We start from the raw sequence: 57,671 nt of genomic DNA, 5'->3' as shown, positions 1-57,671 counted from the left end.
AATGGGCGAGATTTTCCAATTCATCGAAAATCATTCGTTCTCCCTCCTTATCCTTTCACAGCTCCCATGGTAATACCTTGTGTGAAGGATTTTTGGAAGACAAGAAAGACGGTTACAATCGGAACAGCTGCCATCGCAGCACCGGCCATAATCAAACCATAATTCGTTGCCATTTCAGCTTGCATCGTTGCCACTCCAAGTGAAATCGTTAGATTCTGCCGCGATGTCAGCATGACCAATTGCATAAAGTAATCATTCCATGTGTTGATAAAGGTAAAAATGGCAAGGGCAGCAAAACCTGGTTTTACAATTGGAAAAGCTACATTCCAAAAAGTCCGAATCTCACCACAGCCATCAATCTTAGCAGATTCCAACAATTCCGTTGGGATATTTTCACTAAATTGCTTCATGAGGAAAACCCCAAAAGGCCAACCGACAAGAGGCAAAATAACCGCAGCTAGTGTATCATGAATTCCCATAAAGTTGACAATACGGACCAAAGGAACCAGTACTACTTGTTTAGGCAGAGCCATAGCAGCGATAAAAGTTGCAAAAAGAATCCGCTGCCCATAGAAACGTTTTTTAGCCAGAACATAACCCGCTAAGGCAGAAGTAATGCAGACCAAAAACATGGTCGCTAGCGAGATAAAGACACTATTCCACATCCATTGCAGGGCTGGGTTTTGCACCATCAGCTGTTGGAAATTTTCTAATGTTGGCATCTTAGGCCACCATTGAGGTGGAATGACAATCGTGTCTGGCTGCGATTTGAAAGCCCCTGTTAAAATCCAATAGAAAGGAAAAACAAAGAGAACGGTCAACACCAAGAGAATAATCGTTGAAATTACCGTAAAGGCACTCATTTTTTTCTGTTTCATCTTGTCTCTCCTTTCTTTAATATTTGACGTCATTTCCAAGAATCTTGAATTGGGCAAAGCTAATCAAAGCAATCATGACAGCTAAAAATACTCCCATGGTATTAGCATAACCATATTCAGATAACTTGAAGGCTTTTTCATACAGGTAATACATCAATGTACTGGTTGAATAGTTTGGCCCTCCGGATGTCAACAGCTGAATCAAGGCAAAACATTGGAAGGAATTGATTGTTGTAATGATCGCAATATACAGAGTTGTTGGCAAAAGACTTGGCCATTTAATCTTCCAGAAAACTTGCAGCTCTGTCGCTCCGTCAACACGCGCAGCTTCTACCAATGAATTGTCAATATTTCCCATAGCAGCAATATAGAGAATAATAGGCTGCCCGACAGAAGTTGTCAGCAAAATCACAATAATCGCCATCAACGCCCAATGCTTATCACCCAGCCAAGAAATATTCTGATTGATGACATGACCCGACTTCAGGACGAAATTCAAAATCCCTGACAGTGGGTCGTAAATCCATTTCCATACAACCGTTACAGCTACACTCCCTGTTACCACCGGCAGGAAGAAGACGAACCGATAAAATGACCGTGCAATCGCATTCTGACTATAGGTTTGAGAAGCCACAAACAAAGAGAACAACACAACAATTGGTACCGAACCAATAACGATAATCACCGTATTAATGAGAGATTTGATAAAGACTGGATCTTTAAACATTCGTGAGTAATTGTCCAATCCAACGAATGAAAAGGAAGTCATAGAATAATTAAAGAAACTCGTTACAAATCCCATCACCATCGGTGCTAATACAAAGACAATAAAGAATAATAGAACTGGTGCCAAAAAAGCATAGGAAATCACCGTTTCTCTCATTCTTATTTTATTCACTTTCACATTCAACACCTCATTTAGCTAGAGGAGATACTGACCTCCTCTTTTTGATAAAAAATTCCCTTTTCCTATTTTATGAAACCAACAACAGAAAAAGGGAAATCGTTACATTATTTATTTTTTACTTTTTTTAATGGTTTCATTTGCTTTTTCTGTAAAGGTCTTCAAAGCAAATTCAACTTTTTCATCGCCATTTGAAACAGATTGCAACATTGGGAACCAGAGTGTTCTCATTTCTGCAAATCCATCAATCGTGTTGTAATATGGTGAATAATATTTTGTCCAAGTGCTGATTGTTTCCATCCGTTTGTCATTATACAATTTTCCAAATGAGGAACGGACTGGGAAGGCACCTGTACGAACAACATTTTTTGGCCCCCACTTTTTATCATCCGCAATAAATTTGACAAACTTTTTAGCAGCTTCTACTTTCTTTTTATCTTTATTGTTAAAGATACCAAAACCATTTACAAGGTATTCTAAAGCTGGTTTTCCGTTATCTGATGGGAATGGCACTTCCACAACTTCGACGCCACTGGCTTTCAAGAGTTTAGCTTGGATGCCTTTTTGCGCAGGTGCCCAAAGAACAGTATAAGAAGTTTGCCCATTCGCAAAGTTTTGAATATCTGCTCCACCATCGAATTGAGAGCCGTTTGTCATCAAACCATCTTTAATCCAGCTCACTGCTTTGTTCAAACCTTTGACAAAGTTTGGACTGTCCGTTGTATATTTTGTCACCTTATCATCTGTTACAGAACCACCATAAAGATTTGAAATGAAAGCACGTGTACCTTGGTCACCACCTTGACCATTACTGAAGAGTGAGCCAGGAGTATACCCTTTAGCTTTCAATGCTTTTAATACTTTTTCAAAGTCAGCAGTTGTCCAACCCTCTTTAACAAGGTCTAACACACCAGCTTCTTTCAGCATTTTCTTGTTCAATGCCATGTAAAATGGCGCAGAGCTAATTGGATACATATAAGCTTTGTCACCAGCTTTGCTGGCTTGAATGATTTGATTGTTATTGACATCTTTGACAAAATCATTTGTAAAGAGATCGTTCAATTCTGCCAATTTACCATTTTTACCATATTGAATGATCCGACCCGGTGCGTCAAAGAGGACATCTGGTGCTGTTCCTGCTTCAATCGCCGTTGTGATTTTTTCTGGACCAGATTTGAAATCAATTGTTTCTAGTTTCACTTTAATATCTGGATTGGCTTTTTCAAATGCTTTGATAATTTCTTTTTCATAAGTTCCAACACCATCGTTTGCTTTTTCTTGCGTGAAGACTGGGAAAGCCCACCAAGTAATCTCTGTCTTACCAGAAGAATTACCTGAATCAGCCGACTTGTTTGAACCACCTGAATTTCCACATGCTGCCAAAGATAAAATTGCAGCTCCTGCAACTAACGAACAAAGTATTTTCTTCATCCTCATATTGTTTCTCCTTTTATTGTCATCCTTTTTAGGATAAAATTGTTCCTACTTTTCACTTACTGCTGCAACAAAACGCTCTGTAATTTCTTTTGGACGCGTAATGGCACCACCTACTACAATTCCTCTAACACCTAAGTCATGAATCGTTTTAGCTTCACTTGGATAATGAATTTTTCCTTCCGCGATAACATCCAAACCTGCATCACATAAATTTTTTATCAGATCAAAATCCGGCCCCTCACATTGCAAACTATAAGAAGTGTAGCCCGACAAAGTTGTCCCTACAAAGTCCACACCCGCTTCTACCGCAGCAGCTCCCTCTTCAAAGGTACTCACATCTGCCATGAACAATTGATGAGGATATTTCTCCTTCACTTGCTTGATGAAATCCGCAATCTTTAAACCATCAAAACGCTCCCGCTTTGTACAATCAAAAGCAATCACTTCAATATCCAGAGCTGCTAGTTCATCAATTTCTCGCATCGTTGCGGTAATAAATGGCTCTTGAGGTGGATAATCTCGCTTGATAATACCAATAATGGGTAGTGAAGTGACCTCTTTAATTTCCTTAATATCCCGAACGCTATTCGCTCGAATACCAACAGCGCCTCCTTGTTCAGCCGCTTTCACTAAAAGAGGAATAACCCCACCTGCATCAGTATAAAGCGGTTCATGTGGCAGAGCTTGACAGGAAACAATGATGCCATCTTTTATTTTGGCAATCAGCTCGTCTTTTGTCATTTTTGCCATAGACAGCCTTCTCCTTTACTATTGTAGATCGATTTTTAAAGCGCTTTCAATCTCACAGTGCTATTATAGCTGTTTTTTAAAACGCTTTCAATAACATCCGATATTTAGGTTCTAATTTCTGATAATGCTCACTTTTCTCTTAAATCTTGAAAGTAGTTTCAAGAAAACGATACCCAAAGCATCACAATCATTCACTCTCCTTCAAGGTTTGTAGTATTGAGAAAATCTCAATCATATCTTTTGCGACCATGTCAGCTTGACTCTGGTCAACAGGCATCCTCTTTTCTTCATAAGCAATAATCTTTAACCCTGCACTCTTAGCAGCAGCAATACCACAAAAAGAATTCTCAATAGCTACAGCATTTCCCACATTTATATCCAATTTTTCTAAAATAACTTGATAAATCGCTGGATTAGGCTTGCTTTCCGCAAAATCTTCACCACTGACAATCAAGTCAAAATATTCTTTAATTCCACAAGAAGTCAGAACTTCTATAATATGTTGATATCTAAAAGACGATACAAGTGCTACTTTTATATGATTTTTCCTAGCATATAAGAGAATCTGCACGATAGCTTTCTGAAACAATTCTTGGTAGTTTACCTCTTGATATTTTTCTGCTGCAAACTTGTCTAGTTGATGATCGATTGTTTCCAAAGATAAACTTGTCTGGCTGAGCTGTTTAATACAACGATAAAGAGCCGTATAAGATTTTCCAACTAAAATCGAAAAATCTTGCTGAGACAACTCATTTGGACTTGAACTAAACAAGCACACAAATGCTTATTGTAATTGAAAATCTAGATATTCCGTATCCACAATGACACCGTCCATATCACATACCAATAATTGAAGCATGATTGTCCTCCTTTTTTCACAACTAGATTAAAGGAAAGCGCATATAATAGCAAGCGAAAGCAAAAATACTCCCCAATAGAAAAATCTCCCTGCTTTTACAGAGAGATTGTGACTGATAAACTGATTTATCTTTCAAAACCTGAATATATTGTCTACACAATTGACAAACGATTCAAATCAGAACAAACTTTACCGTCTATTTACGACGTCCTGGACGTTCTGCATAGCCATAGTAAGCGTCAGCCATGATTTCTTCCATATCAGCTACCATTGGCAAGCGTGGATTGGCTGGTGAACATTGGTCTTCATAAGCTAGAAGGGCAATTTCATGCAGACTATCATTCCAAACCTTTTCATCAATTCCTTGATCTTTGAAGTTCATCTTGATGCCGACTGCCACACCAAGATCATACACAGCTTTTGCATAAGCTTCAACTGCTTCTTCCGGAGTTGAGCATGGCAAACCAAGCATACGAGCAATGTCTTGGAATTTTTCATCAGCTTTCCAGTAATTGTATTTAGGCCATGTTGTAGTCTTAGATGGACGAGTTCCATTGTAACGGATAACATAAGGAAGTAAAATAGCATTTGTACGTCCGTGAATGGTGTGGTGAACAGCACCAATCTTATGCGCCATTGAGTGACTCATTCCAAGGAAGGCATTTGCAAAGGCCATACCAGCCATTGTAGAGGCATTATGCATCTTTTCGCGAGCTTCTGGGTCAGCTGTTTTTACAGATTTTTCCAAGTATTTAAAGACCAACTTAATAGTTTGAAGGGCAATACCATCTGTATAGTCATTAGCAAAGTTTGAAGTATAGGCTTCTGTAACGTGAGTTAGAACATCCATACCTGTATCTGCTGCGATAAATGCTGGAACAGATTCTACCAAAGCTGGGTCAACAATCGCAATGGTTGGCGTCAAAGCATAGTCAGCAAGTGGGTATTTACGATTGCTTGCTTTATCAGAGATAACAGCAAACGGTGTTACTTCTGAACCTGTACCAGATGTTGTTGGGATACCAATGTATTTCGCTTTCTTACCAAGTGATGGGAATTTGAAGGCACGTTTACGAATATCCATGAATTTTTGAACAAGATCGCTGAAGTCAACTTCTGGTTGTTCATAGAACATCCACATTCCTTTAGCCGCATCCATTGGAGAACCACCACCGAGTGCAATGATTGTATCTGGTTCAAATTCACGCATTGCTTCAGTACCGCGGCGGACTGTTGTGATGTCTGGATCTGGTTCAACATCTGAGAAGACTTGAATTGTCACTTTATTTGCACGGAGATTCAATTGATCAATCACACGTTGCACAAAGCCAAGTTTTTCGATAGATTTATCGGTAACAATCATAACACGTTCAATGCCTTCGCAAGTTTGAAGATATTGGATTGAGTTACGTTCGAAGTAGATTTTTGAAGGAATTTTAAACCATTGCATATTATTTCTACGTTTCCCTACTTTCTTGATGTTGAGAAGGTTGATAGCGGATACGTTATCACCAACTGAGTTACGTCCGTATGAACCACATCCAAGCGTTAATGACGGAATGAAGGCATTATATACATCCCCAATACCACCGAAAGTAGATGGAGAGTTCCAGATGATACGCATTGCTTTTATTTCCGTACCGAAACGTTTTGCAAGAGTTTCGTCTTTTGTATGGATAGCAGCTGAGTGACCAAGACCGTTGAATTCAACCATTTGACGTGCTTTCTTAAGTCCGTCTTCAGTGTCTTCAGATTTCAAGACTGCAATAACTGGTGATAATTTTTCACGAGTCAAAGGTTCTTTTTCACCAACCTCTTTACATTCTGCTGCAAGAATGTTGGTATCTTCTGGAACAGTGAACCCAGCTTGTTCTGCAATCCATGCAGCTGGTTTCCCTACAATATTCGCATTTAGTTTAGCACCAGCACAGTTTTTGCTGTTTGCTTTAGCGCCAAAGCAGAATTCTTCAAGAAGGGCTTTTTCTTTTTTGTTTACAAAATAAGTATGATATGATTTGAATTCTTCTACAAATTCATCATAGATTTCTTTATCAATGATAACTGCTTGTTCAGACGCGCAAACCATTCCGTTATCAAAAGATTTAGACATAACGATGTCATGTGCTGCTTGGCGGATATTAGCTGATTTTTCAACATAAGCTGGCACATTTCCAGCACCAACTCCAAGGGCTGGTTTTCCACATGAATAAGCAGCTTTTACCATAGCATTCCCACCAGTCGCAAGAATGGTTGCAATACCTTCATGATTCATCAAAGCTGTTGTAGCTTCCATAGATGGTTGAGTAATCCATTGCACGCAGTTTTCAGGTGCTCCTGCTGCAATCGCTGCATCACGAACGATTTGTGCTGCATGAGCAGAAGATTCTTGAGCAGATGGGTGGAAAGCAAACACAATTGGATTGCGTGTTTTCAATGAAATCAAAGATTTAAAAATCGCAGTTGAAGTTGGGTTGGTTGTAGGAGTTACACCACAGATAACACCAACTGGTTCAGCAATTTTAGTCAAACCTGTAATTGGATCATCTTCAATAACACCAACAGTTTTAACACCACGCATATTGTTAACAACATGCTCACAGGCAAAGAGGTTCTTCGTTGCTTTGTCTTCAAAGACACCGCGACCCGTTTCTTTAACAGCATGCTCAGCTAAGATACCGTGCGCATCAAGAGCAGCAACTGAAGCTTTTGCAACAATGTAGTCTACTTGTTCTTGATTTAATTTTCTCATTTCTTCTAGAGCAATTAGCCCTTTTTGAACAAGTTCGTCAACATGCTTTTCAGCAGCTAACTTTTTTTCTTCGGGAGTTAATGTTTTTTTATCAGCCATGTGTTCCTCCAATGGTTCTCAGGATTTTTAAAAATCCTTTGTTAATTTTTTCACAAGATTATTATACCTTATTTTCTTTCTCTTGTAAACACTTTCAAGTAAACTTCACAAACTTTTTCTTTTATATTGTGAATTTGTTTCAAAACATGTATTTTCTACTGTGTTCTAAAGCACTGTTTGTGAATTTCAAAACACAAAAAATATATTTCACATACTTGAGCCAAGGTTTTATAGGCGAAAAGATTGTATCAAAGAGCCTTTTTGCTGCCTTATTTACTCCGCTCACATGACACTCACTTCTTACGCTACACAAAAGCCATGAATCGCAATGCAATCCATGACTCCTAATTTATTTACTATTATTTCTTAACAGTTCCTTTTTTCGTTGCCTCCTCAATCGTTTGTTTGACGGTTTGAGCATAAAGTTCTCCACCCTTGGTGATTGTAGTCGACTCTGAACCAAAGTGTACGTAGTCTGTGCCGTACCAAATTTCAGGATGTTCGATAGCTACCTGATACCAATCTGCTACAAAGACATAATCGTATTTTTTAGCCAATTCCAATTCATACTGACGTGTTTTTACAGCGATACTGGTCCCATCATGCGCTGTGCGTCCGTCATAAGGCGTTACCAAGATTAAGCGATGACCTTTCGGTAATTTTGCAATAAATTGATTGAGCAGACTTTCATAGTTGTCAACAGTATTAGCGCCCAACGCTAGCACAACATTTTCCAGAAGTACTTTATTGGAAATATCTGTTTGATAAACCTCCAATCCTGATGCTAAATTACGGCTAACAGCTGCATCTACTTGAGCCTCTGGCATAGCTTGTTTGAGCCATTCACTTGCCCGTAAAGCAACAGAATCTCCGATAACAGTTGTTCCTTTCGTAACATTGTATTGGCTGGCTGTCGCATGATCAACTTGTGTACGAGTGATTTGCATTTTATTATCAGCTTGATTGAGTCCATTGACCAATAAATTTTCTTCAAAGGCACCGATTTTGGGAGCAGTCATCATAATGATCAATGTTATCAAGGTAAAAGGAATCAAACTATAAAATACAGGTATTGTGATCTGCTTAATATTCATTTTCAAGCCAAATACTTTGGGCTCTTTACCTGCTAATGTTGGCTCCAAAAGGTAAAAAGAGCCGGCAGCGAAAGCAAAGGAGAGAATGGTTGTCAAAAGCACAGCTAAACCATTGCCCATCAATTGAGAGAAAATGATATAGAATGGCCAATGGAACAAATAGACACCGTAGCTCGTATCTGCAATGAAAGTGATAATCGGTGGCTCATCAACATGTGGCGTCTTCTCATGGAGCACACGTGTTGCTAAAATCATCACTACTGAAAATACCGTTGCAAGAAGAAAACCAAACAGATAAGTCAATAAATTGTCAAACCTCAGAAGAAAAGTCAACAGTAGCAAAGCTACAAAACTTCCACCAAGTAGATAAAAGGTTTTTTTCAAATCAAGCGCTTGCTCTATTTTACGGAAAGGTGCTCCCAAGTCGCTCACACCTGAAACCGTAGCTAGAACACTTCCTACAAAAAATGGGAAGATATGAGTAAAACTCGAAAAGTAAATCACAGAAAAGTTTGAAGAGAAAAAACCTCTGACAAACATAGAAAGAAAACTAATGAAGAACAAAGCAGACGAAACAAGAAAGATGACACCACGAAATTGTCCAACATTCTTACTTTTCTTTGCTAAATACCATGTTGCCAACCCCCATAAAATATAGTAGTGCATTTCCAAAGCCAAGCTCCAAGTGTGCACAAAAAGGTGCGGGATAAATCGGCTTTCGTAATTTCCACCGGACAAGATTTCATAGAAATTGGTCATAAAGCCGAATGCAGCAGCGATTTGCGTTCCAATCCCCGCCACAAAATCTCTCCGAATTAAAAGCGTGAAAGGCATAACAACCAAAATCATTAGCACAAGCGGCGGCACAATCCGATAAAATCGCCGTCTCAGAAATCCTTTGATGTCAATTCCCTTGTTTCTGGCAAATTCATCAATCAAGAGAGATGTAATCAAAAAGCCTGAGAAAGTGAAGAAAATATCCACACCAATAAAACCGCCAGGAAAAGCTTTCTGGAAGAAATGGTAGAGCAGGACTAGAAGTAACCCTGTAATCCTCACTAATGAAAACCATTTAACGCGCATTTTGATAAATCCCCTGTTTAAACTTTCCCTTGTAGACAACATTGTCCTCTGTCGTCAATTTTCCTTGACCATCTGCTTGACCATTTACAAAATTTCCTTCATACTTCCAGCCAGCTTTAGCGGTAAAAGTTCCTTGCCCATTAAACATTCCATTTTTAAAATGCCCTTTATAGACATCGCCATTTTTAAAAGTCAAGGTTCCTTGTCCACTCATTTTCCCACGAACAAGGCTACCATTGTACTTGATTGCTCCTTTATCCAACGTCAAAGCCCCTTGACTTGGAATCCCTGATGTAAAGGCAACAATCGCTGATATGACAATAACTGTTACTGTTAGCAACTCTAAATTATGCCTTGTAAGATAAATTTTATATTTTTCGTAAAATGCTTTTAGTGTATCCATTTTTTACTTAATCTTCGTTCTTCATCTGCTCCAGCCACTTTTGACAACCTTCCAATACAAGCTGATAGGTTTCATCAAAATCTCCTGTGTACCACGGATCTGGCACACTTTTCTCTTCAAATTGGAAAATTTTACTAGCATATTGCTTTGGCGCCATTTTCTTTAAATCCTGAAGATTGGATTGGTCCATTCCGATAATATAATCAAAACGTTCAAAGTCCTGTATTGATATTTGCTGCGAAGTCTTACCTTTATCATAAGGAATGGCATATTTCCTGAAAATTGCCTGCGTTCCAGAGTGAATTGGATTCCCATGTTCCCAATCCGAAGTCGCACGACTTTCAACATAAACTTCATCTGTCAAATCTTTCATCACAAATTCTGCCATTGGACTGCGACAGATATTTCCCAGGCAAACAAACACAATTTTTTTCATAGCATAGACCTCTTTACTATTATAACAAAATCTATAAAAATAGGGATTTTAACCCTTGAGATTTTTTCAATTCTTTATAAATCTCAAAAAAGCCGCCGATTGGGCGACTCTTATAGGGAGATTATTATGAAAAAGAAAAGTTTTTAGGAGTTCAAGTTAAGCTTCTCTCAACTTGTGATTATAGTATAACGATGCTGACTTAAATTTTTCTTAAAGATTTTTCTTTTTTCTAAAAAATTTTAAAGAAATTCAATTTGAAGATTGTTCCACTTCTTCTGCCAATCTTTTTTCTGTATTCTCATGTTATAGAGCTGCCTCCTGTCTGCATCTTCTAGGAAATGCGGAGTGGATGCAATTCGGAACTCTAGAATATCGTCTAAACCATAAGGAGCAAACAATTCCAACTGGTCGTTGTCCAATAAGCGAAGCCCAATTGCTGTACAGCGTTCTGGGTATTTGCTCATAGCATCTCTAGAATCTCGATAAGGTTCTGTATTAGGATTGTGAATATGCATATAAACCTGATTTTTCAGTTCCCAGTTATAGTTTGGATGGTTTTCTTTCAGTTTTGTCTCGATTTTAAGGGTTTCTTCATAAGAAATAGCTGGATCAAAGAAAATTACATCAACGTCTGTCTCTTTATCAAATCCCGGTTGATTTGACAAATAATTCCAGATAAAATTTCGTACACTGCCAGCAGCCAACCAACTATCTTTTAGCTGCAAACTGCGAATCATTGTTAAAATCGTCATCAAATCTTTATCTGCAGTAAATTGATTTAAAATATCCTGCTCTGCTATTTTCATAAATCCTACTTTTCAAAATACTCATAACCTAGATGTTCATAAGCCTTGCGGGTCGCCACGCGCCCTGTTCTCGTCCGCATGACAAAGCCTTTTTGGATCAGATAAGGCTCATACATATCTTCAACTGTTTCTCGTTCTTCAGCGATATTAACCGAAAGAGTTCCCAGACCAACCGGACCACCACCATAAACCTCAATCATGGTTTTAAGAATCTTCTGATCTACATAATCCAGCCCTTCTTGATCCACGTCCAGCATTGATAAAGCCTGATCAGTGATACGAGCATCAATCAAACCATCTCCCATGATTTGAGCAAAATCTCGTACGCGTTTAAGAAGCCGATTGGCAATCCGAGGCGTGCCTCGGCTACGCAGTGCTAATTCTTCAGCTGCTTCATGAGTGATGTCCATTTCAAAGATTTCTGCCGTTCGCTCCACAATCTCGGTCAAATCTGCTTCTGCATAATATTCCATGTGACCAGTAATCCCGAAACGTGCGCGTAGAGGATTTGACAGCATACCTGCCCGCGTCGTTGCTCCAATCAAAGTAAACGGCGGCAAATCCAAGTGGACACTGCGACTGGTCTCGCCAGAGCCAATCATAATATCAATGTAAAAGTCCTCCATAGCGCTATAGAGCACCTCTTCAACAGACATAGGCAAGCGGTGAATTTCATCAATAAAGAGGACATCTCCCGGATCTAGGTCATTTAAAATCGCTACCAAATCACCTGCTTTTTCGATGACTGGACCAGAAGTTTGCTTGAGATTGACTCCTAGTTCATTGGCAATAACAAAGGCCATAGTGGTCTTCCCTAGTCCCGGAGGTCCGAAAAGCAAGGTGTGATCTAGCGCCTCATCTCGCAACTTAGCTGCCTCGATAAAAATCTTTAATTGATTTTTGACCTTATCTTGCCCAATATATTCTTGCAAATACTGGGGACGAAGCGTGCGTTCTACTAACTCTTCGTCTCCCATCAATTCATTATCTAAAATTCTACTCATAACTATTATTATAACAAAAACATCATCAAATCCCAATTATCCGCATAAACACTGGAAACAGTATTCCCTATCAAGAATAAAACCAATCAAATTACTACGAGTTTACTATCTATAAATGAGTTTAAGTATATTGGTGTGGCAGTAGTATGATTTATGATATGACATAAAAGTTTGTTATTTTAAGATTATGTGGTATAATTAGTTATACAAATCATACTAAACATACTTAAGAGGAGACGAGCATGGCGAAAACACCAAAAGGAAAATATGCATGGACAGCTACAGTTGGGGAAAAAGGTCAGATAGTAATACCGAAGCAGGCACGAGAGGTATTTAATATCAAGCCTGGTGATACGCTTCTGCTTCTTGGCGATGAAAAACGAGGTATCGCTATACCGCCTAAAGGAGCATTCGCGCACTTGATGGAAGTGGCTTTTGAAGAGAAAGAAGATGAATAATATGGGATATATTCTGGAAATAAATAATCTGACAAAAAAATATCCGGCTTTTGAATTAAAACCTGTTAGTTTTCATATTGAAGCCGGTGAAGTTATGGGATTTATAGGTAGAAACGGTGCAGGTAAAACGACAACTCTGAAATCGATTCTAAATCTTGTCCATCCTGATGCAGGCAGTGTTCGTATTCTTGGAATGGACTATCTGGATAATGAGGATAAAATTAAACAGCAGATTGGGTATGCAGTAGGTGGAATCAATTATTATAAAAGAGAAAAGCTAAAGGATATTGTAGCTATTACTCGTATTTTTTATGAAAATTGGGATAATGAGACTTACCGTCATTATCTTGATGCATTTAAACTTGATGAAAATAAGAGGATTATGGAACTGTCTGAGGGGATGAAAGTAAAATTCTATCTGACCTTGGCTCTTTCTCATCACGCAAAGCTTTTAATCTTGGATGAGCCGACCAGTGGACTTGACCCCGTATCCAGAGATGAGATGAATGAGATTTTCCGAAAACTGGCTGAAAAAGGGGTAGCAATCTTATTTTCTACCCATATTACCAGTGATTTGGAGAAATGTGCAGATACGATCACCTACATCAAAAATGGAGAATTGCTTTTATCTGCGAAAAAAGAAGACTTTATCCACCATTACACGGAGGAAATAGGTGGTGCACCAACACTTGAAGATATTATGGTGCATATCGAAAGAGAAGAGGTGAATCTATGATGAAAAAACTTCTTTATAAGGAAATGAAACTGTCAGCAAATCCTTTGAGCTATTGGTTTATAGCTTTTTCAACTATGACGATGATTCCAGGATACCCTATTCTTGTCGGTTCCTTTTTTATCTGTCTTGGCATTTTCTATACCTACCAGCAAGTTCGGGAATACGATGATATTACCTACACGGTTATGCTGCCGGTAAGGAAAAAAGATGTGGTTTCAGCTAAGTATCTATTTGTTTTGTTCATCGAATTGATGGCTTTTGTCTTATGCGCATTGCTAACGATTATTAGGATGAAATTTCTAGGTAATGCCGCCCCGTATGTGACAAATCCATTGATGAATGCAAATGCGGCTTATCTTGGCTATTTATTAGCTGTATTCGCGTCCTTTAATGGTATTTTTTTAGCAGGATTTTTTAAGACGGCTTACAAGATTGGGAAGCCTTTCATCTTATTCTGCGTAGTCGGATCTATCATAATATTCATGGGAGAAGTGTTACATCACATTCCCGGCTTGGAAAGCCTAAATGATCCTGCAAATTTAAGCATACTGCAGGTTGCCATATTGGCGATTGGTATCACCGTGTTTATGTTATGTACATGGCTTTTCTATCAAAAAGCTGTGAAAGATTTTGAAGAAATTAATTTGTAAATTAGAGTATATTAGTTAAACATTCTTTGCTGATGAAATCAGGGCAAAAAATGATAGACTCATGTAGGCTCATATAGATAAAATTGAAATTCTGAGAGGTTGTGAAATGAACATGTGTAAGGAATGTTATGTTGATCAAAATAGAATAACGCCACTTTTAAATCCTTTGGATTGTTTAACGAATCATACACAGTATATTTGTGGTACATGCGGTAGGTGCATTTGTATTGAATACGATCCAAATCGCGGGTTGCAACGATGGAATTTTCCTTTTAAGTCATTAGAAATTGCAAAGCTGTATTTGAGAACTGCCGATTATACAGAAAAAAAGCCATGTGGTATTTATGAATTGAAAAGTGAGAATGGTAGAATTTCCTATAAAATTTTTGCAAGCAATGAAGAATTGAAATTATATCTAAAAAAGAATAAAGGAAAAACTTGTGAAAAAATGGCGTCTGTTTTTTCAGTTGAAGAATATCAGGAATTTCCCAATACACAGGTGAGAAAATTGACTGCTGAAGAAGTGGAAACCTACATGAAGGAGAGATGCTGATGATACGAGAAGCTGTTAGAGAAGATTTATATGACTTGTTGAACCTATATCTGTCCTTGCATGAAAAAGAGATTCCGAAAGATATTGATGCTTTGGAGAGTACATGGAATGCAATCATGGAAGATAAAAATCACCATATTATTGTAAAAGAGATAAATGGTCAGATCCTTTCATCCTGCATTTGTATCATCATTCCGAATCTAACCAGAAATATACGTCCATATGCCCTTATTGAGAATGTGGTGACACATGAAGAACATAGAGGAAAAGGATATGCGACAGAATGTCTCTATTATGCTAGGGAAATAGCGATAGAAAACAATTGCTATAAAATAATGCTTTTGACGGGTACAAAGAACAAAAGTACATTAACTTTTTATAAGAATGCCGGCTATAATGCCGAAGATAAAAGAGCATTTATACAATGGATTGAGTAAAATAAATGCCGGACTGTCGGATGAATTTAGGATAAATTTTGCTCACAAGAGGAAAGAATTATGAGAACAGTAGATAAAAATGATATCGTAGCGGACCTGACACAACTGGGCCTGAAACAAGGGGATGTTGTCATTGTCCATACATCGTTAAAAAGTATTGGATATGTATGTGGCGGAGCACAGGCTGTGATAGAAGCTCTAATTGAAGTCGTTACTTCTGAAGGTACCATTGTGATGCCGACACAGTCATGGAAAAATTTAGATCCGGAAACAGGTGTGCACTGGAATGCAGACGAGTCAGACTGGGATAAAATTAGAGAGAATTGGCCAGCATATGATAAACAGATAACGCCAACAAATACAATGGGAGCTGTTGCAGAAATGTTCCGTCAATGGCCGGGGAGCATCAGAACAGATCATCCAGCAAGATCAATTTGTGCATGGGGAAAACAAGCTGAATATATTACAGCGGAACACACCCTTTCAAATATATTTGGGGAGGGATCACCTATCGCAAAACTCTATGAACTTGACGCAAAAGTACTGTTATTAGGGGTTGGATATGATAAAAACACCTCCATACACTTAGCAGATGTCCGTGCAGAGTATCCTGGGAAACATGACTGTATTGAACACAGTGCCATACTTCAAGATGGTGTTCGGATATGGAAAGCGTATAATACCTTATTTGTTGACGGAGAAGATTTTGAGGACATAGGAATCGCGTTTGAGGAAAAGGGTCTTGCAAATATAGGGAAAATCGGCAATGCTGATTCTAGACTGATGCAACAGCGTAATCTAGTAGATTTTTCCGTTTCCTGGATTGAAAAGCATCGTAAATAGGTTGAATTTAATCATTGTGAAGGAAACGGTAAACTGGCTAAACTTTAGCAAAAATAAGTCGATAATTCTAAGTTTAACAGATAAACTTAGAATTTATAAAAGGAAATAACTAATGAAATCATATCAGGATATAAATAAAGAAACTATAGATAGATGGGTTGAAGAAGGTTGGGAATGGGGTAAACCAACTTCACATGATGAGTATATTAATGCAAAAAACGGAGAGTGGAAGGGTGATTACAGTTTTGATGAATTTAAAATAATTTTACACGGCGATTATTTACGGGAGTAACACATCACTATCTATACAAAAGAATCCTCCGTATTCTTATCAAAACCAGCAAAACACATGGACAGAGTGAAATCTGTTTGTGTGTTTTTTTATTTATATGGAATTTTTGGGTTGTTGATGCAACCAATCCCTCTTTCGCATCAATACCAAGAGTGAGAGGAAGCAAAGAGGTAAAACTCACTTCCTTTTATTATAAAAATTAGGTTAGTAAACTGATTTAACCGTAGATTTTACAAATAGACACTAAAGATTTTTATTTGATGATACTAATATGGAATAAGTATTTTAAACTGGTATTAAATAAAAACGACAGAACAATCAACTGCCGTTTTCAATATTCATTTTCATTTGCTTGTTGCATGATAAATGGTCGTGCTGGTAAAAATCTCACTCGCTTTTAAGATAACATCTGCTTTCAAGTCGCTATGAATGGCATCAGGAAGCGCCTGAGTTTCAAGAGCTAAGCCATTGTGCTGAATCATGGGATGCCCATTTAAAATGACCGTGTCATCCACAAAGTTTGCTGAGTAAGTCACCAAACAAGGTGCACTAGTTTTGAAAGTGAGGTAACGCCCAGATTCTGGCTCATAAAGAGAGCCAGCGTATTCCTGCTTTTTATCCAAAGCAAATGGATGATCTAAGCCTGATACAATCTGAATCTGCTCATCTTGATCTGCAAAAATATCCTTCATAGAAACACCTTGGCAAAGTTGTTTTACAAAGTTATGTTCTGAATCTGGTATTTTAGCAGGTATTCCATCTAGTGCGATAGGATAGACACCGAGAGTATTCAGCTGTAAAATACAATGATCAATTGGCTGACTGAAATCGCCTGTTAAGTTAAAGTAACTGTGGTTAGTTGGATTAACTAAAGTGTCCTTGTCCGTTTGGACTTGATACGAAACCTCTAGCTCACCCACTTCTGTTAAAGTATAAGAAACCCAGACCTTCAAATTTCCTGGAAAACCACCTGTTCCGTCTGTGCGTTCAATATAAAAAGTGACACTTTCATTCGTGACCTCTTCCACTTGAAAAATGGCACTATCCCAGCCAGTAGATCCGCTGTGATTACAATTTTCTGCATTATTGACCTCTAACGGATAGATTGCTCCATTCAACTCGAACTCAGCCTTTGCAATCCGTCCTGCAACTGGTCCAACGCTTGCGCCATATTTAGGGCTATTGCCTACATAAGCATCAAAAGAATCAAACCCAACTACGATATTTGTAAATTCATGATTTCTGTCCGGAGTGACATATTCTAAGATAGTCGCTCCATAAGTCATGACTTTCAAACGATAGCCCAAATCATTTTCAAATGTGTAAGAAACAATATCTTGCCCTTGAAATGTTCCGAAAATAGCTTCTTGATAAGATTTCATACAACTTTCCTTGTTTTTATTACCATTTTACATTTTCCTATTTTAAATATCTAACTTCTCCATCCACGAAACAGCTGTTTCACGTAAGACACGATTTAAGTCATTAATATTTTGACGTCCTGTTTCATCCAACCAAGTTCTAGCTGCATCCGCTCCTTGATCTGCAAAGACCGTAACAGCTTCTTTCCAGGTAGCACGACCACAAAGGACACCATTAAATTGAGAACCTGCCTCATGTGCCACTTTCAGTGTTTCTTGGAAAAGCTCTGCGCTAACTCCAGCACTCAAGAAAATAAATGGCAGATGCGTCGCATCAGATTGTTCCTTAAAGAAAGCCTTAGCTTCTGCGAGACTATAAACTGGTTCTACTCCATCTTTTGCAAAACCTTCTACAAAATGCATATTTACAGGAACTTCGACTTTTAAAACATCTACATTATAACGTGGTTCTGAAAAGAGCTTCATGGCTTCATTGACTTTGTGAGGTTTTACTTTTGCATAATCTGCATCTACTACACTAGTACACTTCGTATCATAAGTCAGAATTTCAAGGAAATAAGGTATATCTTCTGCGAGACATTCACTCCCTACTCGTTCGACCCAAGCTTGTTTGATATCATTGATTTCAGGTTTGTCATCTACATCATAATAAATCAAAACTTTGACTGCATCAGCGCCTAGTTCTTTAATGCGTTTAGCAGACCAATTTGGTAGCAAGTCTGGCAGGCGACCTTCTGTTGTCGCATCATACCCTGTCTTTTCATAAGCAACAATAAGACCGCACTCTGATGCCCGTAATTTAGTAGCGGGGACACCATATTCTGGATCCAAAAGGATAGAAGTTGCATACGGAGTCAACTGACTGGAAATCAATTGTTTAAACTCAATCAGTGCTTCATCGCCCGATACAGTACGTGCCCCACTTGCCAGCATTTTTTTCAGCGAACCTCTCTGATCAATCGCCAAAGCTCCAATCATACCATTTTCATCTGACAGCTTCTTTAAATGTAATAACTTTTCGTGACTAATTTTTAATTTTTCCATAGATTCCTTCCTATTCTTTATCAAACGGGTGAATGATGACACCTTGCACAACACGGTTGACCGTTCCTGTCGGAGACGGTGTGTCTGGACGATTTTGAACCTTAAGGGATGTTAATAAGGCAAATAATTGACCATAGACAATATAAGGGAACACGCGATAAACGTCATCTGCTAGTGATTGGCTAGAAAGAATGATCTGTTCAACATTTTCCAAATCTTCCCTCTGATCTGTCAATAAAATCACCTTGCGGGCAATATCATCTCCAGCCACTTCTCGGACTAAATCAAGATCATATAATTTGGTATATGAGTCTGTCGAACCAAACACCACAATGACCGTTTCTTCATTCACTAATGATTTTGGACCATGGCGGAAACCAACAGGGCTTTCATACATCGTTGCCACTTGCCCGGCAGTCAATTCCAAAATTTTCAGTTGGGCTTCATGCGCCAAACCAAAGAATGGCCCTGCCCCCAGATAAATGACTCGATTGTAATCCAAGGACACCATCTTTTGAATCATTTCTGCCGAATCTAGCACCTTTTGACTCAAAGCTATTAAAGCAGCAATCTTCCCTTCTTTTACAGCTAAATCTGCCTTGTCAAAGACGAGCAAAGCGGTTAACATCATAGACGTAAAGCTTGAGGTCATAGCAAAGCCAGCATCATTTGATAGTGCAGGCTGAAGCAAGAGCAAATTGCGTTCATCACCATGTGCTTGCTGCGCTAACTTCCCTTCTGCTGCACATGTAATTGTAATTTGGTACAGTTCCTCAACCAAATCCTTTGCCAAATCAACTGTTGCCACACTCTCTGGCGAATTTCCGCTACGGGCAAAAGAAACTAAAACAGTCGGTACTTCCTTGTGTAAATACGCCAAAGGATTGGCTACAATATCCGTTGTTGCAATGGCGTTGAAATTCCACTTGCGTTCATCATACAGCTTTCTAAAATAAGGTAAAAGCGTATCTCCAACATAGGCTGATGTTCCAGCCCCTGTCAAAATAACCTTGATATAGTCATGCTTTTCATCAATACCATTTAGAAACGCTACAATCTCATCAGCTTGTGCTTTATAATTTTCAAAAGCCGTCTGCCAAACCTGTGGCTGTTGATAAATTTCTCTCGTGGTGATTTCCGCACCTAATTCAACTAATTTTTCCTTTGTATAATTGAGCATATTTCTCCTTTCTGCTTTGCAGATGTGATGTTTTCTATTAACCAAAAGAAGGGGGCGGGAAATAAGGATTTCTAAGAAATCCATTCTCTTATCCCCTCCTCCTTATTATACCAAGTATGCGCTTTCTCAGCCACTATTAACTGGATATATTTTTATTCATCTTCCTCATCATTCATTGCTGCCAACATATCATTGACCTTCACAATGTATCTGTTTGCTTTTTCAATATATTTTGCTTCCACACCAGTCAAGGCAGAATTGATAAATTCTATCACCATGGGCATATTCATTCCTGCATAGAGTTCAATTTGAAGTCCTTCCAGAATAAGGCGACTAACGACATTACAAGGTGTTCCTCCAAGCAAATCAGCAAAGACAATGTAATCATCTAACTCTTTTACAGTCGCTAAAAATTTAGCCGTAAAGTCGTCTATTCCTTCTTCTGGAAGTAAGGGAACTGTATGAACGAATTCCAGAGGCCCCATAATCATTTCGGTACTTTTTTTCAATTCTTCACAAAAGTGACCATGGCTAACCAGTACAAGTTGTTTTGTCATTTATAAAAAAGCTCCTTTTAAACACCTAAGATTGGCGTATGAGTAAAGTGTGAAAGTGCAGAAACACCAATTGCAATAATAATGACAATAAAGATTGCTTTGGTTGAATTCATACCTTTCTTACCAAGCAGCCAATAAACAAATCCAGTAAACAATGCCGGAACCAAACGCGGGAAGATTTTATCCAACGTTTCTTGAAGATTGAATTTTACACCACCGAAACTTTGTACATAAGTAAACTTAAAGTTAATCATTGTAGCAATCAAAGCAGCTACCATGAACACACCAAGAACAGTTGCAGCATCTGTGATTGCGGACAACTTATCCTGCATCGTTGTAACTAATTTGACGCCTTCTTTGTGGGCAAATTCTAATTGTTTCCAACGGAAAACGTTAATCGCAATCGTTACTCCTATCCAAAGGAAAATACCAAGAGGATTGCCATCAATGGCAAGACCTGCTGCCAAGCCACCCATGATTGCAGGAATAGTTGAACCAAAAATCGCATCACCAATCGCTGCAAATGGACCCATTAACCCAGTCTTAATCCCTGTAACAGTATCTTTAGCCGCAACCCCTTCATTTTCTTCAAGCGCAAGGTCAATCCCTGTCACCAAAGTATGGAAAAAGTTAGACGTGTTGAAAAATTGCGTATGTGTTCGCATCATTTCTTTTAATTCTGGCGTACCATCACCGTATATCTTACGCAACTGCGGCAAAATCATATAGAGATAACCTGATGCTTGCATACGCTCGTAGTTCCAACCCCATTGGAAAGTAAAGAGACTACGACGGTTGATTTGTTTAAAATCTTCTTTTGTTAATTTGTAATTAGAGTTCGTCATCGTCAATTTCCCCACTTTCTGATTGTTCCGCAGCAACAGTCACCACTTGTTTGTTGATAGCATTTTGATAGCTAAGAGCTGCTAAAGCAAAGCCAATAATTGCAATTCCAATCATTGGAAGACCCTCAAACTTAGCTCCACCGAGAGCCTTTGCAATGGGTTTGACAGCACTTGATGCTGTCGCTAATGTTGAAATATAGTCAAAAACAACTTTCAACATTGCTGTAATGGCAAAGCCTAAACCAAGATAATGAAGGTTTTTCTTTACTGGAAGGTAACGAAGCAAAATTGCAAAACCGACACCAGGAAGCATTTTACCTGCAAGAATCAAACCATCTGCAATCCATTGTGCATTATTGGCAAGCCAATCAGAGAATGCTTTTACAGCATCCCCACCAAGCCACAAAGCTAAAAATACTGGAAGTGCTCGTGAAAGCCCCCATGGAATAGCACCGAGTAAGTAATTGCGTTCAACACCTTTGTAGTCAAATTTTTCAACCGCTGTATCAATACGATGTGCAAAGTAAGTTGTAGAGAAACGTCCAAGAACATCAGTATAAACCAGCAACGCTGCTACCGGAACTGCGATAGCTGAAATCGCCAATTCCGCTTTGATACCTGTTGCCACAGAGAATGCTGTTGCAAGAACTGCACCAGAGGTTGCATCAATCCGAGAAGCACCGCCGAATGTACCAACCCCGAGTACAACCAGTTGTAAACTACCACCGATAAATAGGCCTGTCTTCAGATCACCCATGACCAGACCCGTAATAAATCCTGCAAAAACAGGAGATCCTGCTGATGAGTTAATTGTTAACTCATCTAAAATTTGATACGCTGAATACAGCGTTAGTAAGAGAATTTGCCACCATTGTATCATAACAATGACCTCCTAAATTTATTTCAATAATTTCATAAAGTCTTCGGCTGGGTCGTTTGGAACCATTTGGGCTGTTAGAACCACACCTTTGTCATGTAATTTGTTAAATACGGCTACATCTTCATCCACCACATTGATCGATCGTGTGACCGAACGCGTTTCAGATGTCTGCGACATATTGCCCACATTGAGCGTTTCGATTGGTACTCCTGCTTCTACTAATCTCAAAAAACGATCTGGCTTTTTCGCAACAATGAGCAGACGCTGGCTATCGTATTTGCCTGCTAGGATATTTTCTACCGCTTTTGCAACTGGTAACACACTCAATTTTACACCAGCTGGTGTCGCCAACTTCAAGCCACTCTTTTCAATAGTATTTTCTGCTACTTCATCATCTACAACCATAATGCGTGAAATATTTAATGTTGTAGTCCAAAGATTGGCTACTTGCCCATGGATCAAACGTCCATCAATCCGATTAGCTATAATTGTCATAGTTTATCCCCCTTTATTGGTTTAAATGTAGGTTTATGAACTAAATCAATGAATTTACTATATTTTCCTTCGGTTTCAAAAATAATAATGCGATTGTTTCCAATCCGTAATAGACCATGTGGAATATAAAGTGATAAGGTTGGTCCAACATCCCAGAAACGGCCAATATTGACACCGTTGACAAAGACAATTCCTTTGCCAAAGTTGGTCAAATCCAGATAAGTATCTTTAAGCATTTTCAATTCCGCATCAAACGCATAGAATGCTGGCTGATCTTCATACCATTCTTTCGTAAAATCAATCGCTTCTGGATTTTTGAACTCTAATGGATACTGATTCCAATGAAGCATAAAATGGAGATCTTTGCAAACTCCTGTGCGAATACCTTTATGCTGCGTATCTGCCAGTAATTTATGTCCGTAGTTGACCCGTCCCATATTTTCCATGAGAATGTCAATTGTGTGATTAGTACCTTTTTCAGCAGCAACAAAGATGTCTTGTCCGATTTCTGTCTGGTATTGGGTCGTAATAAAGTTCCCGTCTACAAAAAGCTGCATCCGATCACGCCCGTCAATGACACGAACTCGTTCCTTATCCGCATCCCATTCTGCTTGTGTACGATAGAGCAGATAGCCAACATTTTGACCCAACTCCTCCATTTTCATAGGATACAGACTCTCGATTGGCTGCGCTATATCTTCTAAAGTCTCAAATAAGCTAACTTTCTCACTGAGCGGAATATTCTTTAACTCAAACGTTTCTTTTACCAAAGGCTCTCTCTGTGGATACTCTGGATAATATTTTTTTAACATTCGCTGAATGGCAAAGTATTTTGGTGTTGGATTTCCTTGTTCATCAAGGAGAGCTTCGTAATCATAAGACGTTACTTGTGGCAGGTCAATGCTTCCTCGCGCTGAACAACCATTCATGAACCCAAAATTTGTTCCTCCATGAAACATATAAAGGTTGATACTGCCTTGTTGTAAGACTTCGTGAACCGCTTCAGCTAATTCTTCTGGATCTCGCGTGACAGTTGGCTCTTTCCAACGATTGAACCAACCGTCCCAAAATTCCATACACATGAGTGGCCACTTTTTGTCATGCTCATCAAAGAATTCCTGCATCTGCGCAAAATTTTCTTTTGCCTTAGAGCCAAAATTCCCCGTTACAAACACATCATCTTCAATCAGCGTTCCTGCTCGTAGGGTGCCCCGCCAGGGTCCATCTGACGTAAAGAGCGGACAAGTCACACCTCGCTCTTGCATCATGTCTCGAACAGCTCTCAAGTATTCCTTATCTTCACCATAAGAGCCATATTCATTTTCTACTTGCATCATGAGAATATTGCCCCCATTTTCCAAAAGATGTGGCACTAATCGTGGAAGCAATTCATCATAATAGTTGGCAACTGCAGCAAGATAAGCAGGATCAGAAGACCGAATTCTCATGTTTTCTTCTAAGAGCCAAGCAGGTAAACCGCCAAATTCCCATTCTGCACAGATATAGGGAGAACTCCGAAGAAGAACATACAGTCCCAAATTTTGTGCTGTTTGCAAGAATTTTTCTACATCAAGGATAGCTTCAAAATCAAATTGCCCTTTTATTGGCTCATGCATATTCCAAGGAATATAGGTTTCTACTGTATTAAAGCCCAGAGCTTTTAAATTATAAAGTGAATGGTACCAATCATCTGGCTGGATCCGAAAATAATGAATAGCACCAGATAATATTTTAAAAGGCTGTTGATTCAGATAAAATTCTTCTCTAATCTCAAATCTTGCCAAACCATTTCCCTCTTTCACACAATAATTTTCTTGTAATCGTTTACATAGGTTAATATAATATATTTTGCATGAAATGTCAATAGTTTTTTTAAAATTTAATAAATTTAACCATTTTATTGAAATTTATGGTAAAATTTTTTATGAGAGGGAAGTGAAAGAGAGGTGAACAATATGGCAATCCCTAAGTACCAATACATAAAAGACGAACTCAAAAGTAAGATTATCTCAGGTCAATTTGAAAATGGAGATAAATTTTATACAGAAGCTGAGCTAATCACAATGTACGATGTGAGTTCTATTACCGTTGTCAGAGCTCTAAACGAGTTAGCAAAAGATGGGTACATTATCCGCCAACAAGGAAAAGGAACATTTGTGTCACGCGCCCGCAAGCACAAACTCGTTGAATTTTCTGACGTTGAGATATTTCCTACCCAAACTGATCAAGTGACCGTTTTATCGATCGAACGTGGAAACGACTTAACAATTCTTGACAAGTTAGAGCTAAAGGGACATCAATTTTACTATAAAATTGAGAGGCTCCGTAAAGCGAAAGATATCCCCTACATCTATCATCAAACTTATATTCCAGAGCAATATATCAATGCCAACTATCCAAATCTTGAATATTATAGCTCTATCTACAACCGCTTTAAACAAGATTATCATATCCACATGAATGATGAGCACTTTGAAGAAACAAATGAAATAATCTTCCCGACACCAGAAACTGTTGCAACATTACTGGACATTGACACAAACTTCCCAACGGTCTTCCAAGTAAAAACAACACAGTTAGAAAGCACGGGGCAAATTCTAGAGTATAGCGAAGCCTACAAACGTGGCGACTTCTTTAAAATCAAGTTCGTGTCACGCAGTGGAAATCATTAATTATTTTTACGTAAAGAACATCTGAGCGTCAGTTGTTCTTTTTTATATCTTAAAATTATTATAACCTATCTAGACCAATTTTGAAACAAAAAAGTACTATTTCGAAAAAATATATACTAAACACGAGACAAACTACTGTTCATCTCGCGTTTGTTTTATTTTAGGGAACTATATCGCAGTTTACACCAATCACAATATGTAGTATTTTGAAACAAGATTTTTGCAAATTTGACAATCATACTTTGTGGTTGTGTACAGATATATAATTCCTTTATTTTAAATATCTTGCCTTTGATATTCTTACATCATGCTTAAAACAAGATTATAAAGCAAAGCCCCTACAACACTACCAACGATTGGACCCAAAACTGGAATCCAAGCATAGGACCAGTCAGAATCTCCTTTATTCGCAATTGGTAAAACAGCATGCATGATACGCGGTCCCAAATCCCTTGCTGGATTGATCGCATAACCTGTCGTTGGACCAAGTGAAAAACCGACTGCAAAAATAACCATTCCTACGATGATAGGTCCTAGACCAGCAGCAACTTTATTAGGTCCAATTGCCATAATCGTAATGACGAGAACAGCCGTTCCCAATGCTTCACCTAAAAAGTTAGAGACTGTATGGCGAATGGCTGGACCAGTTGAAAAACTAGCTAAAATCAAGCCGGAATCTTTCGTTTCAGCCCAGTGAGGATAGTAATGAAGCCATAGAACGAAAGCTGCAACCATTGCACCCAGCATTTGTGCAATAATGAAAGGAAAGACTTGCCCCCAACTAATCGCTCCAATAGAGGCCATTGCGAATGTGACCGCTGGATTCAAGTGAGCTGGACTAAAAAATCCGGATACATAAACCGCTACGGTACAGGCAATCCCCCAGCCTAAAACGATAGCAACCCAGCCGGTTCCTTCTTCTTTCGTCTTGCTCAAAACATTCCCGGCAACAACCCCGTCGCCAAGCAATACTAGGATAAAAGTTCCTAAAAATTCACCGAGATACTGAATCATAATCAAACTCCTTTATTTCTTAATTTCTAACTCTTTCAATTGTTCTTGTATAGTCGCCAAATCTGCACCAGCTTGCAAAAGAGCAGCCGCAGTATAAGCTCCTTCAACAATGGGAACATTGTTAATGATGATGTCTTTATCTGAAAAATCTGCTACTAGCTCCAGATTCATGCGAGCCGATCCAAGATCAAAGAAAGCTAAAATCTTCTCTGCTTCATTGGCTTCTACAATCGTTTGGACTTGCTCAAAACTTGTACCAATACCTCCATCTTCTGTACCACCTACATAGGTCAGTAAGACATCTTTAGCGACTTCTAAAATTAAATCCACAACGCCTTGAGCGATCCATTTTGAATGAGAAACCACGACAATCCCAACTTCTGTCATGCCAGTCCCTCCGCTTCTAGCAAGGCTTCAAAAAGCAAGCCTGATGAATACGAACCTGGATCAATATGCCCAATCGAACGTTCACCCACATAAGAAGCTCGACCTTTCGTTGCTTTCATATCTTTGGTTGATTCAACCAAAGCACGAATGGTTTCTTTGGTCAATTCTTCTCTTCGAATCGCTTCTACCACACCATCCCAGACATCTACCATCGTTTTTTCACCGACGCTCGCTTTCCCACGCTTTTGAATCATATCAAGTCCTGCTTGAACAGCTTCCACCAAGCTAGTGCCTTCCTTCTCAGCCTTCATTATTCCCATAAAGGCCGAGCCGTAAAGGGGGCCAGAGGCCCCGCCAACCTTGCTAAGCAATTGCATGGAGACAACTTGAAAGACTTCTGCTGAATCGACAAAATCCTTTCCTTCCAAATTTTCAACGACAGCGGCCATACCGCGCGCCATATTTCCTCCGTGATCCCCGTCACCAATAGGGGTGTCTAACTCTGACAGATAGTCTTTATTTGCTTGAATTTTTTCGTTAAAGAGAAGCATCCATTTCTTTGCTAATTCTGCATCCATATCATACCTCCTACCAAGCAATTGTTGTAACAGGACTATTTAATGCGTCTACCCATTCTTTGTGCTCTAGCTTGATAAAAGTCAAAGAAATGCCTGCCATATCAATAGATGTCATGTAGTTTCCTAATTTCTTATAGATAACTTCCAGACCTGCTGTTGCAAGGATTCCAGCCACATCGTTTGCAAAGACATACTGTTCCATGAGCGGTGTTGCACCCATGCCATTGATAAGGATTCCGATTTTATCGCCTGCTTTGAGTTCAAAAGAGTCTTTCAATTTTTCCACTAATTCTTGTGCCAATTCTTTAGATGGCTGCATTTTTTCTTTGCGATAACCAGGTTCTCCATGAATGCCGATTCCAAATTCAATTTCGTCATCAGCTAAGATAAAGCCGGGTTTTCCGACTTCAGGAACGGTTGCTCCACTGAGAGCCAGCCCAACCGTATGAATCTGAGGAACCAATTCGTCAGCCAACGCCTTGATTTCACTCAGTGATTTTCCAGCACGCGCAGCATGACCTAAAATCTTATGTACAAAAATCGTACCTGCAACACCGCGTCGACCTTGCGTGTAAAGGCTATTTTCTACAGCAATATCATCATCGACAACAACACTTGCCACCTCGATTCCTTCCATTTCTGCCATATCTTGTGCCATTTCAAAGTTCATGATGTCACCAGAATAATTCTTGATAACCATGAACACACCTGCGCCCTCGTCTGCTTCTTTGATTGCTTGCAAGACTTGGTCAGGAGTTGGCGAAGTAAAGACCGCTCCGCAAATCGCAGCCGAAAGCATACCGTTGCCCACAAAGCCAGCATGTGCAGGCTCATGACCACTACCGCCACCTGAGATAATAGCTACTTTGCCAGACTTTTCGCTATTTCGGGCAATGATGTCAAAGCCTTCTACACGATGCACCAAATCACTGTGGATATAAGCCAAACCGTCCAGCATTTCGTCCACAACAGCCGTTGGTTGATTGATAATTTTTTTCATGAGTTTCTCCTTTGCTTTATGTTTCTTATTTTTATTGTAAAATTCTTTGCTCTATTTTGGAACGGACAAAAGCAAAAATATGTCCCACTTTTTTAGTTTTCCTATTGCATCATTCATGATAAACTAAGGATAGAACAGAAAAGACTAAGGAGTAAAAATGACATTATCCTTAATCACGAAAAAAAGGATTGCCAAATCCTTTAAAAAATTATTAAGCAAACAATCCTTTGAAAAAATCTCCGTTCGGCAAATTATGGAAGACGCCGGTATTCGCAGGCAAACTTTTTACAATCATTTTCTGGACAAGTATGAATTATTAGAATGGATTTTTCAGACAGAGCTGCGAGAGCAGGTGACGGATAATCTGGAATATATCTCTGGCTATCAGCTGCTGCAAGAATTACTGCATTATTTTAGCGTCAATAAGAGCTTTTATGCACAATTATTTGACATCGTTGACCAAAATGACTTTTCTTCTTATTTTCAGACTTATTGTCAGCAGCTTGTCACTAAACTCGTCAGAGAATATCATTCCTGCCCTTTCCACTCTGAAATGGAATATCAGTTTTTTATTCATTATCATAGTCAAGCACTTGCGAATGCTATCAAACATTTGCTGGATTTATCTGAGCAAGATTACGAGCAGCAGGCGCAACTCTTGACACAACTAATCAAAACAGCTATAGAAAATTAAGGCAAGTATATGGTTCACATTATCAATTCAATTCATTCAAGCATTCAGCAAAGCATCAATGCAATTACTCGCATGTATCCTCACCTTTCGCAGCTTAAACAGCTACCCGTCATCTATCACAATCAACACGATTCTTCTGTTGTACCCATTATTTCAGGCGGTGGGAGTGGTCATGAACCAGCTCATTTTGGCTATGTGGGTGATGGTATGTTAGCCGCTGCTATTAGTGGTCCCATTTTTGTGCCACCTTGTGCTGAGCATATTTTGGAAACCATTCGTTTTCTGCATCGAGGTAAGGGCGTTTTTGTCATTATTAAAAACTTTGATGCAGACATTAAAGAATTTTCACAAGCCATTCATCAAGCACGCAAGGAAGGGATTCCAGTCAAGTACATCATTTCTCATGATGATATTTCTGTCGAAAAAAGTAATTTCCAAATTCGCCACCGTGGGGTTGCAGGAACGATTCTGTTACATAAAATCCTCGGGCAAGCTGCCAAAGAAGGGACTAGTCTAGATGAATTGGAAAAGCTCGCTCTTTCTCTTTCCACTTCCATTGCGACACTAGGAGTGGCTACAAAATCTACAACTTTACCAAGCCAGCAACTGCCTATCTTTGATTTGCCCCAAGGTCAAATTTCCTACGGAATTGGAATCCATGGAGAACCTGGTTATCGGATGGTGACGTTTGAATCTTCCGAACTGCTCGCTGTGGAGCTTATCAACAAAATCAAAATGAAATTCAAATGGCAAGAAGGACAAGAGTTTATTCTCCTCATCAATAACTTAGGTGGCACTTCAAAATTAGAAGAACTCGTTTTCACAGACGATATTCTGCAACTATTGGATATTGAGGGCTTGAAACTTTCTTTTATCAAAACAGGTCACCTCATCACAAGCCTAGATATGGCAGGGCTTTCTGTTACATTGTGTCAAGTGAAAGACAGCGCTTGGATAACAGGCTTAACAGCTCCGACCGATAGCTTTGCTTGGTGAGAGAGCAAAAATCCAGAGAGTGGGAGTCTGTCCCACTCTCTGGATTTTTAATTTTATGTTAATCCAATCCCACGCGTTTAAAAATTTCATCTACGCGTTTAGTATAGTAAGTCGGATCAAAGATTTCGTCAATTTCTTCTTGACTCAAGCGAGACGTGATCTCTGGATCTGCTTCCAGCAATGGTTTGAAGTCTACTTGATTATCCCAAGACTGAGCTGTTTTTGGTTGTACTAAGTCATAGGCTTGTTCACGGGTCATGCCTTTTTCAATCAAGGTCAGCATAGCCCGCTGGCTGAAAATGAGACCAAAGGTAGAGCCCATGTTGCGCTTCATGTTTTCTGGGAAGACAGTCAAGTTTTTCACGATATTACCAAAGCGATTGAGCATGTAGTCAATCAGAATGGTCGTATCAGGCGCGATAATGCGCTCAGCCGATGAGTGGGAAATATCGCGTTCGTGCCAGAGAGAGACATTCTCAAAGGCTGTAATCATGTGACCACGGATCACACGCGCAAGCCCTGTCATGTTTTCAGATCCAATAGGATTGCGTTTGTGGGGCATGGCAGAGCTGCCCTTTTGCCCCTTGGCAAAGAACTCTTCTACTTCACGCTGCTCGGATTTTTGCAGACCGCGGATTTCTGTCGCCATACGCTCGATTGATGTGGCAATGCTTGCCAGCACTGCAAAATACTCGGCGTGCAGGTCACGCGGTAAGACTTGAGTCGAAATTTCCTGAGCACGAATGCCTAATTTATCACAAACATATTTTTCCACAAATGGCGGAATGTTGGCAAAATTCCCAACAGCACCAGAGATTTTTCCAGCCTCCACGCCAGCAGCAGCATGCTCAAAACGCTCAATATTACGCTTCATTTCACTGTACCAAGTCGCAAGCTTGAGACCAAAAGTCGTTGGCTCCGCATGAACACCGTGCGTACGCCCCATCATGATGGTAAACTTGTGCTCCTTAGCCTTATCAGCGATGATAGTAAGGAAATTATCCAAGTCCTTACGAATGATGGCGTTAGCCTGTTTGTAAAGATAACCATAGGCCGTGTCCACCACGTCTGTCGAGGTCAGGCCAAAGTGCACCCACTTGCGCTCATCACCCAGCGTCTCAGAAACCGCACGGGTAAAGGCCACCACATCGTGACGCGTTTGCTGCTCAATCTCCAGAATGCGATCAATATCAAAATCCGTCTTCTCGCGAATCTTGGCCACATCTTCCTTAGGAATCTCACCCAACTCAGCCCAAGCCTCGTCAGCCAAGATTTCCACTTCCAACCAAGCACGGTACTTGTTTTCTTCACTCCAAATGTTCGCCATCTCAGGGCGAGAGTAACGGTTGATCATTGTTAGTTTCTCCTATAATTTTATCTGCCTGATAGTAATGATGAAATAACTCCACCTAAAGTTCCTGATATTATATCTTTAATAAATTGTTGATTAAAAAATGATGCATTTTCTTTAACAATTACAGTAAATTCAGACTCGCTATTTTTGTCAGTTGCAGCAAGTAAATCCTTTAAAATTTCGATAGATTGCTCAGATAGAACAGAAGCATTGTTAACAATCTGTTGAAGTTGTTTAGAAAGTTCCGACCACGGAAACTCAACATTCATATTAGATTTTTCTAAAATAGAATCTGTAACAATATTTGAGTTAACATTGTTGTCCCCATTAAATGTGACATTATTACCCGAACCAAAATCATTTCCAACTACATTATCATTACCTGATACAGTTGTTTTATATGAGCCTGTTTCAAAAATATTTTGTTCCCCACCAATTTGTTGATGTTTTATATCAATAAAAGTGATCTGATTTTTATCACCAAAAGATTTTTTAATTACTTCATATACTTTGTCTCGAAATATTTCTTCCTTAAAAAACAAATAAGAATTTTTGCTAGACCCTAAATTGAACTCTATGTAATATTTTGTTTTAAGATATTTCTCATAACGGTTATATACAATATAAATGTACAAAGCCAAAAAAGTAATCGGAATGATATTTGGAATAAAATCTATCGGAAACATTATTAACATAATAGCTACAAAAACTATTTCTTTCAAAGAAATTCTAAACGCCAATGTTGCTTTTGTCATCATAGAAATATTATCTATCTGAATAACATCGTTTTGAGTAGCTATTGCATGCTCCTTTATGCTAAGAGTATCCGTTTCAATAGTATTATTTTCATTATTAAATAAATCTAAAATCATTATCCTTCTCTCTCCTTAAACTCCTCTTTCCCAATCCATACTGATGGGTAGTGATCTAGTGTATTCAAATCAGTATCCAATGGCAAATCATAGATAGCCAAATAGTTATCGGGGTATTGAGCAATTAATTCATCATATTTGGCTTGCACCTTGTCATGGTCAGCGCTAGCAAACAAGACTTCAACAACTGCTCCAGTCTTATCCTTTTCAACAAATGCATTAACGATAATTTGTATCATAGTAATCAACCTAGTTAGTAATCTATATTCAGTTTAGAGAATTTGATACCATCGTTCCTTTCTTTTATATTTATAGACAAATTAAGAAATCTTTACTATGACACATAAGCATATTTATTCTTTCTAGTTTATGCATCACTATCGATTTAATATGCATTATTAAAGATTTTCTCCAACGTTTCATTATTTTCAGCTACTTCGTCTAATTCTCGTTTCGTTGTATATCTTATATTCTGAGGTGGATATGTATTACCCAAATGAATCAAGTGATCATATTTTTGGGGTTCACCATCAAATATTACTTTCCAATATCCAAAAGCATTTTCAGATGGAATTATTTTTTTAACTTTTGCAATATATTGAATACCACTTCTAGGTTTTATTTCATATCCAGCAATATATTTAATTTTACTTCTTCTATTTTTTCCAATACGAATATCATACCATTCATTATCTTTTAAGAAAACTTGTTCAAACCCCTCCTTCTGTGCTGGAACAATGATAGTTAAGTCATCCTCTGACATTTCTTCTTTTGGAATTCCAATGTCAATTGAATTTTTTTGTTCTAAAATTTTCGTTTCATTTATAATTTCCTCATCAGTCTTTTCATTTAAATGAGCATAAAACTCAACATGAGAATCAAAGTCATCGTTGCTAAAATCTATTAAATTTGTAACTTGTCGGTCTTTTTTTAATTGTTGGTATTCTTTAAAGTATGCTCGTTTTATTTCACTATCCTCCGACTGAAGGGAATTACTTATTCTTTCAGCCTCTCCTATAAGTGGTTCCGTATTTCTTCTATCCGTTATACTTTCATTCTCGATCGAAGAGATTACTTCTTCAAGCTTATCATTTAATTCATCAACCTTCAATTTACAATTCTCATATTCTTTTTGTGAGAACTTTTTACAATGAGCAATTGTATTACGAGTCTTACGAATTTCTTCAAGTAGTTCATTTATCTCTGTCCCTTCCTTCTGACTACCTGTTAATAGCGAACTGTCCCAAAAACTTTTAGGGAAAAGAGTAGGACTAGGGACACTTTGTTCTTCAATACAATACTTTATGTGATCTATAAATTCTTCAGTTATAGCCCCTCTATCAAATATTTCTTTAATTAACTTACTAAATGTAAAATCATTTTTTCCATATTTTTCAGGGTTGTTTGAAATTTGTCAAGTTTACCACTTTCATCAGAAATATAGAATAACTCTTTTAAAAATTCTTGAGTTTTTCTTTCAATATCGTGTAATTTTGAATATATTTTTTTAGAGTAGTAGCTACTTATTCCATCAAAAATACACCTAAACTCATTAAATTTATGTTCGTTCTTAGTTATTTCAGTAATAATAGAGTCAAAATGTTCTAAAGATTCAACATCCTCACTACTAACCGTTATAATACCCGTTGGTTTTTTTGAACTATTCTCATAAATTATATTAATATCCAACGTTTTATCATCTATTTCAGCCTTACCATTTTTTATATCTAATTTTTCTGGATTTTGCGTCAAATTCCGAATTAAAACCTCTTTGTTAGAGATAATATTATTTCCAGTTATTTTAAAAATATATTTCTGATACATTACCAATCAATCCCTTCCCCAAACTCTCTCACTTCATCAGGCTTATCACTAAAGAGGGTCACATGCCCCATCTTTCGGTTGTGCTTCGCTTCTATTTTACCATACATGTGGAGATGGGCGCTTGGATTTTCTGCGACATATTTTTTAGCGGTCTCAACATGCTGGCCGAGAACATTGAGCATGACGGCAGGCGCATGTAGCTGGATAGCTGGCAATGGTGCTCCCAGAACTCCTAAAATGTGGGTGTCAAACTGGGAGAAGTCACAAGCCTCAATCGAGTAGTGGCCTGAGTTGTGTGGACGTGGAGCAATCTCATTGACGATGATGTCATCAGCTGTCGCAAACATCTCCACGCAAAGAGTTCCAGACAGATTAAGCTGTTCTGCGATTCGCACCGCCATGGTTTTAGCTTTCTCAGTTAGACTATCAGAAATACGAGCTGGGACAATAGTCTTAGACAGGATATTGTTGCGATGGATGTTTTCCTGAACAGGGAAAACCGTCACATCCTTGCCATTTCCTGACACGATGACGGAAATTTCAAGGTCAAAATCGACAAATTCTTCCAAAACGCAGTCTGCTGAGTCAGCTAGCGCATAGGCTTCTTCCAAGTCTTTTGCCGAGCGAATGACCTTTTGCCCATGTCCATCATAGCCGCCTGTTGCAGTCTTGAGGACATAGTTTTTCGACAGGTCGATATCAGCCAAGTCTTGGCTAGAAGTCACGACCTTGTAGGGTGCCACGGTGACTTGGGCCTTGTTTGCGAGAAAATCCTTTTCAAAAATCCGATTTTGAGAAATGCGGAGCAGGTCCGTTCCTTGAGGGAGCTGACCATCCTTGATGACGGCATCCAGCCCGTCAGCATTAACATTCTCAAACTCATAAGTCAGGACATCACAGCGCTCAGCCAGCTGACGCAGGGCGTCCACGTCATTATAAGGCGCCACGATCATCTCAGACACGCGCGAGGCAGGACAGTCCGCCGTTGGATCCAGCGTCACCACCTTGTGCCCCATGTAGATAGCAGAAATGGCCATCATCTGTCCTAGCTGACCGCCGCCAATGATTCCGATTGTTTTAGATGAGCTCATTGCTAGACTCCTCAGCGATTTTTCCTTGTTCTTCTGCAAAATCTGCTAGCGCTGCTGCTAGGTCTTGGTCCTCAATGGCCAAGATACGCAGGCTTGTCAGGGCAGCGTTGGTCGCTCCCGCTTCCCCAATGGCCATAGTTGCCACAGGTACACCACCTGGCATCTGCACAATGGAATAGAGTGAGTCCAAGCCGCTGAGAGCACGAGATTTGACCGGTACACCAATGACAGGCAGAGTTGTTTTAGCTGCCACCATACCCGGCAAATGCGCGGCACCGCCTGCACCTGCAATGATAACCTTGATGCCGCGGCTGCGGGCTTCTTCTGCATGTTTGAACATGAGGTCTGGTGTGCGGTGGGCTGAGACGACTTTTTTTTCGTAGGCTACACCGAAGCGGTCTAAGACTTCGGCTGTTTTTTGCATGGTGGCCCAGTCAGATTTGGAGCCCATGATGATAGAAATAATTGGTTTAGTCATAATTTTTCCTTTTCTTTTTTTGACAATCACCTTAGGTTGTTCTATTTTAGCTAGCTAACGCTCGCAAATCATCCGAGCATTATCGTATTTGGCAAATTCATCGCCTTTTTCTTATATCTTTATTTAATCGCCTTACTCCCGATATCTTGCCGATAAAAGAGGCCAGTTGTTTCTTGTTCTGCAAGTTTCTTATAGATTTTGTCCTGCGCAGCCTTGACGCTGTCGGCTGTAGTAACCAGCATGTAGACGCGGCCGCCGTTTGACAAGAGCAGCTGGCTATTGCCATCAAACTTAGCCCCTGCATAATAGGTGATTATATCGCCACCGGTCTTTTCTGGCAGAAACACTCCTTTTTCGTAAGCGAGCGGATAGCCATTTGAAGCAACCACCACGCCTAGGGTCACGCCCGAATCCAGCCAAGTGATGTCAGGGTTCCTGCCAGCCAAAATGTCCGTGATATTCTGTGCAAAGTCAGAAGTCAGGCGCGGCAAGATAACTTGGGTCTCGGGATCGCCAAAGCGAGAATTGAACTCAATAACCTTAGGACCGTCCTTAGTCAAGATAAGCCCCGCGTAGAGCACGCCAAGATAAGGGCGCCCCTCAGCAATCATACCCTCAAGCACTGGCTTGATAATAGCATCAACCGACTGGTCAATCACGCTTTGCGGCAGGTGAGGAACAGGAGCGTAGGCACCCATACCGCCTGTATTTGGTCCCTTATCACCATCATAGGCCCGCTTGTGATCCTGCGCCGCAGGCATAATGTAAAACTTGTCCCCATTGACAAAGGCAAAGAGAGAGAATTCCTCGCCATCAAGGAACTCCTCAATAACCACGCGCGCACCCGAGTCGCCGAACTTATTGTCCAGCAGCATTTCATGCGCCGCCTCGACCGCCTGTTCCACGGTTTCAGCCACGACTACTCCCTTACCCAATGCCAAGCCATCCGCCTTGACCACGATTGGAGCGCCCTGCTTTTCTATGTAGGCTTTAGCTTTCTCAAAGTCGGAAAATGTGCCATAGGCTGCTGTCGGAACGCCGTATTTGACCATGATTTCCTTAGCAAAATCCTTAGACCACTCCAGCTCCGCTGCTAACTTAGTCGGACCAAAAGCCTCAAGCCCAGCTTGGTTAAAATCATCAACGATACCAGCCGCTAGCGCATCATCAGGACCAATAAAGGTCCAAGCAATAGCATTTGCTTTGGCAAACTCAATCAACTTGGAATGTTCGGAAATTCCGATATTCACCAAATCCAAACCATCCAGAGTCATGCCATCATTGCCGGGAGCAACAAAGACCTGCTCAACCTCCCGAGACGCCAACAACTTCTTGGCAATCGCATGCTCACGACCACCAGAACCAACAACCAAAAGTTTCATAATTGCCCTCTTTGCGAATTATTTATATCAATTATACCACAAATGTTCGTTTATACCTTTGTTTATCGTGAAATATTTTGATAATAATAAAATCTTATTGTCATTTCTAATTTTTTAATTCAGTTTTCACTTTTTTTCATTTTTTCCGAATAATCTAAATGGAACTATCCAAATTATTTATTCAAAGGAGATTTATGAAAAAATATAGTCAATTGTTTTTACTATCCAGCGCCCTTTTGAGTGTTTTTTCAGCTCAACTAACAGTTCAAGCCTCGGAAGCAAATAATGCTTCAAAAAGCTCAAATCCAACAACCCTTGCTAGCGATGTTACTGTCAATGTTTCTGGCAATAGCGTTTCTATCAACTACATACGTTCACAAGCCCAAAACCCCTACACCATTTCCCATGCTGTTTGGTCTGATGAAAATGGGCAAGATGACCTTAAATGGTATTCCGCATCTCAAACATCAACAACTGTTGATTTGAGCCAACATTCTGGGTACGGTACTTTCCATGTCCATACATATATCAACATCAATGGAAAAATGATCGGTTTAAATGGAGCGACTTTCACTCTGAATAAACCTACTAGTCAAACAAAAATTACGACAGCTGGACAGATTGGGCAAATTCATTTTACACGCAATAAAGATCAAAAAAATTCTAAAATTATCCATGCCGTTTGGTCTGAAGAAAATGGTAGTGATGATCTCAACTGGTACGATGCTGAACAGGAAATAACTAAATTTGACTTTTCCAAACACAAGGGTTATGGGAGATATTTTGTAGATACTTATGAAAATAAAAATGGTAAAATGATTTACCAGTCAGGTACCACTTTTAACCTTGAAAAACCAAATCCTACTATCCAAACTAGTTTTCCAGAACCTGGTATTATGGATATTCAGATCAAAAATGTCCCTGAAACAATCTATAAACTAACTGTTCCAACTTGGTCTGATAAAAACGGACAGGATGATCTTCAATGGTATGCAGCTACTAAAAATCCTGATGGAAGCTACAATGTTAGAGTTGAGCTAAAAAAACACAACTATGACACAGGAACTTATCACATTCATCTTTACGGAGAAAGCTATGTCAAACCAGAGTTTACTGGCTTAGCTGGAACTACGGTACAAGTTCGTTCCGATCAATTACCTTCGGAAGAAGAGCAAAAGCCATTATTCTCTGTTGAAAATATCAATCAAGAACAAGGAACATATACGGTCAAAACTAAGGAAACTTCAAAATCCAAATCCATTCAATCCGTTCGCGTTCCTATTTGGAGTACTACAAATCAGAGTAATATCAAATGGTACACAGCCACTGACAATGGAGACGGAACTTTTTCAACAACCTTTAATATCCGCAATCATCAGGCTTTGTCTGGAACCTATATCAATCATATTTATGTAAAATATAAAGACGGTAGTGAGCATAGTTATGCAACAGATTCGGTTAGCATGTTCGCAGAACAGATAAAAACGAAAGTAGCTGTCACGAAACGCTCGATCTACAATTATGAAGTAACAGTGACAGATGCTTATGGAGATGGAAATATCATCCTGCCTACCTGGTCTGAAGTCAACGGGCAAGATGATATCCAGTGGTACACAGCTACTAAAACTGGAAATGGTATCTACAAGTTCACTATTGATACACAAAAACACACTGGTAGCGGGCTTTTCCACACACATGTCTACCGCAATCTCAACGGTAAAATGATTGGACTAACAGGTACGAGCTATCAAGTAGAGAAACCTGTTATATCCTTTCAACCCAATTATGCTGCTGCAACTACTTATCCAAAAGGTCAATGCACTTGGGGTGCTAAAGCTCTAGCACCTTGGGCTGGAAATTATTGGGGAAATGGTGGCGATTGGGCTACTAGTGCCAGACGTGCTGGTTTTAAAACAGGAACAACTCCACAAGTCGGAGCCATTATTTGTTGGACAGATGGTAGTTACGGGCACGTTGGAGTCGTCACTCACGTGGCCTCAAACACCCGTATTCAGATTCAAGAGGCAAACTACGCTGGGAAACAGTACATTGGCAACTTTCGTGGCTGGTTTAATCCCCATGCAGCTGGGCAAGGAGTAGTCAGTTACATTTATCCAAAATAACTCTCTATAAAACTTTAAAACCTTGGAAATCAATCCAAGGTTTTTTCTGTTCTCAATGTCTAAAATGTCTTACACCCGTAAAGACCATAGCAATGCCGTATTTATCAGCCATGTCGATAGACTCTTGGTCACGGACGGAACCGCCGGGTTGGATGATAGCTTTGATACCAGCAGCTGCAATTTCTTCAACGTTATCAGCAAACGGGAAGAAAGCGTCAGAAGCAAGAACAGCCCCGTCAAGGCGATCTTTAGCTTGGTCAATGGCGATGCGAACAGAAGCGACACGATTGGTCTGACCCGGACCGACACCAAGTGTCATGTGATCATTGGTCACGATAATGCCATTAGACTTGACATACTTGATAGCTTTCCAAGCAAATTCAAGAGCAGTTTCTTCCGTTTTAGTTGGCTGGCGCTTGGTAACGACCTGCCAATCGGCTGGACTTTCTTTGACCACGTCTTGATTTTGCACAAGGAGGCCACCAACAACGCCAGTATACTCTTTTTCAGCCTCGCTAGCTTCTTGAGCGTCAAAGGGAAGTTGCAGAATACGCAGATTTTTCTTTTTGGTTGTGAGAATAGCTAGCGCTTCGTCTGTATAAGATGGGGCAATGATGATTTCTAGGAAGATAGCGTGCATCTTCTCAGCTGTCGCTGCATCAACCTCACGGTTTAGGACAACAATGCCTCCGAAGATCGAAACTGAATCAGCCTCATAAGCGTAATCCCAAGCTGTTTCAATGTCATCAGCCTGACCGATACCACATGGATTCATGTGCTTGAGCGCCACAACGGTTGGACGGTCTTTAAAGTCACGAATGACACGGATAGCCGCATCAGCATCGCGAATATTGTTGAAGGACAATTCCTTACCGTTGATCTGCTTAGCAGAGGCAATAGAATAAGCAGTTGGCAAGGCTTTTTGGTAGAAATCCGCATCCTGCTGTGGATTTTCACCATAACGCATTGGCTGCTTGAGGTCATAAGTCAAGGTGAGTTTTTCAGGTTTTTCTTCACCCACTTGAGCAGTGAAATATTCAGCGATGAGGGCATCGTAAGCTGCGGTGTGACGGAAAACTTTAGCTGCCAGACGCTTACGAGTTTCATAAGTTGTTTCGCCGTTCGCTGACAATTCGTCAATAATCTCAGCGTAGTCAGCAGGGGCAACCACAACCGTCACACTGGCATGGTTTTTAGCTGCTGAGCGCAGCATAGATGGTCCGCCGATATCAATATTTTCAACCGCATCCGCATAGGTCGCATCTGGTTTAAGAATAGTCTCCTTGAATGGGTAAAGGTTGACAACGACCAAATCAATCGGTGTGATGCCATGTTCTTTCATAGCATTAACATGACTATCAAGGTCGCGACGCGCTAAGAGACCGCCATGAATTTTAGGGTGAAGAGTCTTGACACGACCATCCATCATTTCAGGAAAGCCAGTCACATCGTCAATAGCGATGGTGTCAATCCCTGCCTTGTCAAGGGCAACCTTAGTTCCGCCGGTTGAGACGATTTCCCAACCCAAGTTTTTCAATTCTTGAGCAAAGTCAACAATGCCCGATTTGTCTGAGACGCTGATAAGTGCGCGTTTAGTCATGTTTTTTCCTTTCATTTTATCAATAGATTCCTTCAAATTATCTAAACTAAAGACTGGCGATTATAGTCTGTAATCTGATTTCCAAGCTCTTGCAACAATTTCCTTACCTCAAGCTTACTTGTTTCACTTTCATAAACACTTCGCAGTTCTGCATCTGTCGCACCAATCAGAGTGACAAATTCTACTTTTCCATGAGGAGTATCTAGAGGCTTAGCTAGATTGTCACTAGCGGTCAGAAAACCTGTCAGTTTAGATTTCTGCTGGGCATCTATTCCTACCATTTGCTTGGTATAGATGTATTCTTCTGGTAAAACTACTTTACCTGTTTTAAAAATATATCTTGCAACATACTGCAATAAACCACAACCATTTTTGATTTCTTCTTCGTCATTAGTAGATTTCTTTAACTTAAAAGTCAATTCAATCCCATAACCACTGTATTCTGAGTCGGTGCTTTCTTTTGTATATAACTCCGACAAGCCATAGCTGACAAAATGCCAAAAATCTCCCGCATCGTAGACACTTATACCGTCAAGCGGATCTGGACCCCCAAACATATACTTGACAACCGTCCCATAATGAAGAGGATTGGGCTGATCAGGATATAAACGATCAAATTCTGCATCAATCGCTTCCCATCCTGGAGCGCTATCATCTGTATCTTCAGATTTAACAACAGTCTTATCTCCATCTTCAATTGGTATCTCTTCACTGGAAAATTTCTTCTTAAAAAAATCAAATAGACCCATAAAATTCTCCTTAGCTAACGCCCCTACTCATGATTTACCAACCCTGATAGAGATAGTTTATGAACAGGTCCTTACCTTTACCATAAAATCATCTCTCACTACCTTCTTATCTTCTCTCGGCCCCTAAACTCTCCAGCACTTGAGGATAGAGCTGATACTCAGCAGCATGGATGCGTTCTTCAAAACTTTCAATCGTATCATGAACTAGCCGTGGGATACGGACTTGTTTAATGACCTTGCCAGTATCCACACCTGAGTCCACCCAGTGAATGGTCACTCCGCTCTCAGTGACACCGGCATTCCAGGCATCTTCGATACCATGAGCACCTGGAAATTCTGGCAAATAGGCTGGGTGGATATTGATAATGCGACCTTGATAGGCAGTCAGCAAGGTTGGGCCAACGATTTTCATGTAACCTGCTAGACAAACCAAGTCAATCTGGTGCTGAGCCAAGAGATTGACAATTGCTTCTTCGTATTCTGCCTTGTTCTCAAACTCCTTGAGTTCAAAAGCGTAGGACAGAACGCCAAGCTTGTCGGCACGCTCGAGCACATAGGCGTCACGATGGTCTGAAAAAACAAACTCCACTGGAAATTCTTCGGCAATCACCTGAAAATTTGACCCATTACCAGAAGCGAAAACAGCAATTTTTTTGCTCATTATTTGATCACCACACTTGCGTCAGCCTTTTTCACGATACGCCCAAGCTTATAAACAGGCTCATCAAGGACTTCCTTGACACGGTCAACCTTTTCAGGACTGACAGCCAGCATGAGCCCGATACCCATGTTGAAAATTTCAAACATCTCGTCGTGCTTGATTTCACCATACTTTTCAAGCGCCTTGAAGATTGGCAGAACTGGCACCTTGTCTTCTTCGATTTCGGCTGCCAAATCGTCCCCAAACATACGTGGGACATTTTCGATAAAGCCGCCACCTGTGATGTGGGCAATGCCGTTGACTAATTCTTCCTTAATCAATGGCAAAGCTGCTTTGACATAGATACGAGTAGGTTCAAGTAAGACATCTTTGAGTTTTTTACCTTCCAATTCTGGCAGTTCTTCCTCACCAGTATAGTCTGCAAAGACACGGCGGACAAGCGAATAACCGTTTGAATGGATACCGCTGGAAGCCAGACCTAAAAGCACATCACCTTCTTTGACTTTTGAGCCGTCGATGATTTGTGATTTTTCAGCCACACCAACCGCAAAACCGGCCAAGTCGTAATCGTCTTCGCCATACATACCCGGCATTTCGGCTGTTTCGCCACCAATCAGACCAGCACCAGCTTGGACACAGCCTTCAGCCACACCAGCAACCACCTGCTCTAGTTTAGCAGGTTCATTCTTACCCGTTGCAATGTAGTCTAGGAAATAAAGGGGTTCAGCACCCGCAGCAATGATGTCGTTGACACACATGGCCACACAGTCCTGACCAATGGTATCGTGTTTGTCGTACTTGATAGCCAGCATGAGCTTGGTTCCGACACCGTCCGTTCCTGAAATCAAGACAGGCTCTTTGACATCCAGCTGGGACAAATCAAACATCCCACCGAAGCCACCGAGAGCCCCCAGAACACCAAGACGCTCCGTACGCGCCACATGTTTCTTAATCCGAGCAACAACCTCGTATCCCGCCTCAACATCAACACCAGATTGAGCGTAAGCATTTTTTGTCATAATAATTTTCCTTCTCTTTTTTGTCAAAAAACCATATTGAAGATTGCGACGTTTTTTCAGTCAAACCATAATTTTGACTGAAAAAGCTAGTCAGGTCTTTAGCTTTGGCCCCATAGGACAAAGCGTCCACTGACAAATGCTTTAGCCTTTAGTCAGTGGTAAGACGTGGAGCGTAAGCATTTTTTTCTGTCATAATATTTTTCCTTCTTTTTTTCTTTGGAAATAGCAGAGCTGCTATTGAGTTCGGTCTATCAATAAAAGCTAACCTTCTCATCCAAGCTTCTACGATAATCTTTCTCGTAATCGTAAATCGGTGTTGGGTACTCTCCATCAAAGTAAGCAACACAGAGACCGCCGTTTGGGGCATTTGTTTCAAGTCCGATAGAGTCAATCAAGCCGTCAATAGACAAGTAAGTTAGGCTATCTGCACCGATAATCTGGCGTGTTTCTTCAACAGAATGATTAGCCGCAATCAATTCACGCCGTGTTTGAATATCAATTCCATAGAAACATGGATATTTTAGAGGTGGGCTAGCAATTGCCACGTGAACTTCTGTAGCTCCAGCTTCTTTCAAGAGCTGAACGATACGACGTGAAGTTGTCCCACGCACGATGGAGTCATCAATCATGACGACACGTTTGCCCTTAACCACTCCAGATACAGCAGAAAGCTTCATGCGAACCCCTTGCTCACGCAGTTCTTGCGTCGGCTGGATAAAGGTTCGTTGAGTGTATTGATTTTTGATGAGACCCATTTCATTTGGCAATCCTGATTCTTCGGCGAAGCCCATAGCTGCGCTGAGTGAGGAATTGGGTACGCCGACCACAATGTCTGCCTCATGTTTGAACTCACGCGCCAGCTGTGCTCCCATACGTTTACGAGCAGTGTGGACATTGACCCCGTGAATATTTGAGTCAGGACGGGCAAAGTAGATATATTCCATTGAACAGATAGCAAGCTGCGTATTTGTCGTGTAAGTGTCGTACTGGATACCACTGTTATCAATGATAACCACTTCACCCGGCTTGACATCACGAATCCACTCGGCACCCACCACTTCAAAGGCACAGGTTTCGCTGGAAACAACGATGGCACCATTTGCCATTTTACCAATAGAAAGCGGACGAAAACCGTTTGGATCAAGAGCTGCAATCAGCTTATCTTCCATCATCAGAAGATAGGCAAAACCACCTTTGACCGTATTGAGCGCTTCCTTAACCTTGCCCATAAAGCTTGGATTATGGCTGCGGCGAATAAGATGAGCCAGAATTTCCGTATCAGATGAAGAAGAGAAAATAGCGCCGTTATGTTCTAATTCTTTCTTCAGGGTTTTCGTATTGGTCAGGTTACCGTTATGTGCCAGACCAAATTCCATATCGTAAAACTTAAAATGGAAAGGCTGGATATTGTCAATAGAGGCTTCTCCAGCCGTTGCATAACGGACATGCCCAATAGCAGCCTGACCTGTTAATTTTTCCAAATTAGCTGGATTTTTGAAGACTTCTGAAATTAATCCTGTATCACGATGTCGTATCAATTTGCCAGCATCATTTGTCAGAATGCCAGCACCTTCTTGACCACGGTGTTGCAGACTATGCAGTCCAAAATAAGTGACTTGAGCTGCTTGAGGATGTCCCCAGATACCGAAGACCCCACATTCTTCGTTGAGAGATTTTACTTCGTATGTCATTTTATATACCTTTTGTACTTAAATTCTAGGCATCAATAAATTTACTTGCCAATTTATAAACTTGGTTAATTTCTTTGCTTTCTAATTTCCAATTTTTCAACTCAATTTTAACTAAATCTGGAAATTTTTTACTAATGTCTCTTAAAGCATTCCCTACTGATTTTCTAACATATTCGCTTACATCCTCTTTTAAGTCAGCTATTCTTCTGATAGCTTCATTTGGGTTCTCTTTAAAGTATGGTCTATTTGTCCATATTCTTAACCCTTCTGTAACAGCTCTCCTCGTATGGAGATTGCTACTTTTTAACCATTCATCAATAATTGGAAGTGCTTTTTTATATCCTGTTTTCTTACAAAATTCATCAAACGCCTTTGCCAACACTTCTTGAACTCTCCAGTTACTATCTTTAGAAACTTCATCTCTCATAAATATTAAAATTTCTTTATCTTTTGATAAGTATCCGAAAAGGAATACAGCGTACATTCTTACTTGGTAAACATCAGATTGATAAGCTAAAAATGCTAATTTCTTGATATACTCACCATCGTTGGATTTATAATCAGTTAAGGCTCTTTGTTCTTCCTCTTTAAATCCGTGTTCTATAAGTGAAAAATCTTTTTCTAGCCTTGCAACATACTGTTTCATAATATTCCTTCTGCAAATAGGCTATTTCCCAGTAAAGTATTTCACTGCACTTTCAAATAGGCCTTGGTCTTTGTTACCTGGGATGTTTTGGAAGAGGCCATTTTCATAGCGTTCCGAGTGTCCCATCTTACCAATGATTTGACCGTTCTTACTCGTAATCCCTTCAATAGCGTTGAGCGAACCGTTTGGATTATATTTAGAATCCATAGAAGGCTTACCATCAAAGTCCACGTATTGGCTCCAGATTTGACCATTGTCACGCAGTTCCGCAAATTCTTCAGCTGTCACGACAAATTTCCCTTCACCGTGAGAGACTGGAATCGCATGAATATCACCAACCTTAACACCTGCCAACCATGGAGAGTTGGTATTAGCGATACGGGTTTCCACCATCTTAGCCACGTGCTGGTTGGCATCATTGTAGAAGAGGGTTGGGCTTGTCTCACCAACTTCTTCAAAGTCACCATAAGGCAGAAGACCGGATTTGACAAGAGCTTGGAACCCATTACAGATACCGATGATGAGGCCACCCTTTTCAATGAAGCTGTCAATAGCAGAGCGAACTTTTTCATTAAGTAAGATATTGACGATAAACTTAGCCGAACCATCTGGCTCATCTGCTGCTGAGAAACCACCGACAAAGAAGATAATATTGGCTTTAGCAATGTTGTCAACCATGGTGTCAACAGAAGCCTCAATTGCTGCTTCATTAAGAGTCACGAATGGCACCAAGTTGACTTTGGCACCAGCTTGTTCAAAGGCCTTAGCTGAATCGTACTCTGAATTGGAACCAGGGAAAACTGGGATATAAACCAGAGGCTGTGCAATTCTTTCTTTAGCTTTTATAACAGCATCAGATACCACAACAGGTACTTCTTCAAGAACTGTTGACTGTTCAAACTCGGTTGGATAAACATCTTCCAACTTACCTTCAAAGGCTGCAAGTAATTTCGCAGCGGACAAGTTGACACCGTTGACAGTTACTGCAAAGTCTGCCACAGTTTGACCAATTTTCATTGCGTCAGCAATGAGTTCATCAGATGTAAAAACAAAACCACCAAGCTGAGCTGTCAAGCTGCTGTCAAGCTCAGCTATTTCTACAGTTGCACCAATACGGTTACCAAAGCTCATAAGTGCTAAACTTTCAAGAACACCACCGTATTTAACAGCTGAAGCTGCTGTTACTTTATGCTTAGTCTGAATAGCTTCAAATTGTGCAAAGTTATCTTTGATTAAGTCAAAATCAATATCTTCTGAAATAGCCTGTCCTGGGATGTAGTAAATATTCTCCCCAGCAGTCTTAAACTCAGGAGAAAGCACCTGGCGACTATCTACTGTTGTCACACCAAAGGCAACCAAGGTTGGCGGTACCGTCAATTCTTCAAAGGTCCCTGACATGGAGTCCTTACCACCGATTGATGGTAGCCCAAGCTGGATTTGTGCCTCGATCGAACCAAGCAAAGCAGCTACTGGCTGACCAAAGCGATTCGCTTGTTTATCCATGCGTTCAAAGTATTCTTGGTAAGAGAAACGCGCACGAGACCAATCAGCACCTGTTGCTACCAAGCGAGCTGTTGCTTCAATAACAGCGTAAGCTGCACCATGATAAGGTGACCACTCCGCAATATAAGGATTGAATCCCTGTGCCATGACAGAAGCTGTCGTTGTGACACCATTTTGTACTGGCAATTTTTGCACAGAGCTTTCAGTAGGCGTAATTTGATAACGACCGCCGATTGGATGATTAACTGTTGAACGCCCAACCGAGCTGTCAAAGATAGTTTGCAACCCTTTTTGACTAGCGTGGTTAAGATCAGACAGAACTTTCACTGTGTCTGCTTCAAGTGTTGCTGCTGATGTTGTACGCACCTCAGGAAGGGCAACATCCTTATCCACAACGTTTGCATCAACAACCACACGCACACCATTGGTATCAAGGAAGGCACGTTCCAAGTCAACGATGGTTTCACCATTCCAAGTCATGACAAGGTTTGGTTTTTCAGTAACGGTCGCGACAACAACTGCATCAATGTTCTCTTTATGACATGCTGCAATAAAGGCGTCCACATCACTTGGACGAACAACAACAGACATGCGTTCTTGTGACTCAGAAATGGCAATTTCGGTACCGTTAAGACCTTGGTATTTTAGTGGCACTTTGTCCAAGTCAATTTCAAGACCATCTGCCAATTCACCAATAGCCACACAGACGCCGCCAGCACCAAAATCATTTGATTTCTTGATGAGACGAGTGACATTGCCATTGCGGAAAAGACGTTGAATCTTACGTTCTTCAATAGCATTCCCTTTTTGCACTTCGGCACCTGCTGTCTCAACCGATTCAACTGTTTGAACCTTAGATGAGCCTGTAGCACCACCGACACCGTCACGTCCTGTTTTTCCACCAAGAAGGATAACCACATCACCAGCTTCTGGTTTTTCACGCACGACATTTTCTTTTGGTGCCGCACCGACAACAGCACCTAGCTCCATACGCTTAGCAACAAAGCCTGGATGGAAGTACTCTTTGACATAGGTAGTCGCAAGTCCTATTTGGTTCCCGTATGACGAATAGCCGTGCGCCGCCGTTTTAGAGATGACTTGTTGCGGCAATTTACCAGAACGTGTTTCTGCTATTGGTGCGGTAATATCACCTGCACCTGATATACGCATAGCTTGGTAAACATAAGAACGACCTGACAACGGGTCACGAATAGCACCACCAATACAAGTTGCAGCTCCGCCAAAAGGCTCAATTTCCGTTGGGTGATTGTGGGTTTCATTTTTGAACATAAGCAGCCAAGGTTCTTTGATACCATCTACATCTACCTCAATTTCAATCGAGCAGGCATTGATTTCGTCCGACACTTCCATGTCGTTCAAACGACCGTTAGCACGCTCATAACGACCAAAGATTGTCGCCATATCCATAAGCGTCTGTGGCTTTTCAGAACGTCCCAATTCGTCACGCATAGCAATATATTTATCGTAAGTTGCCTGCAATTGTTTTTGGAACTTAGAAGCTGAAAAGTTAATATTTTTCAATTCTGTCTCAAAAGTCGTGTGACGGCAATGGTCAGACCAGTAGGTATCCAAAACTTTCAATTCTGTTTCTGTTGGCACACGCCCAATTGATTTAAAATAATCTTGAACAAAAACAAGATCATCCACTTCCATAGCCAAACCTTGTTCCGCCTTGTAAGCCGCAAAATCTTCAGCTGTATAAGTCTTGAAGAAATCCAAACTTGGAATTGTTTTGTCAGAAGTTGAAAATTCCTGTGGACGAATAGGCAAGGTGATATCTTTGAAACGCGAATCAACTGGATTCAAAAGATAATGCTTCACCGCTTCCAACTCAGATGCATCAATATCCTTATTAACCAGATAAAGCTGGGCAGTATTAACCGTTACGTTGCTGTCACTACCAAGTAAGAGCAAAGCCTCTTGTGAACTTGCTGCCCGCTGGTCAAACTGACCCGGCAAAGCTTCAATAGCAAAAAAAGCATGGCTGTTAAGATCCGCCTGCACAGTTGCTTCATCTAAAATTGTATCTGTCACCTGCTCAGAAAAGACATGCTTTTGCGCACGCGCAAACAGGATTTCTTCTAAATTAAAGATATCATACACCTGCACAATACGTAAAATTTTTAAAGAGGTTAACTGCAAATTATGTGTTAGTTCTTTGACCAGTGACTCCGATTTAATGCTAAAGTTAGCTTTTTTCTCAACAAAAATACGTTTATCCATGTTCAATCCTTACTTAAGTTCTTGCAATTTTTCCCATACCACTTCGTAAACATCCGTTAATTCTCCTAACCCTCTTCGGAAGACATCTTTGTCCATGTGATGCCCTTGCGCATCCCAAAGACGACAGTTATCTGGTGAAAACTCATCTGCTAGGATAATTTTACCATCTTTATCAAAACCGAATTCCAATTTAAAATCAATTAATTTAAGTCCGATTTGATGGAACCAATCTGACAAGAGTTTGTTTATCCGACGTGTTTCAGCTTTAATATAGGCAATATCTTCATCGTTAGCAAGCTTTAAAAATTTCACATGTTCATCATTAATGAAGGGATCATCCAACTTATCATTTTTATAATAAAATTCGACAATTGGCTCTTCCAGTTCGATTCCTTCTTCCAACCCAAAACGTTTAGAAAAAGAACCTGCTGTCACATTACGCAGAACAACTTCAAGCGGAATAATGCTGACCTTTTTATTCAGTTGTTCTGTTTCTGATATTTTCTCAATGAAATGCGTTGCAACCCCAGCTGCATTTAATTTTCTAAAAATGAGAGATGAGATTTGATTATTAAGAACACCCTTCCCTTTAATCGTCTCTTTACGAGCGCCATTAAGCATTGTCGCTTGGTCTTTGTAACGTGCAACAATGATATTTTCATCATCTGTCAAAAATAAATCTTTAGCTTTTCCCGAATATAATAAATCACTCATCATTTTAATATTCGCCTTTCGTCTTTTTCTGACTTAAGTCTATCATATTGGAAATAGTTTTTCAAGAAAATAACGTACAATAATGATAAACAACAAAAAACAACTGGTTTTTCAGTTGTTTTCTTACAATTGATTTCTTATAGAGATAAAATGTTCGCTTTTATCCTTTGTTCAAGTTTTTCTGTACGCAAGCGACGACATCGCTCACATTATTCAAACTATCTATATCTTCGTCTGAAATTTCAATGTTAAATTCATCTTCTACAGTTAGAATAAATTCCATCAAATCCACCGAATCTGCTTTTAAATCATCTTTTAAACTCAATTCTTTAGTGACAACAAAATGTTCACCCTGACTTTCCTGAATAATTTCTATAATTTTTTGATAAATTTCTTGTTCTGTCATTTTACTTCTCCTGAAAATTCTTGTACCGCTTTTCCAACAACATCTGTTTCTAACATTGTACGAATTTGGCGAATCGTGCTGTAAACTGCTTTCGCATCACTCGCCCCATGTGTTTTAACAACAGGTGCCTGCACTCCAAACAAAACAGCACCGCCTACCTCAGAATAATTTAAACTACTCTTCAAAGACTTTAGACTGTCTTTCAGCAACACTGCACCTAGTTTTGCTTTCCAGCCACTATCTAAAATAGATTTTTTAAGCTGGCTCATAATTCCCATGGCGGTTCCCTCCATAGCTTTCAATACTGCATTACCTGTAAACCCATCTGCTACAACAACATCCGCTACATGATCCATTAAATCACGCGCTTCCACATTTCCAATAAAATTCAATGAGGCATCCGACACTAACAAATCATACACTTCCTTACGAAGCGAATCTCCCTTACTGCTTTCAGTTCCGTTATTTAACAGCCCAACACGCGGTTGCTTGACTCCTCGTACATTTTCAGCATAAAATGACCCTAAAATAGCATACTGATGCAAATGATGAGCCGTATTTTCTGCATTAGCTCCCAAGTCCAACATATCAAATCCTTTTCCATCTGTCGTTGGTAATGTGGACATCAAACCCGGACGGTCAATATTCTTGATACGACCGACGATGAAGAATCCAGCAGCCAAAAGCGCTCCAGTATTCCCCGCAGAAAGAATGGCATCAGCTTCTCCAGTCTTTACCGCTTTGGCTGCTAACACCATACTGGCATTTTTCTTCTTACGAATAGCTTTAGTCGGCTCATCATCTGAATTGATTTTTTCATCTGTATGAACAATACGAACCCGCTCAGTTGCCTTTAAATACTGCTTGATTTTTGCTTCATCTCCATAAAGGATGACTTCAACATCCGAAAAATCGTTCAGGGCTTGATTAACCCCCTCTACAATAGATTGTGGGGCATAATCACCACCCATGGCATCAATTGCTATTTTTTTCATTTCGACTCCTTGTTCTTTAAGATTTCTCCCCAGTCTCCCAGAGAATCAATAAATTTTTTGGACTTTAGATGAATCCCAACATATTCTTCATAAATTTGATCAATCACTTTTCGCAATTGTTTTTTCAATTCAGATTTCAAAGAAATTGTCTCCAGTTCACTAAATTGAACAGCCTGAAATTGGTCTAATAAGTAAGGAATATTGGGCTCCAAATGACTCCGTCGCTCGTCCTTGTCGTAATGCTCCGGACATAAAACGCCACTATAAGTAAAAGAAAAATCAAACGGTAGCCCTATTTGGTGGCAAAAACAACACTCATGAAAATTCAAAGAAACACCAAAACGCGATAAAATTTGAATTTCAAAAATATTTGTCAAGACTTCATAGTCCAAACCTTGCTCCATCAATTCTAATGTTTTTTGCAAAAAAACAAAGAGAGCAGAATCTATTTCATTATCCTGAATACTGGCATCCGCCAGAGCTACCACATAAGTCGCATAAGCCATTGTAAAAAGATCATGATTGATATGCTGAAAAGTTCTAATTTCTTGATAATCATCAATATAACTTAAACCGTCATCATTTATTTTCATCAAAAAATCTGCCACTACTAGTGGTTGAATAACCGGATTCAACTTAGAATTTCTAGCATGTTTCACGAAAAACATTCGCTTACCCGCTTGCTCTGTGAAAATTTTGACCAACTTATCATTTTCTCGGAAATTACGATTATAGAGAACCAAACCTTTACTTGTGATAGATTTCAGCATATCCCTCCATATATTCCTTAAGTCGCTTCATTGCTTCCTTTATCGTATCCATGCTGGTCGCATAAGAAATACGTACATATCCTTCTCCATACCGCCCAAAAGCGGCACCAGGAATGAAAGCAACCGCTTTTTTTTGTGCAAAATCCTTCAAAAAAGCAAAAGAATCTTGATTATAGTCAGCTGGAATTTTAGCAAAAATGTAAAATGCACCATCTGGCTTGATAATCTTAAAGCCCAATTCTGTCATTTTTTCGATAATGTAATCGCGACGCTCAATATATTCCCTTTTCATCGGCTCTGCATCATCTTTACCTACTGTCAATGCTTCCACTCCTGCAAATTGAGCCATCGTATTTGCAGCTGTTACCAAGTACTGATGACTCTTAATCAACTGAGCAGTAAATGCTGCTGGAGCAAAGGTAAAACCCAAACGCCATCCTGTCATCGCATGCGATTTAGACAAACCATTGATAACAATCGTTTGCTCTGGTAAAAATTCTGCAATAGATACATGTGGCTGCTCGGTATAAGTCAGCTCAGAATACACTTCGTCGCAAACAACAAAGACATCATACTTTTTCAAGACATCGGCTAAATCAGCTATTTGTTCACGAGAATAGGTAATGCCCGTAGGATTAGCTGGGTAATTTAAAATAACAGCTTTTAATTTATCTCCTTGCTCCAAAATCGCTTTTTCCAACATATCAGGTGTTAAAACAAAATCATTTTCTGTCGTATCAATCTCAACAACTTCTGCCCCAATAAGATTAACAATCGGCTCATATCCTGGATAAGCAGGTGCGGGTAAAAGCACCTTATCTCCTTCTTCTAAAATAGCCGTCAACGTAGCAGACAAAGCTTCAGTTGCCCCAATTGTCACTAAAATTTCTGTTTCAGGATCATAAGAAAGATTGTACTTTTCTTTTACAAATTGACTGGCTGCCTGACGCAATTCTAACAGCCCACTCATGCCTGTATAATGACTCTTGTTTGCATCAATTGCCGCTTTTGCAGCTTCTTTTACATGATCTGGAGTTGTAAAATCAGGCTCTCCTAATGTCAAACGAAGAACTCCAGGAATGCTCGAAATAGATTGATCAAATTGCCGAATCAAAGAAACTTCAATTTTATCTAAATTTTTGTTAAAACGTTTCGTCAAATCCATATCTTACCTCCAAAATCTGATAGAACTATTATACTATAAAATCAAAAACTTGTTAAATCAATACTTTAGCGAGAGTATCCCCGCTATTTCTGCAACCTATCTGGACAAAGTCTTTTTTATTATTCAAAAAAATAGCATAATATTGAGGAAAATTCATCACTTATCGTCTAATTGAAACAAAAGAATCACTCCAGCTATCAGAGTGATTCCTATCTAGATTTCTTATGAAAGAGCCGTTAAAGTTTCAAATAGTGGCGAAAGAGGACGTTTTTCATGAATACGTACGATAGCCTCTGCCAAAAGATGTGCAATCGAAATTTGTTCAATTTTATCAATTAAACGTTCTTCTGGTAAATAAATTGTATCTAATACGATCAATTTTTTAATTGCTGATTTTTGAATATTATCCATAGCAGGACCTGAAAGTACTGGGTGAGTACAGCTTGCATAAACCTCTACCGCACCTGCCTCAGCAAGCGCATCAGCAGCATGGCAAATTGTCCCAGCCGTATCAATCATATCATCAATCAAGATACAAGTCTTGCCTTCTACCTTACCAATGATATTCATCACTTCACTCGTATTCATCTTATCCACGCTACGTCGCTTATCAATAATCGCAATCGGTGTTTTCAAAAACTCAGCTAATTTACGAGCGCGCGTCACACCACCGTGATCAGGGCTGACAACCACATAGTCAGTACCTGTCATTCCACGACGTTCAAAATAATCCGCAATGAGAGGAGCACCCATGAGATGATCTACTGGAATATCAAAAAATCCTTGAATTTGAGCCGCATGCAAATCAATTGTCAACAAACGATCCACACCTGCCACTTGCAACATATTTGCAACTAATTTTGAAGTGATCGGTTCACGAGCGCGTGCCTTTCGATCTTGACGAGCATAACCATAATAAGGCATGACAACATTGATAGACTCGGCGCTTGCACGTTTCAATGCATCCACCATAATCAAAATTTCCATCAAATTATCATTGACAGGAGAACTCGTTGATTGCAAAATAAAAACATGTTTCCCGCGGATAGATTCTTCAATATTAACCTGAATTTCCCCATCGGAAAATTGACGCACAGTTGACTTTCCAAGCTCTATGCCAATCTCTTGAGCAACACGTTTAGCCAATTCTTGGTTGGACGAAAGAGCAAAGAGCTTTAAATCAGAAAACGACATAATTTCCTCCAGTATGTATTCGTTTCTTTGTAAACCAGTTACAAATATTCTCCAATTAACATTGTAACCCTTTTTAATTAATTTTTCAATCAAAAATAAAAAACGCATCATGCGCTTTTTATCTCTTTATTCTTTATTCATTAATTTGGATAGATGTAAGTAAATGAGCCTTGTCCTGCAGCAGCTGGATTGAACCAACCACGGTAATTTCCAATAGCTTGATTACCTGCATAGTTTGCTTCAGATACTTGAATACGTGTAGGTGATTCTACAGCTGTCACCACGGCAACATGACCATAACCACCATCATTCCACGAAATGATTGCACCAACTTGAGGTGTTGAACCTGTACGGAAACCAGCCGCAGCTGCACTTGCTGCCCATTGAGCACCATTACCCCAATAATCCCCAGCCCACGGAGCTAATGTTTTCGCTCCCCAAGTACATTGACCAACTGGATAAGTTGAAGCTGAAGAACTATAAGTAGGACGACTAACAGTTGATGTAGAACGAGTCGTCACATTTGTTTGAGTTGGAGTAGCTACTGAAGCGCTATTATTCACCGCTTGCACCTGTGCCTCAAAGTTTGTATTTGCTGAAGAAACGACTGCTTGTGCTTGTGCTGCTTGCTGTGCTTTATAAGCTGCTTCTTGTGCTGCTGCTTCTTCCGCAGCCTTTTGTGCTGCTGCCTTTTGAGCTAACAATGAATTCTTTTCACCTTCAGCAGTTGCTTTTTCTGCAGCAAGATTTAACTGAGCTGCTTTTAATTCAGCTTGTTTAGTAGATAATGTTTTTGCATCATTTTCAAGCGTTTGTTGATTTGCAATAACGGTATTTATCGCTTCATTATTAGCCATTTGTTTTTCAGAAATTGCTTTTTTATCTTGCTTTTGTTGCTCTAACATTTTATTGTTTGCTGAAACAATTTCATTCATCGCAGAAACACGTGAAATGGCTTCTGTGATAGATTTTGAATTTACAATTGTATTGATATAACTTGTAGCCGTACCACTCGTTTGGGCACTACGTGCTTGATTAGCCAATGATTCGTTGCGCGCTACAATATTTTTAGACAAAGCTTCAATTTCAGCTGATAATTTTTTTGACTCAGCTTGGAGTTTATCATTTTCAGCTTTCAATTTTTCTTGTTGAGCTTGGATGGATGAGACTTGACTTTGAATTTGATCTACCTGAGCTTGAGCTGATTTTTGTTGATCAGTCAAACTATTAATTTTGCTATCTTGTGCGGCGATTTTATCATCAGTGGAATCTGCATGTACATTTACAAGAGATGCTCCTTGTGCAAGAACCATTGTACTTAATAAGATTGACGTAAGTAATTTTTTCTTCATAAACAATTATACTCCTATTCGATAAGACATTTATAAGTATAACAAAAAAAGGCATTGAGTATGTTACGCCTTTATTACATTTCTATTTCCAATTTATCATAAATTTTTATCATAAATATATCTTTTCCAAAATTGGTCGAATCAATAAAAAGAATAGTAAATTGAACACCATCGTCGGAGCCATTGTATAAACGACAAAATCTGCAAAAGACATTCGAGTCAACTGAGTAACATTTGCCAAAGCAAACGTAGCTATTTCAAAGAAAAATACCAAAATAGCAACTGACAAAAAGCGACTAACTCGATTAGTCATCAAAACAGAATTGTATTTACTAACAACAATCCCACTTAAAGGCAATAATAATGTCGAAAGACCAATAATATGAAAATAATAAGCGTCGTACAACAGACCGATTAACAATAAAATAACAAAATTGATATTTTCCGAGAAATCTATAGAAACGTACAAAATTAAAATAAGTAAAAGATGACTGAGTAAGTGAATATCATTCGAAAAAAGATTAGTCAAAAGATTTGAAAGATGACCATCTATTAACATCACAACAAATAAAACCAAAAAAGGTAAAACGTAGTTTTTAAAAAATTTCATATCAATTTCCTACCAATGTTACCACACGAATATCTGACAAATCTGCACTCGGTTTTACAAATACCTCTTTTGTTAAATGATCAGATTTTTCAGTAACAGAAAGAACTGTTCCGACTGGAATATTGGGAATGTTATACGTTCCTAAACCGCTTGTCACAACTTTCTCACCTTTTTTAATTGTATCCGAACTGTTTAACTGACTGATAATGAAAGCAGATTTTTCTTTACTGTAGCCAACAATCACTCCATAAATAGTGCTTGTCTCCGTTTGAATTCTTACTGAAATATTGTCAACATTTTTATTGTTTGTTAAAAGATTTACTCGACTAGAATGAGAAGCAACATCTTTCACACTACCAATCAAGCCACCATTTGCCACCGCTAACATTGTATTTTGAATCCCATTTTGACGACCAGCATTGACAGTTAATTCAGATAACCAAGAAACAGGCATACGCGTGATAACATCAGATGAAACCGTCTTTTTTGACTCATAGATATTTTTCATTTCTAATAGTTGTCTTAATTGAGCATTTTCATCTTTTAATGAATCTAAATCAGCCGATTGTTCTTCTACTTTAAATAAAGTCTTTTTTAATTGCTTATTTTCCTTGTATGTTCGCGATAAATCAGTCAAATCTGATTTAACATCCGCTAAAAAACTAAATGGTTTTGAAATAATATTATCCAAAATAGAAACAACATTAGAAGCTTCATTCACCACACTTAAAGAACGAGTAGTAACTAAAAGTACAGAAGTTATTATTATCAAAACAGCAGTCATAATAAGAAATTTGGATTTTTTCATATGATTCACTCTACTCCAAAATAGATACAATATCTATCACACAAGATTCACAGATAACAGAAAAGGAGATAGCTATCGCTACACTCCTTAAATACGGAGAATGGGGGATTCGAACCCCCGCGCCAGTTACCCGACCTAACGATTTAGCAAACCGTCCTCTTCAGCCTCTTGAGTAATTCTCCAAAAATATTATGGGCACGAGTGGACTCGAACCACCGACCTCAC

59 protein-coding genes and 1 tRNA gene (1 of these 60 running past the window's edge) are annotated in these 57,671 nt (G+C 39.6%); 11 read left to right on the top strand and 49 right to left on the bottom strand.

Annotated features, from left to right (window positions below; genetic code table 11):
• The 12 genes from HMPREF2542_RS02895 to ruvB all read right to left on the bottom strand — a co-directional run.
• Positions 1–34 carry the 5' end (the start) of a NanQ anomerase/TabA/YiaL family protein gene (locus HMPREF2542_RS02895; RefSeq protein ID WP_039677543.1) on the bottom strand. 419 nt of this gene lie to the left of the window's left edge, so the window shows 34 of its 453 coding nt (coding positions 1–34); the start codon lies at positions 32–34; its stop codon lies beyond the left edge, outside the window.
• A 13-nt stretch (positions 35–47) separates the two neighbouring features.
• Positions 48–878: a carbohydrate ABC transporter permease gene (locus HMPREF2542_RS02890; protein ID WP_020997532.1), complete on the bottom strand. Its 831-nt coding sequence runs from the start codon at positions 876–878 to the stop codon at positions 48–50.
• Between the two features lie 16 nt (positions 879–894).
• Positions 895–1,782 (bottom strand): carbohydrate ABC transporter permease, encoded by an 888-nt coding sequence (locus HMPREF2542_RS02885; RefSeq protein WP_037566036.1) that lies wholly within the window; start codon positions 1,780–1,782, stop codon positions 895–897.
• A gap of 111 nt (positions 1,783–1,893) precedes the next feature.
• Positions 1,894–3,219 carry an ABC transporter substrate-binding protein gene (locus HMPREF2542_RS02880; protein WP_070484298.1) on the bottom strand — a complete coding sequence of 442 codons (1,326 nt, stop codon included), beginning with the start codon at positions 3,217–3,219 and terminating at the stop codon, positions 1,894–1,896.
• A gap of 45 nt (positions 3,220–3,264) precedes the next feature.
• Entirely contained in the window at positions 3,265–3,969 is a 705-nt protein-coding gene (locus tag HMPREF2542_RS02875; RefSeq protein WP_006269249.1) for an N-acetylmannosamine-6-phosphate 2-epimerase, read from the bottom strand.
• A gap of 187 nt (positions 3,970–4,156) precedes the next feature.
• Complete coding sequence (locus tag HMPREF2542_RS02870; RefSeq protein WP_006270418.1) at positions 4,157–4,747, bottom strand: HAD family hydrolase; 591 nt, start codon at positions 4,745–4,747, stop codon at positions 4,157–4,159.
• A gap of 277 nt (positions 4,748–5,024) precedes the next feature.
• Positions 5,025–7,676, bottom strand: coding sequence for a bifunctional acetaldehyde-CoA/alcohol dehydrogenase (adhE, locus tag HMPREF2542_RS02865; protein WP_058670031.1), 2,652 nt, complete (start codon positions 7,674–7,676; stop codon positions 5,025–5,027).
• 359 nt (positions 7,677–8,035) lie between these two features.
• Entirely contained in the window at positions 8,036–9,853 is a 1,818-nt protein-coding gene (locus HMPREF2542_RS02860) for an acyltransferase family protein (protein ID WP_058670030.1), read from the bottom strand.
• Positions 9,843–10,256 carry an MORN repeat-containing protein gene (locus HMPREF2542_RS02855; protein WP_006270404.1) on the bottom strand — a complete coding sequence of 138 codons (414 nt, stop codon included), beginning with the start codon at positions 10,254–10,256 and terminating at the stop codon, positions 9,843–9,845. The genes HMPREF2542_RS02860 and HMPREF2542_RS02855 overlap by 11 nt, the downstream gene beginning before the upstream one ends.
• 7 nt (positions 10,257–10,263) lie before the next feature.
• Complete coding sequence (locus HMPREF2542_RS02850) at positions 10,264–10,692, bottom strand: low molecular weight protein-tyrosine-phosphatase (protein WP_003027217.1); 429 nt, start codon at positions 10,690–10,692, stop codon at positions 10,264–10,266.
• Between the two features lie 239 nt (positions 10,693–10,931).
• Entirely contained in the window at positions 10,932–11,498 is a 567-nt protein-coding gene (locus tag HMPREF2542_RS02845; protein WP_049480814.1) for a nucleotidyltransferase family protein, read from the bottom strand.
• 5 nt (positions 11,499–11,503) lie between these two features.
• Positions 11,504–12,502 carry a Holliday junction branch migration DNA helicase RuvB gene (gene ruvB / locus HMPREF2542_RS02840; RefSeq protein WP_058670029.1) on the bottom strand — a complete coding sequence of 333 codons (999 nt, stop codon included), beginning with the start codon at positions 12,500–12,502 and terminating at the stop codon, positions 11,504–11,506.
• Positions 12,503–12,744: 242 nt separating this feature from the next.
• Between ruvB and HMPREF2542_RS02835 the strand changes: the two genes are divergently transcribed.
• The 7 genes from HMPREF2542_RS02835 to HMPREF2542_RS02805 all read left to right on the top strand — a co-directional run bounded on the left by HMPREF2542_RS02835 (position 12,745) and on the right by HMPREF2542_RS02805 (position 16,471).
• Positions 12,745–12,960, top strand: a complete 216-nt coding sequence (locus HMPREF2542_RS02835; protein ID WP_006269106.1) for an AbrB/MazE/SpoVT family DNA-binding domain-containing protein — start codon at positions 12,745–12,747, stop codon at positions 12,958–12,960.
• 1 nt (position 12,961) lies between these two features.
• Positions 12,962–13,696: an ABC transporter ATP-binding protein gene (locus HMPREF2542_RS02830; protein WP_186822129.1), complete on the top strand. Its 735-nt coding sequence runs from the start codon at positions 12,962–12,964 to the stop codon at positions 13,694–13,696.
• Positions 13,696–14,346: an ABC-2 transporter permease gene (locus tag HMPREF2542_RS02825; protein ID WP_058670403.1), complete on the top strand. Its 651-nt coding sequence runs from the start codon at positions 13,696–13,698 to the stop codon at positions 14,344–14,346. The genes HMPREF2542_RS02830 and HMPREF2542_RS02825 overlap by 1 nt, the downstream gene beginning before the upstream one ends.
• 112 nt (positions 14,347–14,458) lie before the next feature.
• Positions 14,459–14,899 (top strand): hypothetical protein, encoded by a 441-nt coding sequence (locus HMPREF2542_RS02820; protein ID WP_058670402.1) that lies wholly within the window; start codon positions 14,459–14,461, stop codon positions 14,897–14,899.
• Positions 14,899–15,336 carry a GNAT family N-acetyltransferase gene (locus HMPREF2542_RS02815; protein ID WP_058670027.1) on the top strand — a complete coding sequence of 146 codons (438 nt, stop codon included), beginning with the start codon at positions 14,899–14,901 and terminating at the stop codon, positions 15,334–15,336. Before HMPREF2542_RS02820 ends, HMPREF2542_RS02815 begins: the two co-directional genes overlap by 1 nt.
• A gap of 60 nt (positions 15,337–15,396) precedes the next feature.
• Positions 15,397–16,179: an AAC(3) family N-acetyltransferase gene (locus tag HMPREF2542_RS02810; RefSeq protein WP_058670026.1), complete on the top strand. Its 783-nt coding sequence runs from the start codon at positions 15,397–15,399 to the stop codon at positions 16,177–16,179.
• Positions 16,180–16,291: 112 nt separating this feature from the next.
• Entirely contained in the window at positions 16,292–16,471 is a 180-nt protein-coding gene (locus HMPREF2542_RS02805; protein WP_058670025.1) for a hypothetical protein, read from the top strand.
• A gap of 344 nt (positions 16,472–16,815) precedes the next feature.
• Here HMPREF2542_RS02805 and HMPREF2542_RS02800 read toward each other — a convergent pair whose 3' ends face one another.
• The 8 genes from HMPREF2542_RS02800 to HMPREF2542_RS02765 form a co-directional block, all read right to left on the bottom strand.
• The gene (locus HMPREF2542_RS02800; protein ID WP_058670024.1) at positions 16,816–17,853 is read right to left on the bottom strand and encodes an aldose epimerase family protein; all 1,038 of its coding nucleotides are present in this window, start codon (positions 17,851–17,853) and stop codon (positions 16,816–16,818) included.
• A 42-nt stretch (positions 17,854–17,895) separates the two neighbouring features.
• Positions 17,896–18,897, bottom strand: coding sequence for a tagatose-bisphosphate aldolase (gene lacD, locus HMPREF2542_RS02795; protein WP_058670023.1), 1,002 nt, complete (start codon positions 18,895–18,897; stop codon positions 17,896–17,898).
• A gap of 10 nt (positions 18,898–18,907) precedes the next feature.
• Positions 18,908–20,077 (bottom strand): SIS domain-containing protein, encoded by a 1,170-nt coding sequence (locus tag HMPREF2542_RS02790; protein WP_058670022.1) that lies wholly within the window; start codon positions 20,075–20,077, stop codon positions 18,908–18,910.
• A gap of 152 nt (positions 20,078–20,229) precedes the next feature.
• Positions 20,230–20,634, bottom strand: a complete 405-nt coding sequence (locus HMPREF2542_RS02785; protein WP_006269222.1) for a PTS sugar transporter subunit IIA — start codon at positions 20,632–20,634, stop codon at positions 20,230–20,232.
• Between the two features lie 17 nt (positions 20,635–20,651).
• Complete coding sequence (locus HMPREF2542_RS02780) at positions 20,652–21,479, bottom strand: PTS system mannose/fructose/sorbose family transporter subunit IID (protein WP_003075051.1); 828 nt, start codon at positions 21,477–21,479, stop codon at positions 20,652–20,654.
• Positions 21,466–22,359: a PTS mannose/fructose/sorbose/N-acetylgalactosamine transporter subunit IIC gene (locus tag HMPREF2542_RS02775; RefSeq protein ID WP_006269047.1), complete on the bottom strand. Its 894-nt coding sequence runs from the start codon at positions 22,357–22,359 to the stop codon at positions 21,466–21,468. The genes HMPREF2542_RS02780 and HMPREF2542_RS02775 overlap by 14 nt, the downstream gene beginning before the upstream one ends.
• A gap of 18 nt (positions 22,360–22,377) precedes the next feature.
• Positions 22,378–22,854, bottom strand: coding sequence for a PTS sugar transporter subunit IIB (locus HMPREF2542_RS02770; protein ID WP_058670021.1), 477 nt, complete (start codon positions 22,852–22,854; stop codon positions 22,378–22,380).
• Positions 22,851–24,638 carry a glycoside hydrolase family 35 protein gene (locus tag HMPREF2542_RS02765; protein ID WP_058670401.1) on the bottom strand — a complete coding sequence of 596 codons (1,788 nt, stop codon included), beginning with the start codon at positions 24,636–24,638 and terminating at the stop codon, positions 22,851–22,853. The genes HMPREF2542_RS02770 and HMPREF2542_RS02765 overlap by 4 nt, the downstream gene beginning before the upstream one ends.
• Positions 24,639–24,809: 171 nt before the next feature.
• Between HMPREF2542_RS02765 and HMPREF2542_RS02760 the strand changes: the two genes are divergently transcribed.
• Positions 24,810–25,526 carry a GntR family transcriptional regulator gene (locus tag HMPREF2542_RS02760; RefSeq protein ID WP_058670020.1) on the top strand — a complete coding sequence of 239 codons (717 nt, stop codon included), beginning with the start codon at positions 24,810–24,812 and terminating at the stop codon, positions 25,524–25,526.
• A 300-nt stretch (positions 25,527–25,826) separates the two neighbouring features.
• Here the strand turns inward: HMPREF2542_RS02760 and HMPREF2542_RS02755 are convergent, their stop codons facing one another.
• From HMPREF2542_RS02755 to dhaK, 4 genes are read right to left on the bottom strand one after another with little or no spacing between them, the layout of a single operon-like run.
• Positions 25,827–26,540, bottom strand: a complete 714-nt coding sequence (locus tag HMPREF2542_RS02755) for an MIP/aquaporin family protein (protein ID WP_058670019.1) — start codon at positions 26,538–26,540, stop codon at positions 25,827–25,829.
• A gap of 12 nt (positions 26,541–26,552) precedes the next feature.
• Positions 26,553–26,927 carry a dihydroxyacetone kinase phosphoryl donor subunit DhaM gene (gene dhaM / locus HMPREF2542_RS02750; RefSeq protein ID WP_006270389.1) on the bottom strand — a complete coding sequence of 125 codons (375 nt, stop codon included), beginning with the start codon at positions 26,925–26,927 and terminating at the stop codon, positions 26,553–26,555.
• Positions 26,924–27,505, bottom strand: a complete 582-nt coding sequence (dhaL, locus tag HMPREF2542_RS02745; RefSeq protein WP_058670018.1) for a dihydroxyacetone kinase subunit DhaL — start codon at positions 27,503–27,505, stop codon at positions 26,924–26,926. The genes dhaM and dhaL overlap by 4 nt, the downstream gene beginning before the upstream one ends.
• A gap of 10 nt (positions 27,506–27,515) precedes the next feature.
• Positions 27,516–28,505, bottom strand: a complete 990-nt coding sequence (gene dhaK, locus HMPREF2542_RS02740) for a dihydroxyacetone kinase subunit DhaK (protein ID WP_049476182.1) — start codon at positions 28,503–28,505, stop codon at positions 27,516–27,518.
• A gap of 157 nt (positions 28,506–28,662) precedes the next feature.
• On the opposite strand from dhaK, the gene dhaS reads away from it, so the two are divergent.
• Together dhaS and dhaQ are read left to right on the top strand one after the other, a co-directional pair.
• Positions 28,663–29,199, top strand: coding sequence for a dihydroxyacetone kinase transcriptional activator DhaS (dhaS, locus tag HMPREF2542_RS02735; RefSeq protein WP_003071245.1), 537 nt, complete (start codon positions 28,663–28,665; stop codon positions 29,197–29,199).
• Between the two features lie 9 nt (positions 29,200–29,208).
• Positions 29,209–30,195 (top strand): DhaKLM operon coactivator DhaQ, encoded by a 987-nt coding sequence (dhaQ, locus tag HMPREF2542_RS02730; RefSeq protein WP_006270414.1) that lies wholly within the window; start codon positions 29,209–29,211, stop codon positions 30,193–30,195.
• A 58-nt stretch (positions 30,196–30,253) separates the two neighbouring features.
• Here the strand turns inward: dhaQ and purB are convergent, their stop codons facing one another.
• The 8 genes from purB to purD form a co-directional block, all read right to left on the bottom strand.
• Positions 30,254–31,549 carry an adenylosuccinate lyase gene (gene purB / locus HMPREF2542_RS02725; protein WP_070484295.1) on the bottom strand — a complete coding sequence of 432 codons (1,296 nt, stop codon included), beginning with the start codon at positions 31,547–31,549 and terminating at the stop codon, positions 30,254–30,256.
• A gap of 20 nt (positions 31,550–31,569) precedes the next feature.
• A complete protein-coding gene (locus HMPREF2542_RS02720; protein ID WP_049476180.1) occupies positions 31,570–32,421 on the bottom strand; it encodes a hypothetical protein in 852 nt (283 codons plus the stop codon).
• A complete protein-coding gene (locus tag HMPREF2542_RS02715; RefSeq protein WP_049476179.1) occupies positions 32,421–32,660 on the bottom strand; it encodes a hypothetical protein in 240 nt (79 codons plus the stop codon). Before HMPREF2542_RS02715 ends, HMPREF2542_RS02720 begins: the two co-directional genes overlap by 1 nt.
• A 146-nt stretch (positions 32,661–32,806) precedes the next feature.
• The gene (locus HMPREF2542_RS10090) at positions 32,807–33,532 is read right to left on the bottom strand and encodes a hypothetical protein (protein WP_227743453.1); all 726 of its coding nucleotides are present in this window, start codon (positions 33,530–33,532) and stop codon (positions 32,807–32,809) included.
• A gap of 245 nt (positions 33,533–33,777) precedes the next feature.
• A complete protein-coding gene (locus tag HMPREF2542_RS10085; RefSeq protein WP_227743452.1) occupies positions 33,778–34,245 on the bottom strand; it encodes a hypothetical protein in 468 nt (155 codons plus the stop codon).
• A complete protein-coding gene (gene purK / locus HMPREF2542_RS02705; protein ID WP_058670016.1) occupies positions 34,245–35,336 on the bottom strand; it encodes a 5-(carboxyamino)imidazole ribonucleotide synthase in 1,092 nt (363 codons plus the stop codon). The genes HMPREF2542_RS10085 and purK overlap by 1 nt, the downstream gene beginning before the upstream one ends.
• Positions 35,323–35,814 carry a 5-(carboxyamino)imidazole ribonucleotide mutase gene (gene purE / locus HMPREF2542_RS02700; RefSeq protein ID WP_058670015.1) on the bottom strand — a complete coding sequence of 164 codons (492 nt, stop codon included), beginning with the start codon at positions 35,812–35,814 and terminating at the stop codon, positions 35,323–35,325. The genes purK and purE overlap by 14 nt, the downstream gene beginning before the upstream one ends.
• Positions 35,815–35,933: 119 nt before the next feature.
• Positions 35,934–37,196, bottom strand: coding sequence for a phosphoribosylamine--glycine ligase (purD, locus tag HMPREF2542_RS02695; RefSeq protein ID WP_058670014.1), 1,263 nt, complete (start codon positions 37,194–37,196; stop codon positions 35,934–35,936).
• A gap of 194 nt (positions 37,197–37,390) precedes the next feature.
• Here purD and HMPREF2542_RS02690 point away from each other — a divergent pair, with 194 nt between their 5' ends.
• Positions 37,391–39,319, top strand: coding sequence for a GBS Bsp-like repeat-containing protein (locus HMPREF2542_RS02690; RefSeq protein WP_070484292.1), 1,929 nt, complete (start codon positions 37,391–37,393; stop codon positions 39,317–39,319).
• 52 nt (positions 39,320–39,371) lie between these two features.
• Here HMPREF2542_RS02690 and purH read toward each other — a convergent pair whose 3' ends face one another.
• From purH to HMPREF2542_RS02605, 17 genes are all read right to left on the bottom strand, one after another.
• Positions 39,372–40,919, bottom strand: a complete 1,548-nt coding sequence (purH, locus tag HMPREF2542_RS02685; RefSeq protein ID WP_070484289.1) for a bifunctional phosphoribosylaminoimidazolecarboxamide formyltransferase/IMP cyclohydrolase — start codon at positions 40,917–40,919, stop codon at positions 39,372–39,374.
• A gap of 41 nt (positions 40,920–40,960) precedes the next feature.
• Positions 40,961–41,668 (bottom strand): suppressor of fused domain protein, encoded by a 708-nt coding sequence (locus HMPREF2542_RS02680; protein ID WP_058670012.1) that lies wholly within the window; start codon positions 41,666–41,668, stop codon positions 40,961–40,963.
• Between the two features lie 106 nt (positions 41,669–41,774).
• Positions 41,775–42,329 (bottom strand): phosphoribosylglycinamide formyltransferase, encoded by a 555-nt coding sequence (purN, locus tag HMPREF2542_RS02675; RefSeq protein WP_058670011.1) that lies wholly within the window; start codon positions 42,327–42,329, stop codon positions 41,775–41,777.
• Positions 42,329–43,351, bottom strand: coding sequence for a phosphoribosylformylglycinamidine cyclo-ligase (purM, locus tag HMPREF2542_RS02670; RefSeq protein WP_102989292.1), 1,023 nt, complete (start codon positions 43,349–43,351; stop codon positions 42,329–42,331). Before purM ends, purN begins: the two co-directional genes overlap by 1 nt.
• A gap of 248 nt (positions 43,352–43,599) precedes the next feature.
• The gene (gene purF / locus HMPREF2542_RS02665) at positions 43,600–45,039 is read right to left on the bottom strand and encodes an amidophosphoribosyltransferase (protein ID WP_058670009.1); all 1,440 of its coding nucleotides are present in this window, start codon (positions 45,037–45,039) and stop codon (positions 43,600–43,602) included.
• Positions 45,040–45,064: 25 nt separating this feature from the next.
• Positions 45,065–45,685 (bottom strand): DNA alkylation repair protein, encoded by a 621-nt coding sequence (locus HMPREF2542_RS02660; RefSeq protein ID WP_003071279.1) that lies wholly within the window; start codon positions 45,683–45,685, stop codon positions 45,065–45,067.
• Positions 45,686–45,706: 21 nt separating this feature from the next.
• Entirely contained in the window at positions 45,707–49,432 is a 3,726-nt protein-coding gene (locus HMPREF2542_RS02655; RefSeq protein WP_058670008.1) for a phosphoribosylformylglycinamidine synthase, read from the bottom strand.
• 9 nt (positions 49,433–49,441) lie between these two features.
• Positions 49,442–50,149: a phosphoribosylaminoimidazolesuccinocarboxamide synthase gene (gene purC / locus HMPREF2542_RS02650; RefSeq protein ID WP_006269231.1), complete on the bottom strand. Its 708-nt coding sequence runs from the start codon at positions 50,147–50,149 to the stop codon at positions 49,442–49,444.
• A 157-nt stretch (positions 50,150–50,306) separates the two neighbouring features.
• Complete coding sequence (locus HMPREF2542_RS02645) at positions 50,307–50,552, bottom strand: acyl carrier protein (protein WP_006270090.1); 246 nt, start codon at positions 50,550–50,552, stop codon at positions 50,307–50,309.
• Entirely contained in the window at positions 50,549–51,547 is a 999-nt protein-coding gene (plsX, locus tag HMPREF2542_RS02640) for a phosphate acyltransferase PlsX (RefSeq protein WP_006270084.1), read from the bottom strand. Before plsX ends, HMPREF2542_RS02645 begins: the two co-directional genes overlap by 4 nt.
• Entirely contained in the window at positions 51,544–52,317 is a 774-nt protein-coding gene (gene recO / locus HMPREF2542_RS02635; protein WP_037596262.1) for a DNA repair protein RecO, read from the bottom strand. The genes plsX and recO overlap by 4 nt, the downstream gene beginning before the upstream one ends.
• Positions 52,295–53,482 (bottom strand): pyridoxal phosphate-dependent aminotransferase, encoded by a 1,188-nt coding sequence (locus HMPREF2542_RS02630; protein WP_058670007.1) that lies wholly within the window; start codon positions 53,480–53,482, stop codon positions 52,295–52,297. Before HMPREF2542_RS02630 ends, recO begins: the two co-directional genes overlap by 23 nt.
• Before the next feature lie 222 nt (positions 53,483–53,704).
• Complete coding sequence (locus HMPREF2542_RS02625; RefSeq protein WP_020997513.1) at positions 53,705–54,676, bottom strand: ribose-phosphate diphosphokinase; 972 nt, start codon at positions 54,674–54,676, stop codon at positions 53,705–53,707.
• A gap of 140 nt (positions 54,677–54,816) precedes the next feature.
• Complete coding sequence (gene pcsB / locus HMPREF2542_RS02620; RefSeq protein ID WP_049476167.1) at positions 54,817–56,028, bottom strand: peptidoglycan hydrolase PcsB; 1,212 nt, start codon at positions 56,026–56,028, stop codon at positions 54,817–54,819.
• A 109-nt stretch (positions 56,029–56,137) separates the two neighbouring features.
• Entirely contained in the window at positions 56,138–56,638 is a 501-nt protein-coding gene (mreD, locus tag HMPREF2542_RS02615; protein ID WP_003071293.1) for a rod shape-determining protein MreD, read from the bottom strand.
• Position 56,639: 1 nt separating this feature from the next.
• Entirely contained in the window at positions 56,640–57,446 is an 807-nt protein-coding gene (gene mreC, locus HMPREF2542_RS02610; RefSeq protein WP_058670006.1) for a rod shape-determining protein MreC, read from the bottom strand.
• 94 nt (positions 57,447–57,540) lie between these two features.
• Positions 57,541–57,628, bottom strand: a tRNA-Ser gene (locus HMPREF2542_RS02605).
• Positions 57,629–57,671: the final 43 nt, after the last annotated feature.

This window comes from Streptococcus sp. HMSC034B05 (genome assembly GCF_001809055.1).
GTDB lineage: Bacteria > Bacillota > Bacilli > Lactobacillales > Streptococcaceae > Streptococcus > Streptococcus constellatus.
Note: the sequence above shows the minus strand (reverse complement) of the source record. Positions and strands in the feature narration are given on the sequence as shown.

Excerpts from the sequence above, each read along its gene's own strand:
- HMPREF2542_RS02775 (WP_006269047.1), bottom strand. The coding sequence starts at position 22,359 with ATGATACAATGGTGGCAAATTCTCTTACTAACGCTGTATTCAGCGTAT.
- HMPREF2542_RS02835 (WP_006269106.1), top strand. The coding sequence starts at position 12,745 with ATGGCGAAAACACCAAAAGGAAAATATGCATGGACAGCTACAGTTGGG.
- HMPREF2542_RS02785 (WP_006269222.1), bottom strand. The coding sequence starts at position 20,634 with ATGACAAAACAACTTGTACTGGTTAGCCATGGTCACTTTTGTGAAGAA.
- HMPREF2542_RS02770 (WP_058670021.1), bottom strand. The coding sequence starts at position 22,854 with ATGACAATTATAGCTAATCGGATTGATGGACGTTTGATCCATGGGCAA.
- HMPREF2542_RS02825 (WP_058670403.1), top strand. The coding sequence starts at position 13,696 with ATGAAAAAACTTCTTTATAAGGAAATGAAACTGTCAGCAAATCCTTTG.
- HMPREF2542_RS02850 (WP_003027217.1), bottom strand. The coding sequence starts at position 10,692 with ATGAAAAAAATTGTGTTTGTTTGCCTGGGAAATATCTGTCGCAGTCCA.
- HMPREF2542_RS02875 (WP_006269249.1), bottom strand. The coding sequence starts at position 3,969 with ATGGCAAAAATGACAAAAGACGAGCTGATTGCCAAAATAAAAGATGGC.
- adhE (WP_058670031.1), bottom strand. The coding sequence starts at position 7,676 with ATGGCTGATAAAAAAACATTAACTCCCGAAGAAAAAAAGTTAGCTGCT.
- HMPREF2542_RS10085 (WP_227743452.1), bottom strand. The coding sequence starts at position 34,245 with ATGTATCAGAAATATATTTTTAAAATAACTGGAAATAATATTATCTCT.
- dhaS (WP_003071245.1), top strand. The coding sequence starts at position 28,663 with ATGACATTATCCTTAATCACGAAAAAAAGGATTGCCAAATCCTTTAAA.
- recO (WP_037596262.1), bottom strand. The coding sequence starts at position 52,317 with ATGCTGAAATCTATCACAAGTAAAGGTTTGGTTCTCTATAATCGTAAT.
- HMPREF2542_RS02645 (WP_006270090.1), bottom strand. The coding sequence starts at position 50,552 with ATGACAGAACAAGAAATTTATCAAAAAATTATAGAAATTATTCAGGAA.
- HMPREF2542_RS02680 (WP_058670012.1), bottom strand. The coding sequence starts at position 41,668 with ATGGGTCTATTTGATTTTTTTAAGAAGAAATTTTCCAGTGAAGAGATA.
- HMPREF2542_RS02780 (WP_003075051.1), bottom strand. The coding sequence starts at position 21,479 with ATGACGAACTCTAATTACAAATTAACAAAAGAAGATTTTAAACAAATC.
- HMPREF2542_RS02790 (WP_058670022.1), bottom strand. The coding sequence starts at position 20,077 with ATGCTCAATTATACAAAGGAAAAATTAGTTGAATTAGGTGCGGAAATC.
- dhaQ (WP_006270414.1), top strand. The coding sequence starts at position 29,209 with ATGGTTCACATTATCAATTCAATTCATTCAAGCATTCAGCAAAGCATC.
- HMPREF2542_RS02855 (WP_006270404.1), bottom strand. The coding sequence starts at position 10,256 with ATGGATACACTAAAAGCATTTTACGAAAAATATAAAATTTATCTTACA.
- plsX (WP_006270084.1), bottom strand. The coding sequence starts at position 51,547 with ATGAAAAAAATAGCAATTGATGCCATGGGTGGTGATTATGCCCCACAA.
- HMPREF2542_RS02880 (WP_070484298.1), bottom strand. The coding sequence starts at position 3,219 with ATGAGGATGAAGAAAATACTTTGTTCGTTAGTTGCAGGAGCTGCAATT.
- dhaL (WP_058670018.1), bottom strand. The coding sequence starts at position 27,505 with ATGGATGCAGAATTAGCAAAGAAATGGATGCTTCTCTTTAACGAAAAA.
- purN (WP_058670011.1), bottom strand. The coding sequence starts at position 42,329 with ATGAGCAAAAAAATTGCTGTTTTCGCTTCTGGTAATGGGTCAAATTTT.
- purK (WP_058670016.1), bottom strand. The coding sequence starts at position 35,336 with ATGAGCTCATCTAAAACAATCGGAATCATTGGCGGCGGTCAGCTAGGA.
- dhaM (WP_006270389.1), bottom strand. The coding sequence starts at position 26,927 with ATGACAGAAGTTGGGATTGTCGTGGTTTCTCATTCAAAATGGATCGCT.
- HMPREF2542_RS02860 (WP_058670030.1), bottom strand. The coding sequence starts at position 9,853 with ATGCGCGTTAAATGGTTTTCATTAGTGAGGATTACAGGGTTACTTCTA.
- HMPREF2542_RS02820 (WP_058670402.1), top strand. The coding sequence starts at position 14,459 with ATGTGTAAGGAATGTTATGTTGATCAAAATAGAATAACGCCACTTTTA.
- mreC (WP_058670006.1), bottom strand. The coding sequence starts at position 57,446 with ATGAAAAAATCCAAATTTCTTATTATGACTGCTGTTTTGATAATAATA.
- HMPREF2542_RS02660 (WP_003071279.1), bottom strand. The coding sequence starts at position 45,685 with ATGAAACAGTATGTTGCAAGGCTAGAAAAAGATTTTTCACTTATAGAA.
- HMPREF2542_RS02845 (WP_049480814.1), bottom strand. The coding sequence starts at position 11,498 with ATGAAAATAGCAGAGCAGGATATTTTAAATCAATTTACTGCAGATAAA.
- purE (WP_058670015.1), bottom strand. The coding sequence starts at position 35,814 with ATGACTAAACCAATTATTTCTATCATCATGGGCTCCAAATCTGACTGG.
- purB (WP_070484295.1), bottom strand. The coding sequence starts at position 31,549 with ATGATCAACCGTTACTCTCGCCCTGAGATGGCGAACATTTGGAGTGAA.
- HMPREF2542_RS02720 (WP_049476180.1), bottom strand. The coding sequence starts at position 32,421 with ATGATTTTAGATTTATTTAATAATGAAAATAATACTATTGAAACGGAT.
- pcsB (WP_049476167.1), bottom strand. The coding sequence starts at position 56,028 with ATGAAGAAAAAATTACTTACGTCAATCTTATTAAGTACAATGGTTCTT.
- mreD (WP_003071293.1), bottom strand. The coding sequence starts at position 56,638 with ATGAAATTTTTTAAAAACTACGTTTTACCTTTTTTGGTTTTATTTGTT.
- HMPREF2542_RS02805 (WP_058670025.1), top strand. The coding sequence starts at position 16,292 with ATGAAATCATATCAGGATATAAATAAAGAAACTATAGATAGATGGGTT.
- HMPREF2542_RS02630 (WP_058670007.1), bottom strand. The coding sequence starts at position 53,482 with ATGGATTTGACGAAACGTTTTAACAAAAATTTAGATAAAATTGAAGTT.
- HMPREF2542_RS02655 (WP_058670008.1), bottom strand. The coding sequence starts at position 49,432 with ATGGATAAACGTATTTTTGTTGAGAAAAAAGCTAACTTTAGCATTAAA.
- HMPREF2542_RS02715 (WP_049476179.1), bottom strand. The coding sequence starts at position 32,660 with ATGATACAAATTATCGTTAATGCATTTGTTGAAAAGGATAAGACTGGA.
- purF (WP_058670009.1), bottom strand. The coding sequence starts at position 45,039 with ATGACATACGAAGTAAAATCTCTCAACGAAGAATGTGGGGTCTTCGGT.
- HMPREF2542_RS02760 (WP_058670020.1), top strand. The coding sequence starts at position 24,810 with ATGGCAATCCCTAAGTACCAATACATAAAAGACGAACTCAAAAGTAAG.
- HMPREF2542_RS02815 (WP_058670027.1), top strand. The coding sequence starts at position 14,899 with ATGATACGAGAAGCTGTTAGAGAAGATTTATATGACTTGTTGAACCTA.
- dhaK (WP_049476182.1), bottom strand. The coding sequence starts at position 28,505 with ATGAAAAAAATTATCAATCAACCAACGGCTGTTGTGGACGAAATGCTG.
- HMPREF2542_RS02830 (WP_186822129.1), top strand. The coding sequence starts at position 12,962 with ATGGGATATATTCTGGAAATAAATAATCTGACAAAAAAATATCCGGCT.
- HMPREF2542_RS02625 (WP_020997513.1), bottom strand. The coding sequence starts at position 54,676 with ATGTCGTTTTCTGATTTAAAGCTCTTTGCTCTTTCGTCCAACCAAGAA.
- HMPREF2542_RS02890 (WP_020997532.1), bottom strand. The coding sequence starts at position 878 with ATGAAACAGAAAAAAATGAGTGCCTTTACGGTAATTTCAACGATTATT.
- HMPREF2542_RS02800 (WP_058670024.1), bottom strand. The coding sequence starts at position 17,853 with ATGAAATCTTATCAAGAAGCTATTTTCGGAACATTTCAAGGGCAAGAT.
- HMPREF2542_RS02810 (WP_058670026.1), top strand. The coding sequence starts at position 15,397 with ATGAGAACAGTAGATAAAAATGATATCGTAGCGGACCTGACACAACTG.
- lacD (WP_058670023.1), bottom strand. The coding sequence starts at position 18,897 with ATGGAAAAATTAAAAATTAGTCACGAAAAGTTATTACATTTAAAGAAG.
- ruvB (WP_058670029.1), bottom strand. The coding sequence starts at position 12,502 with ATGAGTAGAATTTTAGATAATGAATTGATGGGAGACGAAGAGTTAGTA.
- purD (WP_058670014.1), bottom strand. The coding sequence starts at position 37,196 with ATGAAACTTTTGGTTGTTGGTTCTGGTGGTCGTGAGCATGCGATTGCC.
- HMPREF2542_RS02690 (WP_070484292.1), top strand. The coding sequence starts at position 37,391 with ATGAAAAAATATAGTCAATTGTTTTTACTATCCAGCGCCCTTTTGAGT.
- purH (WP_070484289.1), bottom strand. The coding sequence starts at position 40,919 with ATGACTAAACGCGCACTTATCAGCGTCTCAGACAAATCGGGCATTGTT.
- HMPREF2542_RS02755 (WP_058670019.1), bottom strand. The coding sequence starts at position 26,540 with ATGATTCAGTATCTCGGTGAATTTTTAGGAACTTTTATCCTAGTATTG.
- purC (WP_006269231.1), bottom strand. The coding sequence starts at position 50,149 with ATGATGAGTGATTTATTATATTCGGGAAAAGCTAAAGATTTATTTTTG.